The sequence below is a fragment of the Parafrankia colletiae genome (assembly GCF_001854655.1).
In the GTDB taxonomy this organism is placed as follows: Bacteria; Actinomycetota; Actinomycetes; order Frankiales; family Frankiaceae; genus Parafrankia; species Parafrankia colletiae.
Window position 1 is genome coordinate 57,672 of sequence record NZ_MBLM01000114.1, and the last position, 53,226, is coordinate 110,897.

36 protein-coding genes and 1 tRNA gene (1 of these 37 cut by a window edge) are annotated in these 53,226 nt (G+C 72.9%); 15 read left to right on the forward strand and 22 right to left on the reverse strand.

Annotated features, from left to right (window positions below; genetic code table 11):
* The 3 genes from CC117_RS15055 to CC117_RS15065 all read right to left on the reverse strand — a co-directional run.
* A protein-coding gene (locus CC117_RS15055; protein WP_071084589.1) for an Hsp20/alpha crystallin family protein crosses the window boundary here: on the reverse strand, positions 1-24 show its beginning. Its footprint begins 567 nt before the window's first position; 24 of the gene's 591 nt are visible here — the first part of the coding sequence; the start codon lies at positions 22-24; the stop codon falls past the left edge of the window.
* A gap of 570 nt (positions 25-594) precedes the next feature.
* Complete coding sequence (locus CC117_RS15060) at positions 595-1,347, reverse strand: DUF4230 domain-containing protein (RefSeq protein WP_084132163.1); 753 nt, start codon at positions 1,345-1,347, stop codon at positions 595-597.
* Between the two features lie 92 nt (positions 1,348-1,439).
* The gene (locus CC117_RS15065) at positions 1,440-3,200 is read right to left on the reverse strand and encodes a PP2C family protein-serine/threonine phosphatase (protein ID WP_071084591.1); all 1,761 of its coding nucleotides are present in this window, start codon (positions 3,198-3,200) and stop codon (positions 1,440-1,442) included.
* A gap of 583 nt (positions 3,201-3,783) precedes the next feature.
* On the opposite strand from CC117_RS15065, the gene CC117_RS38150 reads away from it, so the two are divergent.
* The 3 genes from CC117_RS38150 (at position 3,784) to CC117_RS15080 (ending at position 6,661) form a co-directional block, all read left to right on the forward strand.
* Positions 3,784-3,945 carry a hypothetical protein gene (locus tag CC117_RS38150; protein ID WP_198541865.1) on the forward strand — a complete coding sequence of 54 codons (162 nt, stop codon included), beginning with the start codon at positions 3,784-3,786 and terminating at the stop codon, positions 3,943-3,945.
* Positions 3,946-4,625: 680 nt separating this feature from the next.
* Positions 4,626-5,879 (forward strand): ABC transporter ATP-binding protein, encoded by a 1,254-nt coding sequence (locus CC117_RS15075; protein WP_084132154.1) that lies wholly within the window; start codon positions 4,626-4,628, stop codon positions 5,877-5,879.
* Complete coding sequence (locus CC117_RS15080; RefSeq protein WP_071084595.1) at positions 5,876-6,661, forward strand: ABC transporter permease subunit; 786 nt, start codon at positions 5,876-5,878, stop codon at positions 6,659-6,661. Before CC117_RS15075 ends, CC117_RS15080 begins: the two co-directional genes overlap by 4 nt.
* A gap of 26 nt (positions 6,662-6,687) precedes the next feature.
* On the opposite strand, the gene CC117_RS15085 is transcribed toward CC117_RS15080, so the two are convergent.
* The 3 genes from CC117_RS15085 to CC117_RS15090 all read right to left on the reverse strand — a co-directional run bounded on the left by CC117_RS15085 (position 6,688) and on the right by CC117_RS15090 (position 10,330).
* Entirely contained in the window at positions 6,688-8,535 is a 1,848-nt protein-coding gene (locus CC117_RS15085; protein WP_071084597.1) for a hypothetical protein, read from the reverse strand.
* Positions 8,535-8,684, reverse strand: a complete 150-nt coding sequence (locus CC117_RS37465; protein WP_157905412.1) for a hypothetical protein — start codon at positions 8,682-8,684, stop codon at positions 8,535-8,537. Before CC117_RS37465 ends, CC117_RS15085 begins: the two co-directional genes overlap by 1 nt.
* Before the next feature lie 122 nt (positions 8,685-8,806).
* Positions 8,807-10,330 (reverse strand): lipopolysaccharide biosynthesis protein, encoded by a 1,524-nt coding sequence (locus CC117_RS15090; protein WP_071084599.1) that lies wholly within the window; start codon positions 10,328-10,330, stop codon positions 8,807-8,809.
* Between the two features lie 265 nt (positions 10,331-10,595).
* On the opposite strand from CC117_RS15090, the gene CC117_RS15095 reads away from it, so the two are divergent.
* Positions 10,596-12,302, forward strand: a complete 1,707-nt coding sequence (locus tag CC117_RS15095) for a glycosyltransferase family 4 protein (protein WP_407673538.1) — start codon at positions 10,596-10,598, stop codon at positions 12,300-12,302.
* Here the strand turns inward: CC117_RS15095 and CC117_RS15100 are convergent.
* The 3 genes from CC117_RS15100 to CC117_RS15110 form a co-directional block, all read right to left on the reverse strand.
* Positions 12,299-13,696: a chromosome condensation protein gene (locus CC117_RS15100; protein WP_071084602.1), complete on the reverse strand. Its 1,398-nt coding sequence runs from the start codon at positions 13,694-13,696 to the stop codon at positions 12,299-12,301. The genes CC117_RS15095 and CC117_RS15100 overlap by 4 nt on opposite strands.
* Before the next feature lie 271 nt (positions 13,697-13,967).
* Entirely contained in the window at positions 13,968-18,032 is a 4,065-nt protein-coding gene (locus tag CC117_RS15105) for an alpha-(1->3)-arabinofuranosyltransferase domain-containing protein (RefSeq protein ID WP_071084605.1), read from the reverse strand.
* A 376-nt stretch (positions 18,033-18,408) separates the two neighbouring features.
* Positions 18,409-19,608, reverse strand: a complete 1,200-nt coding sequence (locus CC117_RS15110; protein WP_084132156.1) for a dolichyl-phosphate beta-glucosyltransferase — start codon at positions 19,606-19,608, stop codon at positions 18,409-18,411.
* Between the two features lie 825 nt (positions 19,609-20,433).
* Between CC117_RS15110 and CC117_RS15115 the strand changes: the two genes are divergently transcribed.
* A complete protein-coding gene (locus CC117_RS15115) occupies positions 20,434-20,823 on the forward strand; it encodes a hypothetical protein (RefSeq protein WP_071084608.1) in 390 nt (129 codons plus the stop codon).
* Here CC117_RS15115 and CC117_RS15120 read toward each other — a convergent pair.
* The 3 genes from CC117_RS15120 to CC117_RS15130 all read right to left on the reverse strand — a co-directional run bounded on the left by CC117_RS15120 (position 20,769) and on the right by CC117_RS15130 (position 23,327).
* Complete coding sequence (locus CC117_RS15120; RefSeq protein WP_071084611.1) at positions 20,769-21,254, reverse strand: ribose-5-phosphate isomerase; 486 nt, start codon at positions 21,252-21,254, stop codon at positions 20,769-20,771. The two genes, CC117_RS15115 and CC117_RS15120, sit on opposite strands and share 55 nt — an antisense overlap.
* A gap of 146 nt (positions 21,255-21,400) precedes the next feature.
* On the reverse strand, positions 21,401-22,069 hold the full coding sequence (locus CC117_RS15125) for a mycothiol-dependent nitroreductase Rv2466c family protein (RefSeq protein WP_071084613.1): 669 nt from the start codon (positions 22,067-22,069) through the stop codon (positions 21,401-21,403).
* A 94-nt stretch (positions 22,070-22,163) separates the two neighbouring features.
* Positions 22,164-23,327: an AI-2E family transporter gene (locus tag CC117_RS15130; RefSeq protein ID WP_071084615.1), complete on the reverse strand. Its 1,164-nt coding sequence runs from the start codon at positions 23,325-23,327 to the stop codon at positions 22,164-22,166.
* Positions 23,328-23,801: 474 nt separating this feature from the next.
* On the opposite strand from CC117_RS15130, the gene pepN reads away from it, so the two are divergent.
* Entirely contained in the window at positions 23,802-26,360 is a 2,559-nt protein-coding gene (pepN, locus tag CC117_RS15135) for an aminopeptidase N (RefSeq protein ID WP_071084617.1), read from the forward strand.
* Between the two features lie 150 nt (positions 26,361-26,510).
* Here the strand turns inward: pepN and CC117_RS15140 are convergent, their stop codons facing one another.
* The 6 genes from CC117_RS15140 to CC117_RS15165 all read right to left on the reverse strand — a co-directional run bounded on the left by CC117_RS15140 (position 26,511) and on the right by CC117_RS15165 (position 33,777).
* A complete protein-coding gene (locus CC117_RS15140) occupies positions 26,511-26,912 on the reverse strand; it encodes a DUF5130 family protein (RefSeq protein ID WP_071084619.1) in 402 nt (133 codons plus the stop codon).
* On the reverse strand, positions 26,899-27,351 hold the full coding sequence (locus tag CC117_RS15145) for a hypothetical protein (protein WP_071084621.1): 453 nt from the start codon (positions 27,349-27,351) through the stop codon (positions 26,899-26,901). The genes CC117_RS15140 and CC117_RS15145 overlap by 14 nt, the downstream gene beginning before the upstream one ends.
* Positions 27,352-27,433: 82 nt before the next feature.
* The gene (malQ, locus tag CC117_RS15150; protein WP_071084623.1) at positions 27,434-29,836 is read right to left on the reverse strand and encodes a 4-alpha-glucanotransferase; all 2,403 of its coding nucleotides are present in this window, start codon (positions 29,834-29,836) and stop codon (positions 27,434-27,436) included.
* The gene (locus tag CC117_RS15155) at positions 29,833-31,632 is read right to left on the reverse strand and encodes a sensor histidine kinase (protein WP_071084625.1); all 1,800 of its coding nucleotides are present in this window, start codon (positions 31,630-31,632) and stop codon (positions 29,833-29,835) included. Before CC117_RS15155 ends, malQ begins: the two co-directional genes overlap by 4 nt.
* The gene (locus tag CC117_RS15160) at positions 31,607-32,350 is read right to left on the reverse strand and encodes a response regulator transcription factor (protein ID WP_071084627.1); all 744 of its coding nucleotides are present in this window, start codon (positions 32,348-32,350) and stop codon (positions 31,607-31,609) included. The genes CC117_RS15155 and CC117_RS15160 overlap by 26 nt, the downstream gene beginning before the upstream one ends.
* Before the next feature lie 122 nt (positions 32,351-32,472).
* The gene (locus CC117_RS15165; RefSeq protein ID WP_084132164.1) at positions 32,473-33,777 is read right to left on the reverse strand and encodes a mechanosensitive ion channel family protein; all 1,305 of its coding nucleotides are present in this window, start codon (positions 33,775-33,777) and stop codon (positions 32,473-32,475) included.
* A gap of 687 nt (positions 33,778-34,464) precedes the next feature.
* Between CC117_RS15165 and CC117_RS15170 the strand changes: the two genes are divergently transcribed.
* Together CC117_RS15170 and CC117_RS15175 are read left to right on the forward strand one after the other, a co-directional pair.
* On the forward strand, positions 34,465-34,986 hold the full coding sequence (locus CC117_RS15170) for an HNH endonuclease (RefSeq protein ID WP_026310564.1): 522 nt from the start codon (positions 34,465-34,467) through the stop codon (positions 34,984-34,986).
* 103 nt (positions 34,987-35,089) lie between these two features.
* Positions 35,090-36,796, forward strand: coding sequence for an SDR family oxidoreductase (locus CC117_RS15175; protein WP_071084631.1), 1,707 nt, complete (start codon positions 35,090-35,092; stop codon positions 36,794-36,796).
* Here CC117_RS15175 and CC117_RS15180 read toward each other — a convergent pair.
* Positions 36,787-39,018 (reverse strand): ATP-binding SpoIIE family protein phosphatase, encoded by a 2,232-nt coding sequence (locus tag CC117_RS15180; RefSeq protein ID WP_071084633.1) that lies wholly within the window; start codon positions 39,016-39,018, stop codon positions 36,787-36,789. The two genes, CC117_RS15175 and CC117_RS15180, sit on opposite strands and share 10 nt — an antisense overlap.
* A gap of 213 nt (positions 39,019-39,231) precedes the next feature.
* Between CC117_RS15180 and CC117_RS15185 the strand changes: the two genes are divergently transcribed.
* Both CC117_RS15185 and CC117_RS15190 read left to right on the forward strand, forming a co-directional pair.
* Entirely contained in the window at positions 39,232-41,067 is a 1,836-nt protein-coding gene (locus CC117_RS15185; protein WP_084132158.1) for a glycoside hydrolase family 13 protein, read from the forward strand.
* A 136-nt stretch (positions 41,068-41,203) separates the two neighbouring features.
* Positions 41,204-41,623: a globin gene (locus CC117_RS15190; RefSeq protein WP_071084635.1), complete on the forward strand. Its 420-nt coding sequence runs from the start codon at positions 41,204-41,206 to the stop codon at positions 41,621-41,623.
* A 119-nt stretch (positions 41,624-41,742) separates the two neighbouring features.
* On the opposite strand, the gene ettA is transcribed toward CC117_RS15190, so the two are convergent.
* Positions 41,743-43,425 carry an energy-dependent translational throttle protein EttA gene (gene ettA / locus CC117_RS15195; RefSeq protein WP_071084638.1) on the reverse strand — a complete coding sequence of 561 codons (1,683 nt, stop codon included), beginning with the start codon at positions 43,423-43,425 and terminating at the stop codon, positions 41,743-41,745.
* A 192-nt stretch (positions 43,426-43,617) separates the two neighbouring features.
* Between ettA and CC117_RS15200 the strand changes: the two genes are divergently transcribed.
* Positions 43,618-44,994 (forward strand): DUF1254 domain-containing protein, encoded by a 1,377-nt coding sequence (locus CC117_RS15200; protein ID WP_071084640.1) that lies wholly within the window; start codon positions 43,618-43,620, stop codon positions 44,992-44,994.
* Between the two features lie 123 nt (positions 44,995-45,117).
* Here the strand turns inward: CC117_RS15200 and CC117_RS15205 are convergent, their stop codons facing one another.
* Together CC117_RS15205 and ssb are read right to left on the reverse strand one after the other, a co-directional pair.
* A complete protein-coding gene (locus CC117_RS15205) occupies positions 45,118-47,391 on the reverse strand; it encodes a phospholipid carrier-dependent glycosyltransferase (RefSeq protein WP_071084642.1) in 2,274 nt (757 codons plus the stop codon).
* Positions 47,392-47,551: 160 nt separating this feature from the next.
* Positions 47,552-48,616 (reverse strand): single-stranded DNA-binding protein, encoded by a 1,065-nt coding sequence (ssb, locus tag CC117_RS39055; RefSeq protein WP_084132161.1) that lies wholly within the window; start codon positions 48,614-48,616, stop codon positions 47,552-47,554.
* Positions 48,617-49,091: 475 nt separating this feature from the next.
* On the opposite strand from ssb, the gene CC117_RS15215 reads away from it, so the two are divergent.
* The 4 genes from CC117_RS15215 to CC117_RS15230 all read left to right on the forward strand — a co-directional run.
* Entirely contained in the window at positions 49,092-49,973 is an 882-nt protein-coding gene (locus CC117_RS15215) for an aldo/keto reductase (RefSeq protein ID WP_071084644.1), read from the forward strand.
* A 257-nt stretch (positions 49,974-50,230) separates the two neighbouring features.
* Positions 50,231-50,303: transfer RNA gene (locus CC117_RS15220), tRNA-Arg, on the forward strand.
* A 366-nt stretch (positions 50,304-50,669) separates the two neighbouring features.
* Positions 50,670-51,332, forward strand: a complete 663-nt coding sequence (locus CC117_RS15225) for a toll/interleukin-1 receptor domain-containing protein (RefSeq protein ID WP_071084646.1) — start codon at positions 50,670-50,672, stop codon at positions 51,330-51,332.
* Positions 51,329-53,226, forward strand: a 1,898-nt coding sequence (locus CC117_RS15230) for an ATP-binding protein (RefSeq protein WP_241830121.1), incomplete at its 3' end; no start/stop codon positions are given. The genes CC117_RS15225 and CC117_RS15230, both read left to right, overlap by 4 nt.

The following is a 53,226-nucleotide window of genomic DNA, read 5'->3' on the forward strand; positions in this document are numbered from 1 at the left end:
CGGGTCCCACAGGTAGGTGCTCATTGTCGTGTGACTCCCCTCTGGGCGGTGCCTTCGCTGTGAAGCCTCTCGTTGTCTCGGCCCTACCGGCCCGCCCGAACAGTTCATGAGTCTAGAAGACTCAACCTTATGAAGGCAAGAGGACTAAGCAAGATGCATGCCTACCTCACGCTGAACCATGCTCCGACCTGACGCCGCTTCGCGATCGCAGACACGGCCTGCAACCGCCCCGGCCAGGCGACACGCGGCCGCGGGGACRCCAGGGTCATCCGCGTTACGGCGTGGACGTCCGGCAAACCTCACCCCGCGGTGAGAAACRCCACGCCGCCGGCTCCGCGGGGCGGGACCTCGGTCGGGCGAAACCTCGGCACCGGGCCCGGACAAGCGCCGTGACCTGCGTGGATACGCGAAGACCCCGCCAGGAGGTCGTTCCTGGCGGGGTCTTCGGCCGTTGCCCCGGAAGTGCCGGTGCGACGGCGACGCTGCGGTCACCGGTCTGCTCCGGCGGTCACCGCTCGACGCGGGCCGTCAGCGCGCATCCGCTCCGGTGACCACCACGAGACGCAGTCGGGGCAGTCCGGGTGGTCCGGGTACTCAGCGCGGGTCCGGCGCGTAGTTGACCGTGACGTCGGTGAAGCCGAGTGCACCGAGAAGCCCGCGCAGCATGGCTGTCGTGTTCGTCCTGGCGAGTTCGAGCACCTGCCCGTCGACCTGGGCCGCCTCGGCGATCTTGCCGGCGGCCGTCCGGTAGAGCTCGGAGTCGTTCCCCTGCCCCCCGAAGAGGCCACCGATCCGGTCCAGGGCACCGCGCTGGCGGGCCACCACGTAGCTCCTGTCCAGGTCGAGGTTCGGGTCCGACAGGGTCGGCGCGGGCAGCGTGATCGTCACCGAGCGCCGGTCCTCCGAGACGCTCACGGCGTTGTCGCCGAGCGCGCCGAAGTCCACGACGGCGTCGATGCTGCCGACACCGACGAACAGGGTGCGTTCGCCGCGCAGCGCGGAGGGGATCCAGCGACTGTCGTCCTCGAGGTCCACGACGACCTCCATGTGGGCGCTGCCCGCGTGGTACTCGCTGAGATCCTCCAGTGACCGCAGCACGGCGGGTGAGCTGCGGTCGATGGTCCGCTCCTCGAACGGGTTGGGGATCGAGGGCCGCCATCCGGTGATGAGGGCGAGGCCCGACAGCACGAGAACGGCCAGCACGACATAGGCGATCAGGCGGACCAGGCTGAAGCGGGACCGCGGGGCGCGGAAGCGCCGCGTGCCGGAAGGCTCGTCCCGCACGCTGGTACCGCCCTGCTCGGGGGCGGTCGCGCCCTTGAGCGCGGAACCGGACTCGTCAGTCATGGTGGACATGTACCCGACGAAGATTCCGTGACGCATCGGCCGCACCATCGCTTCGCCGACAGTGCCAGTTGCCCGATTCGTGCTGCTTTGACTCAGCGACTCGTGCGGGCGATGACGATCGCGGTGCGGTCGTCGCTCGGGCGGCCCGAGGCGTGCCGGCGGACCACCTCGAAAGCGTCGTCCAGGAGCTCGGTCGGGCCACGGTGCGCGTCCCGCAGTAGCTCGGCGACCAGGCGGTCGACGCCGAACTGCTGGTTCTCGTCGTCGCGGGCCTCCACCAGGCCGTCGGTGTAGACGAACAGGACGTCCCCGGGCTCCAGGCACAGGGTGTCGGTCCGCCATGCCCCGTCGGTGGCGACCAGGCTCGACATCATCGGCCCGGTGGAGGCCAGCAGGGTCACCTCGGTGCGCCGGCCGCCCCCCGGCCCGGCGGCGGCCTGGACGGCGTCCACGGCCGCGCCCGTCCCGGCCCGGCCCGTCGTACTCGCGGCGGTGCCCGCAGCACCCGCAGCACCCGCGGTGCCGGTCATGGTCGCCGCAGCCGCTTCCCGCTCCGGCGGCACGGTGGTCAGGACGGCGTGGCCTCCGGTGTGATCTCCAGCGTGGCTGCCGGTTCCGAGAGCGCGTTGCGTCCCCGTGCGCCGCAGCAGCAGGACGTCGGGATGGCCGGCATTGGCGATGCGGACCTCGCCGTTGGTCGGGTCCACCACCGCCACGACGGCGGTGGCGAACATCTCGTCCGTCTCGCCGAGACTGCTGACAACCCACTCGACCGCCTGGCCGGGATCGGCACCACGGGTGAGTGCTGCGTCCAGGAGCTGCTTGAGACGCAACGCGAAGACACCGGCGACCGCACCGTGGCCGGAGACGTCGCCGACGACGATGCCGACCCGCCCGTCGGGCAGCTGGAAGGAGTCGTACCAGTCGCCGGCGAGCTCGCCGCGCGCCGGGTCCACCCGCCCGCGCAGCAGCAGGCCCGGTGCCCGCAGGACGGACGGGGTGAGCGCGTCCCGCAGGGCCATCACCGCGGGCCCCTCCTGCGCCAGGGCCTCCCACGATCGCTCGTTCTGCCGCACCAGCTGGACGAGCTGGGCACGCATCGCCTCGATGTTCCCGCCGAGCTCGACGATCTCGGACGGCCCGACCGCCGGGATCCGGGTGTCGTAGCGCCCGGCGGCCACCGCGTTCACGGCCCGCCGGAGCGCGTCGATCGGCCGCAGCAGCCAGCGGCGCAGCACGTTCATCACTGTGAAGACCACAGCGAGGATCACGACCGCAGCGCTCGCCAGCGAGCTGAGGAGCAGGACGGCAGCGCTCTCCAACCGCCCGGACGCCGCCGTCTGTTCGGCGGCGATCGCCATCCCGAGGTCCGCGACCCGGCCGCGCAGCTCGTTGAACCGCACCCGACCGCTGGACTTCTCGATCTCCCGCGCGCCCCGCACGTCGCCGGCCTCCATCGCGGTGACCTCCGGCTCCGCGACGTCGCTGCGCCAGGCCTGGTAGGCCGTCCCCACCGCCGCGGTGTCCCTCAGCAGACCGGGAAAGTCCGCCAGCAGCTGTTGCAGGCGGTTCATCTGCTGCGGGATGGTCCGGTCGGATTCGCTGTACGGGCCGAGGACGTTCGGCTGCTCGGTGATCAGGTAGCCGCGGACAGCGCTCTCCTGATCGACGAAGTCCGCAAGGAGCAGCGCCGTGGTCGTCGCCGCCGGGTCGAGGCGCTCACCGCGCTCGGCGGTCGCGTCGCTGGCCCGGAGAGCGGCCACGATCGCGAGCGCGAGCATCACCGCGACCGCGAGCGTCGAGACGGCGACGAGCACGCGGATGCCGCTGCGCAGGCCCGCCGACTCCCCCACGGGTCTCCCTCCGGCGCGCTCCCGCGCACATCACCACGACCACAGCAGACTCACTGTCCCTACGGGACATTGTCGTCCAGGTGGAATGACACCCCGCCATCGGCCGGCCGGAGGACAATCTGCCCGGGCCGGGCCCGCCACCAGCGATCTGTTCCACCCCGAATCGGCACAGTGGTGCGGCCACCATGCCCGAAACACCTCCGCACGACCCGGCCATCTGGCGCCGCTGCCCCGAAGGTGCTTATGCCGGGCCTCCGCGCGCTCCGGAGCGCGAACCGGAGGGCTGTGGCCGGGTGGAGCCTGTCGGGGCGTCAGTCGGCCGGCTGTCGCCAGACCAGCCCTCACCAGGCCGGCCGTCGGCAGACCGGCCGTCGGCAGACCGGCCGTCGGCAGACCGGCCGTCGGCAGACCGGCCGTCGGCAGACCGGCTCACGGAAACCGGAAGGTCCGGGAACGGTTCGGCCCACGGGCGTGGCCGCGCGGGCCGCGGGCCGCTGCGGTAGGTCCACGCCCGTACACCCCAGCCGGCGAGCATCGCGAGCACGGCGCCCAGGAGGGGACCCGCCAGCTCCCGCCGCAGCGGATGCGTGGTCGGACCTGCGCCGCCGAGCAGCGCCCGTCCGACCGCCGCACCGGCGAGAGCGCCGAGGACGCCCAGGACAGCGGCTGTCCCGAGGGTCAGCGGGCGGCGCCCGGGAAGGAGCGCGCGGGCCGCGACCGCCACCGGAAGCCCGACCGCGAGTGAGGTGAGCACGAACCAAAGCATGGGGCGCCCCCCGCCGACCACTGCCCGCCGCCGGACGCGACCCGGGCATACCGAGGTCGCGCTGAGATACCCGAACCGCATCGCCGGAAAACCACAGCCCCGTGATGTCGGGTGAGCCACACCCGCGGCCGCCCGGAACCTCCGGCCGGCCTGGCACTAACGCAGAGCGCAGGGCTACGCAGGCAAAGCCAGCCACGGAAAGCCACCCGAACAGACCTGGCTGAAATGGGGCGACGTCCCTTAATCGGGGCCGCTCGGCCGCCCCATTTTTTCAAGGTATGTCCGTTCAACACCGCGCACCCGCGCGAGCAGCCCTGCGCATTGCGGCTCGCCCGGCAGGACACCGTCCGGAACATTCGGCTACCGTGCGTTCGTTCAACGATCCGAGGGCCACACAAAGGCACCCCTGAACCCGGCCTACCGATGAGGTGCGCGCCACGCCGGTCACTCTCCGGCGCAGGGCTTCTTTCCGTTCCGGCGACTGCTGCGGTTAGCGGGTGGCGAGACCAGCTGTGCCATCTCGGTTTCCGCCAGCTCCGACGGAGAACGCCGGCGTCGCGCCGCCGGAGCCCGTGAGCGGCCAGACATCAAGCGAAGGAGACCATTCCGACGATGCCCACGACCGCGACAGCCAGGCCATGACGTCAGGTATCCCCGCGATGCCGGCGCAGAACCGGCACGACCTTACCGATCCGGTGACAGACGCCAGCCACGCCCAGGGCCACGGCCACGCCGGGCCCGTCCTGCCTGCCACCCCGTTGGCCGGTGGCCTGCCGGGCAGCGCGAGCTCGGTGCCGCAGACCGCTCCGCGCCAGTCGCGGGCCGGAAGCCGGCCGGGTACCCGGCCCGGAATCCGGCGGCGGCCGGGCGGTTCGGCACCCGCGCCCGCCGACGCGGCGGTGTGGACGCGTGGGCTGACCAAGCAGTACGGGCAGCGACGCGTGGTCGACCAGCTGGACCTGCTGATCCCCGCGGGGGCGCTCTCCGGGTTCGTCGGGCCGAACGGCGCAGGCAAGTCGACGACGCTGCGCATGCTGCTCGGGCTGGTCCGCCCGAGTGCGGGCAGTGCCCGGGTGCTCGGGGAGCCGGTGAGCGCGCCCGACCGGTACCTGGGCCGCACCGGCGCGATGATCGAGGGGCCCACGTTCCATCCGGGCCTGTCCGCGCGGCGCAACCTGGAGCAGCTCGCGCTGTTGCGCGGTGTGGGCACCCGCGCCAGCGGCGCGCGCCGCAGCCAGCGGGGCCGGCGCGCCCGGTGGGAGCGGATCGACGAGGTTCTGCACCAGGTCGGGCTGACCAGCCGCGCGGACGACCGGTTCGGGTCGTATTCGCTGGGCATGAAGCAGCGGCTCGGCATCGCCGCCGCGCTGCTGCCGCGCCCGAGACTGCTGATCCTGGACGAGCCGACGAACGGGCTCGACCCGGCCGGCATCCGGGAGATCCGCACCCTGCTGCGGGATCTCGCCGGGACCGGCATGACCGTCTTCGTCTCCARCCATCTGCTGTCCGAGGTGGAGCAGATCTGCGATCACCTGGTGATGATCCGCAGTGGTCGGATGCTCTTCCAGGGGCATGTCGCCGACCTGCTGGCGGCAGAGGACCCGCGCATTCTGATGGTGCCCGAACGCGATGACGACGCCGTCCGGCTGGCCGGGGTTCTCGGTTCCGCGGGGCTGCGCATCGAGATCGAGATGACGGACGAGGCCCGCTCCGTACCCACACTGATCGAACGGCACCCGGTCGTGGTGGCGCACGCCCCCGGAGGGCTGGCGGCGGACATCAACCGGCTGGCGATGCGGGCCGGCATCACCCTCCGGTCGATCCGGACCCATCGGCCGAACCTGGAGGAGACGTTTCTGAAAGCGACCGGGGATGTCGACGGCGACCTGACCATGCGAGGCGGTGCCACATGATCAACGCGTTCCGGGCCGAATGGGTGCCGTTGCTGCGCCGGCGCTTTCTCGTCGGCACACTGGCGGCGGTCTCCGCCGTGGCCGCACTGGGGGCAGTGCTGACGATCTTCTCGGCAGGCCGCACCGACTTCGACGGTGACCCGGTGACGGTCTCCATGCTCGCCGCGCCGGCGGGAATCGCCGAGGGCCTGGAGTCGGTCACGATCCTGCTGGGCGTCGTCGCCCTGTCGGTGACGGCCGCGGCGCTCGCCGGCGAGTACTCCCGCGGGACGCTGCGGACCCAGCTGATCGCGCAGCCGCACCGGCTGCGCCTGCTGGGCGGCAAGGCACTGGCACTGGCACTTTTCGTGGTACTGGTGGTCGCCGTGGCAGCGTTCGTCGCGGTGTCTCTGTCGTTCGCGCTGGCACCGGTGAAGGGCGTTCCGACAGATCAGTGGCGGACCTGGGCGGGAATGGCGACAGTCGGCCGGGGCCTGGTCAATGTGTCACTCGGGTCCCTGGGGTACGCCGTCGTCGGCGCGCTGGCCGCCGTGGTGCTGCGCTCGCCGGCCGCGGCGATCGCCGTCGGGCTCGCCTACGCCCTGCCGGTGGAGATGCTGGTCGGACGGATCTACGACCCGGCCGGCGGCTGGCTGCCCGCCCACCTGATGGAGATCATGGCCGTCGGCGGGACGGGACACGTCACCCCGTGGGCGGACGCCGGCCTGCGGGTGCTGGCCTTCTGCGGGGTGTCCGCGCTGCTCACGGCAGTACTGTTCCGCCGCCGCGACGTCACCGCCTGACCAGGCGCCACCGCCTGCTGCGCGGCTCAGTCCTCCAGCAGGACGTCCAGGTTCACCCGCAGCAGCCACTGGTCGAGTTTGAACGGCGGGTAGGGCCAGCGGATGCCGTCCAGCACCAGCTGGTTCACGGGCAGCCACAGGATGCGCCGACGGGCGTCGATCGCGCCGCGGCGCAGGCCGACGTAGCGGGTCGCCGGGCCGCGCAGGCGGTCGAGGCCCACGTCGAGCGGCTCGAGCGTGCGGAACGTCATACGGGTCCCGGTGCCCGCGGGTCGCACCGCCGTGACCAGGCCGTTCAGGCCGGCCAGCAGGACGGCTCCGGTCTCGGGGTCGATGGTCAGGCTGCGTACGAGCCCGCCACGGTCGGTGCCGGGGACGAGGAAGTCCGGCCGGTTCTCGGCGCCCCAGGTGCCGACGGGCCAGTTGCCGGTGGCCGGGGTGCGGGTGACGAGGCCCCGCTCCCGGCCCAGTTTCGGATAGACGGCGAGGGTGTCCGCACGCAGGCCGTCGGGCTTCGTCCGGGCGACGTAGAGGGTGCCGTCAGCGCCGAAGGCGGCGGTCTCCATCCGGGACCGGTCCTGCACGGCGCRCACGGCCGTGCTCTTCGGCGTGATCCGTCCGGTCGAGGCCTGGTAGGAGAATTCCTGGATCGGAAACGGCAGAGTGGCGTGGTTCGCGTCCCGGCAGTCGCTGATCAGGACGAAGCGCTCGTCGTCGACCTCGCTGGTCGGGTCGGCAGCCACCTCCCGCGGGTTGACCACGAGTTCGACGCCCAGTGGCCGGACCTGCGGATACTGCCAGTAGGCCTGCACACGCCCGTCAAGGTCGAGCACGATCAGTGCGCCGTTGTCGGTGCCGCCCTGCCCGGTGCCGAGGTACTGCGCGACCACCAGATGCCCACTGCGCGGGAGCCGGGCGATGGACGTCGCGCCGCGCGCCGACCGTGGCTGGTCCCCCGGGCCGGGCGGGAACGCGGAGGCGGCGACCCAGGGCTCGACGGTGGCCGCGAGCGCGTCGCCGGTGCGGGAGAGCCCGGGGTCGTAGACCCATTTGCCTCCGGCGCCCGCGCGGCCGCTGATCCCGCCGGCACCGTTGCGGCGCAGCTGCCCGAAGGCCGGGAGCTGGCCGTAGCTGCGGACGTCCCAGAAGTAGTAGGGAATCAGCGAGACGAAGACAGCCCGCTCACCCTGCTCGCCGGCCGGCGCGGGCACGACGACGACGTCCGACACGTCGCCGCCGCCGATGCCRGAGAAGAGCGGGTCCGGCCGCGGCTGGGTCTCCCGTCCGGTGGATGACGGGATGACGAGCCGGGTGAAGCTGCGCCCTTCCGGCTCGAACAGGCCCAGTTCCATGCCGGTGCCGGTGAGCTTGGACTGGTCGTCGGTGAAGGGGGTGGTGCCGATGAACACCGTCCCGTCGGCGGCGACCGCCGACATGAAGGCGGCCTGGCCCGGGCCGAAGCCCCACCCGGGGACGTCCACCGTGCTGATCGGCGACGAGTCGTCCAGCTCGCCGAAGCTGCCCGGAGCACCGAAGATCGACAACAGGCCGCGAGGGATCTTGCGGGACGGGACGGGCGGCGCGGGAGTGGATCCCCCTCCCGGGCCGGCCTGATCGGTCGGTGCCGCCGGCCAGGGCTGATCGTCCGAGCCGCCGGCGGTCAGCCGCCAGGCGGCAGCACCACCCGCGGCGACGGCGGCCAGCCCGCCGGCGCCGGCGATCAGGCGACGGCGGGTGACGCCGCCGTCCGCCCGGCCCGGGGGTCTCGCCGGTGGCCAGTGCTGCGGCTGAGTCTGTGACCGTGGCGCGGCGGCGGGGCCGAACTCGTTCGTCGCGTCCGGGTCACGGTGGGCGGCGTCCGTGGATTCGGGCATCAGACCAGGGCGACCATGGCACGGCGGGACGCGGCGGCAGGCGTCGGCACCGGCAGAGCGATGGAGCGCCCGGGCCGGGGAGGGCTGCCGCCGCCCGGCGGACCCGGCGGACCCGGCGAGCGCTCGACAAGCAGTCTGATGAGAACCACGTGGTCTCCGTTTCGTCGGGAACGCCGCTCCCACAGTTTCTCTGGCGGTGGTGCATACCCGGGACAACGGGTTCCAAGGCCGACGCCTGGTCAGCGATGGAACGGCGGCGATGAGCGCCGGGTCACCAGACGCCGGCGGGCCGTACCCCGCCGGCACCGCCACCGGGCGGAGCCTGCTCCGGGCGGGTGCCGCCCGCGCCGTCCCTTGCTCCTGCAGCCTGCGCCCGCCCCACTGCCGGTGGCGACGCGGGCCTCCCCGTTGCGGACGGCGGGACCGTACCGGCCGCCGCCGGAGTCGGCGAGGGCGCGGGCGTCCCGGTAGCGGGAGCGGACCCGCGCGCGTCGGCCCGGTGCACGAGGTACACGACCACACCGAGCGCGACAGCGGTCACGGCCTGGCTGGCCAGCACCATCACCGCCGTGCGCATGGCGTCGCCGCCGGCACCGCCGATGGCCGCCGCCGACCCGCAGGCGCAGACCGCCAGGACCACGACCACCCGCTGCTGGGCCGCTCCGAGCAGGTAGGTCGCGAACATCAGCGTCACGGCCAGGCATGTCATACCGAGCGCCAGGATGGACAGGGCGGACGACGCACCGGCCAGCTCCGAGCCGAAGACCAGGGACAGCAGGGGTTCGGCCGCGACCGCGCCGGCGGCGGCGAGCGCGAGGCCCGGTGCCACGACGAGGGCGAGCGCGACGCCGAGCGCAGCCGCGGCGCCGTGGCCCTCGGCACGGCGCCGCGCGGCCTCGGGCAGCAGGAAGTTCGCCACCGCCAGGCCGATGAACACGGGCACCTTGCACGCGGTGGCAATGGCCGCGTACTCGCCGGCGCCGTCGTGGTTCAGCCAGCCGACGATCACGACGTCCATGTTCTGCAGCAGTGCCAGCGGGATCAGGGCGCCGAGCGCGACCCAGGTGCTGGCGAGGAGCCCCGCCCGGCGGACGACCTGTGCCTGACGGATCGTCAGCGGCCCGGTCGAGGCCAGGGTCGCCGTGCTGGCAGCGCGGCGGGACACCGGCAGGGCCCGGGGCACCTTCGCGAGGCCCTTGCGGGCATGGTCGGTGGCCAGCGCGGTGCCCAGCACGAGCCCGAGGCCGGCCCCGTTCACCCCGAGGCCCGCGACGACGAAGACGACGATGAGGCTGACCCGGATCGCGGCCTCGACGATGAAGTTGGCCGCGAGCCGCTGGTAGGCCCCGCGGGCCTGGAGCACGCCGCGTTCCACGCACAGCAGCGTCCACACCGCCGCGCCGATGACGGCCTCGGCGACGGCCAGGGGATGCGCGTAGGACAGCAGCATGGCCGCCGGGCGGCAGACCACCATCGCCACCACCGCGGCGATGAGGACACCGACGAGACACCGGCGGCGTAACCGGCGGATCCAGGCCCACTGCTCGCGCCGGCTGTCGCCGTCCGCGGCGGTCTCCTTCTGCACGACCGCGATGAGCAGCGCGTTGCCACCCACCGAGAGCACCATGAAGATGCTCACCTGGACGACCACCGCCCCGTAGGCCGACGGGTCGAGGACCCGCGCGAGGACGAGGTTCATCACCAGGTTGAGTCCGTTGGCTGCCGCGCCCGCGACCGCGAGCGCAGCCGGCCCGGCCACCAACCCCGCGATGGTCGCCCGAGCGCGGGTCACCATGGGCCTCTCCCGGTTCCGGTCGTCGGCTGCGCGTCCGGGTGGCGCACCACCCGGGACGTGAGGCAGGTCACCGGCGATGATGACATGAATTGTCGCAATGGTACGGCTCTCGCATCGCCGGCGGGGTCCCGGTCACGCTGACGGGCACCGAGAGTGGGGCCCGGGACGGACCGTGCGTGCCCGGGACCGGTCACGGCCGCGACGGGAGCTGTCAGTAAGTTCTCGGCATACAGCCGCCGACCGTTCCGGTGAGGAGAGTGATCCGGTGACACGAGTTCCGGGGTCCGGTGATCCGGTGACGACGGCCACGCGACGGCCGCTCCAGGCCCTGGCAGGTCGCCACCTGGTCTTTCTGAACTGGCGGGACAACGAGCATCCGCAGGCCGGCGGAGCCGAGCTGTTCTGTCACTCCATCGCGGAGCGGTTCGCCGCGGCCGGCGTCCGAGTCACGCTGCTCACCTCCCGCCCGCCGGGGGCCGCCGCGGAAAGCCACGCGAAGGGTGTCGCCGTCCGCCGGGGCGGCGGCACTTTCGGGGTATACCCGTCGGTGCTCGCGCGCCTCGCGCGGATGGCCCGCTCGGCGGAGGGCGTCGACGCGGTCGTCGACTGCCAGAACGGGATCCCCTTCTTCAGCCCGTTGGTGCTCCCGCCGCGGATCCCGGTGGTGCAGGTGCTGCACCACGTTCACCAGAAGCAGTTCCCGCTGTACTTCCCAGGCCCGGTCGCCCGCATCGGCCAGCTCCTGGAAGCGCCGGGCAGCCGCTGGATCTACCGACGGCGACCGGTCGCCGTGGTTTCTCCGTCCACCCGGGACGAGGCCCGCGGCGTGCTGGCTCTGCCCGGCGCGCGGTTCCTCGTCCCCAACGGCGTGGCCGCCGGCAGCCCCGCCTCGGGCGGCACCCCGGCGGGCGACCCGCTCCCGGGCGGCCGCGCCGAGCTCCCGGAGCGGGCCGCGCGGCCGACCGTCGTGTGCGTCGGCCGGCTCGTCCCGCACAAGCGCCTGCACCTGCTGATCGAGGCGCTCCCCGCGCTGCTCGCGCGGCACCCGGACCTGTGCGTGCACCTCGTCGGGGACGGTCCGGACCGCGAACGGCTCACCGGCATCGCCGAACGGCTCGGGCTCACCCAGGGAGACAGCTCCTCGGACGCGGTCATCCGGTGGCACGGCTTCGCCAGCCCCGAGGTCCGTGACGCCGTTCTCGCCTCGGCCTGGCTGACGGTGAACCCGTCCCACGGTGAGGGCTGGGGCCTGTCGGTGCTGGAGGCCAACGGGCTCGGCGTGCCCGCCGTTGCCTTCCGGGTGCCAGGCCTGCGCGACTCCGTCCGCGACGGGGTGACCGGCTGGCTCGTGGATGAACCCGGGCACCTGGTCGACGCCATTGACCGCGCGCTGGACCTGCTCTCCGAACCGGCCCGCGCCCACACCCTGCGTGCGGCGGCCCGCGACTGGGCGGGCGGTTTCAGCTGGGACGGCAGCGCCGATCTGCTTGCCGGTGTCATCGCCTCCGAGCTCGACCTCCTCGGTGGGGGCCGCGCGCTGTCGGAACCGGGGCCCGGCGAGCCCCCTGCCGGGCGCGGCCGGCGGCTCGCACTGTCGGCGCGTCCGGGCACACGCACGGCAGCAGGCCCGGGCCTGCCCGCTCGCGACCGGCGGCGCACCGACGACCAGACGACACTGGTCGAGTTCGAGCTGGCGGCCAGCGCCGAGCCGCCCGTGCTTCGTCGCACGGACCTGCTGTTCGAACTGCCACCGGCGCCCGCCGGCATCGCGCAACCGGGGCTCCACCCGAAGGAGCCGGGCGCCGGCCCGGGTACTCGACGACTGGTCGCGCTCTTCTACGGGGCTGACAACACCGGCGCCCGGGCGGCGCTCGCCCGCCGCGGACTGCGCCCAGCCACCCGCCCACGCCCGGCCACCGGCGAGGATCTCCTGCTCGCGGCGGCACGTGCGCGCAGCCACGCCGGCACCTAGGAACGGGCCCCTTCGGTGATCACGGCCAGGCTCTCACGGTAGATCTGCGCGAACCGGGCCACTCCGGCCGGGTCGAACAGGTGCCGGTGATGGCAGAAGGTCAGGCGCAGGCGGTCGCCGTTGCCCGCGACGCAGATGATGAGGCCCTGGGGCATGCCGCTGGTGCCTACGAAGGACAGGCCTGAGATCCGTGGCCGGTCCATCTCCGGCACCGCGTCGACGTCGACCCGCCCGATGTTGCTCACCGCCAGGCTCGGGGTGAGGAACGGGCGGGCCGCCGTGACGGCACAGTGCAGGACCGCCGTCCGCAGCGACCGGGGAACGACAGCCGTCGCCGTCCTCACGGCCGCGGTCATTCCCGCCCCGGCCCACCCGGTCGGCCTCTGCTTGGCTGCGCGGGTCTGATCGACCACCGCGCCGGAAAGCAGCGGCGCCGCCGCACGTTCGGCGGCCGTCGATGCGATCATCACCTGGCCGGAGCGGTTTCCCAGGTCACCGCTCTCCGGCGAGCCCTCGGACGCCGGTGCGAGGGGCATGCGCACCCGCAACGTCCGGCTGCGGCGGCCGTGTTCGGCGTTCCAGCGCTCGGCGGCCAGATGCGCGGCGGTGAGCAGCAGATCATTCACGGTCATCCGCCGGCCGTCAGCCAGCGTCACCGGTCCGGGGACAGGCAGGTCCATCGGGTGGATGCCGTACCCCTGCGCGAGGGAGGGACCGCACGGGACGAGGTGGCGCATTGTCCAGCGGCGGGCCATCCGTGGGCGGGGCGCCACTTCCAACCCCGCCCGCGTTCCCCTGCCCGCACCCGCCGGGATGGCCGGGATGGCCGGGATGGCCGGACCCACTGCCCCGTTCGCGCTCGGGTCGACACCCTTTCGCGTGCCTCGGGCGGTGGCTGCCGACAGGCGGGAGTCCACAGCGCAGTCGGCGATGATCTCCTGGAGAAGAGCCAGGACGCTCACTCCGTCAAGCRCCGCGTGGTGGGCGACGAGGCCGATCGCGTCGCCGGTCGGGCGGTGCGCGAGCAGCAGGCGGACAGGGGGCTCCGACCGCAGGTTGAACGGGCGGGAGCACAGGGATTCCAGAGCGCGCCAGATGGCCGGGTCCATGCCCTCCTCGTCCTGGGGGCCGGCCTGGATCTCGTGGATCAGGTCGGGGGGCATACCGGATTCGGCGGGAAAGTCCCAGCCGGTGGCGGTACCGAAGCCGCCGGCTATACGCGCCCGGGCGATCGGGTGGTTACGCAGAGAGCGGTAGAGCGAGCCGCGCAGCCGGGCCGCGTGGACGGCAGCGTCCGTCTCGGCGAGGACGCCGACGGTGAGGGGCGATCGGCGGCGGTCCGAGGCGAGGATGAGCTCCTCGTCGAGCTCCAGCGCCCGTCGTTGCCGGACCACCGGCGCGGGCGTCCTCGGCGGGGGCGGGGTGGACGTCCCGGGTCGCCTGCCGCTGCCAGATCCATGCGTCGGACCACGTCCGCCCTGCGGGTCGGAACAGGTGGCCCCTCCCCGGGTCTCGCCGGGGGCCGGGCGGACGTCCACGGTCGCATGCAGGTGCCTTGTTCCGAGGCCGCCGCGACGCGTGTCCACACGGGCGGAGCCGAACCCGGTGCGCAGCGTGCCTTTGCCCAAGGGAGACATTCACCTGCCCTTTCAGATCAGTTGACGATCACACCCCGCGGTGTCCGGAATGCCCGCGGAGCGGGAGTGCCCGCGGGAGCGGGATCGTCTCCGCGCCGTTCAGGGCGTTGTCGGGGAGGTTCTGGGGCTCGCGCCGGGGCGGGTCGGCCTGGCGCAGCGCGAGGGCGGAGATGGTCGCGGCGAAGGCGAGGGTGCCGAGGACCTGCGCCGGCGTCCCGAACGGGCCCTCGCCGGTGAACGGGAGCGCGTGGGGAGCAGTCGACACCACGATGCCGGAGCCGATCATCCCGACCACCGCCAGGATGCCGGGCACCCAGCGCAGCCGGCGGGCGACGAGCACGATCACCGGGACGACCAGCGCCATCGGGCCGGCGACCAGGAACACGGCCGCCGTCGCGAGCGCCAGACCCGCCCAGGTCATCGCCAGGCGCACGGCGAGACGCCGGCTCAGCCGGGTCAGCCGGTCGGCTGCCTGGACGCCGTCCGCGCCCCCGCGCGCACCGTCCACCCCGCCGCGGGGGCCGTCCGCACCTCCGGGAGGACCTTCGAGGACGCCGTCGATGCCGTACCGGCGGCGGGCCCGGGCGGTGTCGGGGACGACGGCCACCGCCACGAGAACGAGCACCAGCCCGAGCCCGATGAGCAGGTTGCGGCGGTAGGACTGACCGGGATGGTTCTCGATGACGACCGTGCCGCCCTCGCCGGCCGGGACGATCCAGCCCTGGGCCCAGCCGTCGAGGCGGACGGCGGTGAGCGGCCGGCCGTCCAGGGTCGCCGTCCAGGAAGCGTTGGCGTTCTCCCGCACGGAGACGAACGAGGCGGCGCCGGCGCCGATCTCGATGGTGCGCTTCTCGGCGTCCCAGCTCCCGATCGCCGTCGACCGCGGCTTCTCGGTGCTGCCGGCGGCGCCGTTGCCGACCAGGCTGATCGAGTCGACGACGATGGTGGAGCCGCCGAGGTCAACCGTCAACAGGTGGGAGCCGGCACCGAGCGCGATCTGGCTGTTTTCAGTGCACAGGCTGAGCCGGAACGGCCGCGCGGTGGAGATGTTGCTGTAGATGCCCTCGATCCGCAGGTCGTGGCGGACGCCGTCCACGATCAGTGAGGGGCCCCTCCCGCAGGGGATGATCAACGGCGCGTCGGAGGTGTTGACAGCGGAGCCGGCGGGTGGCGGCAGCGCGGTGGCGGTGCCGGCGAGGGTGAAGGTCATGGGGCGGGGGACATCGAACTTCCGCCCGAACGTGAGCTCCTCGGAGCCGCCGAACGGCTGCAGCGGGTCGACCCGGTAGCGCTCGAACGAGTAGGCGACCAGGCCCTGGCTCGGCGCCTGGAACGCGCTGATCAGGTCGGACGGTGTCTGCGCGTAGCGGTGGAAGCTCGCACCGGGGATGTCGATCTCCCGCAGGCCCGCGCCGAGGGTGGGATCGGCCTCGTTGGTGACCTTCTCCAGGGTGATGCGAAACCAGCGGCTCTCCCCCGGCGGCACGGCGAGGCGCTGGATGTCCTCGATCGGTCTGGTCGGCGTCACGACGGAGCCGTGTTCGGTGGTGACGCGCAGCGCGTGCACCTCCGGGCGCCAGTCGCCTTCCGCGAGCACCCGGATGTCGATGTACGGCGCGGCGAGCTCCCGGCCGACGTCGAGCTGGATCCACTCGCCCTGCGAGGTGGCGCCGCGGTGGCGCAGCGCCGTCCAGGACGTCGATGTCTGCCCGTCGACGGCCGCCTGCGGCGCGAAGTCGGGAGCGGCGAGCAGGTCGAAGCCGTAGGAGGAGGCGGTGACGGACATCCCGTCGGTGAAGCCGGCGACGGTCTGGTGGCCGGCGACGGGCCGGTCCGTCCACTGTCTCGGCGGTTCCGTCCGACCTACGACGTTCTCGTCCGGGCCGAGCAGATAGGACGTGGCGTCGCGGATGATCCCGAAGGTGAAGTCACGCCGGGTGTTGGTGTCAGTCACCGCCAGCGCGGTCGTCGGCGTGATGACCTCGGACGCCGGTGGCGGCGCGGTGATGGGCGCGAGAGTCGTCGTGGAGTTCGTGCCGCCCGCGGYGGCCGAGACCTGCTCGGCTTCGGCGAGGTCGCTGCCGAGGACGACGGCCCGGTCCGAGCCGACCAGGCCCTGGTCGGCGAGCTGGACGAGCGCCTCCGGACCGCCGGAGACGACGACGCCGGTGTCGAGCGGGTAGGCCTGGACCAGGCGGGCGCCGCCGGGCACCGTCCAGACCTCCAGGGCCGGCACCAGCTCCTCCGAACGCCGCAGGGTGTCGATCAACCGCGCCGTGGAGCCTGTGCGGGCCTCGATGGTGGGGCCGAACGTCGCGGCCCGCTCCAGGCCCGAACTCTGCAGCGAACGACGCAGCTGGTCGGTGGACGGGGGGATGTCCCAGTCCTTGATCTCGATGTCGTTGCGGATCAGCACCGTCCCGATCCCGGCGCGGGCCAGGGTGGCGGACAGCCCCGGGGTGTTCCCGACGGCCATCATCGTCTCGATGCCGTCCATGAGGCGGGTGGTGCCGACGCCGCCGAGCGGGATGAGGCTGCGGGCGCCCCACGGCGAGCTGGCGAGCCACTGCAGCGGCTCGTCGAGCGGGCGTCCCCACCGGTACTCGGCGAACGGAGCGCCGGGGAGCACCAGCGTGCGCCCGTTCTCCGGATGGTCGGCGAGCCAGTCCGCGGCCTGGGCCCAGTACTCCGGGACGTCCTTGAACGGCCTGGGCTGCAGGCCCTTGCCCTGCAACAGAGGCAGCATGGCGACGACGAGCGCCGCGGCGGAGATCAGGGACACCAGGACCGGTACGACCCGGCGGCGAGCCGTCGCTGCCCGGCCCTGGGCGCCTTCCCCGCCCTTCATCGGGTTCGCCCCCTCGGGCGGGCGTGCCCCGTCCGCCACCATCGATCCGGCGCGGCCCGGACGCCAGGCCAGGGCCAGCGCGAGGAGGTGCGCGAGTCCCAGCGCCATCGGCAGCCGCACGACCGGCTGGAACTTGTAGACGTTGCGCAGGAACCCGAACGGCTCGGTCAGCAGCGCACGCAGGCCGTCCGCGAACGGACTGCCCGGGGTGCCCGAGTACGAGGACGAGACCGCGACCACGCCCACCGTCAGACTGACCAGCAGGAGACGGCGCGCAGGCAGGTCGCGCCGGGCCAGGCCGGCCAGGCTGAACGCGGCGACCGCGGCCGAGGCGACGACCGCCGCGGCGTTGGAGACGTACTCCCGGGCCGCGGGCAGCCACGGCGTCGGCAGCGAGAGGTAGGCCATCCAGTCCGCGGCGCCGCGCAGAGTCTCCCCGACCGACGTCGTCGAAGTGGTCGTCTCCGCCGTCTCGGTGAACGGCAGGAAGTTGATGCCGTAGCGGCCCTGCACAGCGAGCGAGAGCCCCCACCAGGCGGTGGCCAGCACGACGCACAGGCACCACCAGCCGCGCAGCGCCCAGGCACGGCGGCTGCCGCCGGCGAAGACCAGCAGCACCGCCGGGCACAGCAGGACGCAGAGGGTGACGGTCGCGTTGATACCGCCGGTGCCGAGCACCGCCAGCCCTGACAGGGCGGCGGCGCGGCGCGGCGAGAGCCGGTTCCGGGCCAGCTCCCATGCCTGTTCACCACCGTCGTCACGATGACCGGTGTCGCTGCCGCCGGCCCCGTCGGGGCGCAGCGCGAGGATCAGCGGAATGATGATCCAGGGCAGCATCGCCGCGCCGGCCAGCGCGACCGACGACGCGCCGATCTTGCCGAGGAACATCGGCGACAGGGCGTAGCTGAGGCCGGCGAGGATGCGGGAGGCATGGCCGCCGATCCCGAGCACCTCCGCGAGCCGGACGGTCCCCCACGCCGCCAGCGTGAGCAGGATGGCCATCCACAGCCGCTGGCTGATCCACGGCGGGACACCGAGCAGATCACCGAACCCGAAGAACGGGCCCATCGGAAACAGATAGCCGGCGTACTGGTTCGGCAGATAGCCGAAGTCGGACGTCGAGTTCCACAGGTGGGTGGCGGCCTTCATGAACTGCCACGGCTCGAGCGAGACGTCCAGCTTGGTGTCGGCGGTGAGCTTGCCGGGCGCCTGGAGCAGGAACAGTGCGAAGAAGCCGACGAACATCACGGCCAGCGACCAGCGGGACGCCCGTCGGCCTTCCGGACGCCCCGTGTCGGGGCCCGGACGGCCGCGCCCGCGGGCGGGAAGTGCAGGGGAACGGCGACCGCGGGACTCCGCGGGTCCGGGGCCGCCTGTCGGCCCGAGCAGACCCGGCCGGACGGCGCTACCGGCGGGGTTCGGAGAAATAGGAGGCTCCAAGCGATGGTCGGGACGGACCCGACCTTCATACATCGTCACGTACGGCGAGCAGAGATCGGCACAACCGGCGCTCGTCCCCCGGTGCCGCCTGGCCAGTGCGGTCGAGCCGATCGCACGCTGTCCGCCTTCCGTGGCCTCATGCGCGCCAGACGTTTCCGCCTGGCGGCGCTCACGACCACGATCACGAGGAGTAGGGACCAGGGATTTCCTCAAGGGTGCCCGGCGGGATCAGCCAGCCGGACGCCCGCGCCAGACCCCCTGCGGCCGCCCCGCCCGCGGCGGGCAGCACGGGGCCGGTCGCCATCGCAGGACCGGTCGGCTTCGGGGGACCGGACGGCCTGGTGGGCCTCGGAACCGCGGCCGTGGGCGTGGGGGTGGGGGTGGGCGACCTGACACCCAGCGCGGCGGCCGTGGGAGCGGCCGGCAGGGCAGTCGGAGCAGCCGGCAGCGCGACCGCGGGAGCGGCCGGAGCAGCGGCAGGTGGACCAGGTGGCAGAACAGCCGGCGCAGCGGCAGGCGGCCTCTCAGCCGGGGCGGCAGACCGGTCAGGCAGCGCCACGGACGGCTGCGACGGCAGCAGCTGCCCGCCGGGCTCGACGGGCCGTGGGGTGACCGGGCGCCCGAGGAGCTCGGAGGCGTCGAGCACGCTCAGCTCACCGAGACGCTGCCGACCGTCGGGCACCGGTGGCAGGCCGGCCCGGTTGCGGTACCGGCGGGCCCGCACGACATCCACCAGCATCGCCGGGGTGTGCCGGGACATCCGGAACGTGCCTCCGGGTGTCTCGCTCCAGCGCACCGGCACCTCGGCGATGCGGTAACCCATCGAACGTGCGATCGAGAGAACCTCGACGTCGAACCCGAACCCGGTCGACCGGGTCAGGCTGAACAGGATCTTGGCTTCGGCATGACGGAAGGCCTTGAACCCGCACTGGGTGTCGGCGACATCCAGCGCGACGAGCGAACGGGTGAGCTGGTTGAAGGCCCAGCTCCCAGCCTTCCGGCCGCTGGTCCTGGTCACGCCGGCGCCGATGCGGCGCGAGCCGAGCGCGACCTCCGCGTGCTCGAGCGCGGCGAGCAGCAGCGGCAGGTCGTTGAGGTCGGAGGCGCCGTCGGCGTCCATGAACACGATGGCCTGGCCGCGGGCCGCGGACACACCGGCCCGGACGGCGGTGCCCTTGCCGCAGTTCCAGGGCAGCCGGATGACCCGGTGGTGCGGGTCACCGCCGAGCAGGTCCTCGGCGACGCAGGCGGTGCCGTCGGTGCTGCCGTCGTCGACGACGATCACCTCGGCCATCTCGATCCGGCCCACGGACGCCAGCAGGCGCGGCAGCGACTCCGGCAGCCGAAGTCCCTCGTTGTAGGCAGGAATGATGATGCTCACGGGCACGCGATCCACTACTCACCCCTCGGCAGCGACGGCAGGTGCGATGACCGGAGCCTCATCGGATGGTTCCTGTCCGTGGCGACCAGTCTGAATCGCCGAGTTTCGGGGGAGTTGCGATGACTGTCAACTTCCTCCCGTCTTAGCACGGGTTCCACATCCAAGAACCACCGGGTCGCTCGGTTACCGGCCACGCCTGGACAACATCCACCGCGAGTTGACATTCAGCATACGGAAGGCCCTGGTGACCAACTCCGCGGGCAGGCTGCACTTTGTTCGTCGGCAACAGCGGGACCGGGAATTCCGCACCCAAAGAAGCCTCCCTGCTACGCATCGCCATAGGCACCTCCCGAGAGCTCTCGACCTGTCGCCTGGCGGGGACAAGCCTGGCGGCCATCGGCGTCGAGGGCCCGTCGGCATTCTTGACGTAGACACTGGCACGACCCGCCAGCGGGTGGGCCGCCCGCAACCCGCCGGTCCGGGGCCCGAACGCTGTCCGGAGCAGTACCGACGCCAGTCCGGGCGGGCCGTCGCGGCGCCCCGGGAAGGCTGCCGGGACATGCCGCCACCAGCAATTCTCCTAGACGTCCGCGAGGGTTGCGCGGGGGGTCCCCGGCGGGCAGAAATGCAGGTCGTCACCACGGCGACGGAATGGCACCATCGAGTACTCCGCGGGTCGCGCACCGGTCACCGTGGAAGAGGGTCGTAGCACCGTCGGTGCGACCCGGCCATTCACCGGGCAGTCACGGATAGTGTCGGCAGGTGACGGTGGTCGACGCTGCCGCCGCAGGCCGGGGCCGGTCGCCGGAGAGGAAAGGGAGGCCCATGCCACGCGACGAGCAGCACCGCGCGGACGCGATGCTGCGCGGGCTGGTCGGCGGGGGCCGCTCGCGGCTCAGCCTCAGTGCCGCGATGCGCGCCCGGGACGTGTCACGCCTCGCCGAGGAGGACCTTGCCTGGGCCGAGGAGACGGTCGTGCTGCGCCATGCCCATCCGGCCCAGCCGGCGTCCGAGCCGGCCGCGGAGGAACAGCCGCAGCCGCCCCGCGAGCCCCCCACAGCGCCGCTCTCGCGGCCAGGCCGGCGTCGTGCGGACGCCCGGGCCGGGCGCTCCCGGCGAGGCGCCCCCCGGCCGGGCGGTCAGGATCCCGATCGGGGCGGTCAGGACGCCGATGTGGACGGGGACACGCCCGGCAGCTCGCCGGAACGCTCGTAGGCCGAGATCATCCGGATCCGGCGCAGGTGTCGCTGTTCGTCGCTGAACGGTGTGGCCAGGAAGACCTCCACCAGTCCGGTCGCCTCGGGCACGGAGTGCATCCGGGCACCGACGCTGATGACGTTCGCGTCGTTGTGCTGGCGGGCGAGGGTCGCCGTCTGCTCGCTCCAGACCAGAGCTGCCCGCACGCCGGCCACCTTGTTCGCGGCGATGACCTCGCCGTTGCCGGAACCGCCGATGACGATCCCGAGGCTGTCGGGCTCCGCCGCGGCCGCGGCCGCGGCGGCCATCACGAACGGCGGGTAGTCGTCGTCGGGGTCGTACTCGACGGGCCCGTGGTCGACGGGCGTGTGGCCGAGCTCCGCGAGGCGGGCGAGCAACGCCTCCTTCAGGTGGAACCCAGCATGGTCAGAACCGAGATGGACACGCATGATGCGCCATCATGCCCGGTCGCCGACGACCGCCGCACCACCGGTGACGAACCCCTCCCCCGCCGGCCATCCGGGCCGCGCCGGGACCAGCGGCTCCGGCCCCACGCGGCGGACGGCCCCGACGGGATCAGCGGGCTTCGGCGGGATCAGTCGAAGATCGGGCCCTGGTCGCGGGTGCGCTTGAGCTCGTAGAAGCCAGGGGTCCCGGCGACGAGCAGCACGCCGTCCCAGAGCCGGCCCGCGGCCTCACCGCGCGGCGTCGGGGTGATGACCGGCCCGAAGAACGCCGTACCGGCCACGGCGATCACGGGAGTGCCGACGTCCATGCCGACCCGGCTGATGCCGTCCTCGTGGCTGGCGCGCAGCTGCTCGTCCCATTCGGTGGAGTGGGCGGCCGCGGCGAGGGCGGGGTCAAGACCGACCTCGGCGAGCGCGGCGGCGAAGGTCTCCTCGGTGAGCTCCGCCTCCTCCAGGTGCCTGCGGCGGCCGATCGCCGTGTAGAGCGGCAGCAGCACCTCGTCACCGGCGGTGGCCGCGGYGGCGATGCAGACCCGCACCGGGCCCCACGCCTGCCGCATCGCCTCCCGGTACGCCTCGGGCACCTCCCGCCCGTCGTTGAGGATCGCCAGACTCATCACGTGCCAGCGGGTGCGCACGGGACGGACCTTCTCCACCTCCAGCATCCAGCGGGACGTCAGCCAGGCCCACGGGCACAGCGGATCGAACCAGAAATCCGCCTCGACCACCGGATCGTCGCCGACGGAGCGGGAATCACCGGTGGCGGCATGTGCCGAGATCGTGGCGTCGGCTGTCATCGCATCTCCTGAATCGCTGGCCGGTCAACGTCGCTGGCGGACAGATACAGGGCGGACGAAACGGACCGGCCGCCCTCGCTGCCCCCGTGCAGCGTCAACCATCCGCAGGCAGTGGTTCCTTCCCTTCCGCGGCAAGATATGTCGCCACCCGGTTCACCACGGCGACGAAGGGAACGGCCGCGATCGCGCCGGGGATGCCGGCGAGCACCCCGCCCGCCGACAGCGCGATGACGATGGCCAGCGGGTGCAGCCGCACCGCGCGCTTCATGACCAGCGGCTGCAGCAGATGGCCCTCGATCTGCTGGACCGCCAGCACCACCCCGAGAATGATCATCGAGTCGCCGAAGCCGTTCGACACGAGCGTCACGAGGACGGCCGCGACACCGGCGACGGTCGCCCCGATGATCGGGATGAAGCCCCCGAAGAACGTGAGCAGCGCCAGCGGGGCCACGAGCGGGGCTCCGACCGCGACCAGGCCGACGGTGATGCCGACCGCGTCGACCGCGGCGACGAACACCGTCCCGCGGATGTAACCGGTGAGGGTGGACCAGGCCTCCCGGCCGGCACCGCGGACCCGGTCCTCCGCGCCGGCGGGGAAACGGGTGACGATCCAGCTCCAGATCCGCTCACCGTCGTACAGGAAGAAGAAGGTGGAGAACAGCGCGACGAGAATGCTCGTCAGCACCTCCGCGGCAACCGACGCGGTCGACAGCACGCCGTTGACCACCCGACCGCGGTTGTCGGTCAGGCTCTTGCGGATGTCGTCGACGAGATCGTCGATCTGCCCCTCGGAGAGGTGGAAGGGCCCGTCCGTCAGGTAGTCGCGGATCTGGTCGACGCCTTCGCTGACCTGGTCGGCGACGGCCGGGATCTCGTTGGCCGCGTTGAAGCCGACGGCGACACCGGCCCCCGTCACCAACAGGAAGAACACCAGCAGCGAGGCGAACGCCGCGCCCAGCCGGGGCATGCCCATCCGCTGGAAGCGGTGCGCCAGGGGATGGATCAGGGCCGCGATGAGCAGGCCGGCGATCACCGGGATCACGACTACCCGCACCCTCCCGATGATCATGGCCATGACATAGACCGCGGTACCGATGACGAGCAGCCGCCAGGACCACGCGGAGGCGACCCGCAGCGACACGGGGACGTGCTGCTCGGCACGGCTTGCGGTCGAGGCGGGAACGGCGGACTCCGTCCCGCTCCCGGCCGCCCGCCGGCCGCGGACGGGCACCCGCCCCAGGCCTGCGACCCGGCGCACCGCCCACCCCCTCGCTCCGGCGCGCGCCGGTTGCTGATCGCCGACTGCCGACGGCTGACGAACGTCGGGACATCTCTTCCGGACATCCAACCCGACGGGGCGGACACAGTTCCACCAAGGTCTGGAACACGCACGTTCCGTAGGCAAGCGGGCGACACCCGACGCATCGGTCGCCCGGAGTGTCGGCTGCCCGGTGCCCCGACTCGCCGTGGTGAAGCGGGCCGTCCCGGAGGAGGCTCCCCGAGGCTCCACGGGGCCCGGCGGTGGTCCGCGGCGTAACCCGGACGTGGTCGGAGCCCACGCGACCGCGTGGGAGACTGGTGCGCGACGTCACGTCATGCCCGTGCGCTCGCGCGGCGGGACCGCAGTGGCACCACGCACACCAGTGGCACCACGCACACCGAGGGCACCACGCGCACCGAGCGCGCCGCCCGTTGCCCGCCGATTCCGCGACGTTTCTGCGAAAGGATCCGGGTGCCTCACAACCTCACCCGCGACGAGGCGCGCGAACGCGCCCGCCTGCTGGCCGTCTCCGCCTACGGCGTCGAGCTCGACCTGACGGTCGGTGACGAGACCTTCCTGTCCAGCACGACCGCCTCGTTCACCTGTACCGAGCCGGGCGCGTCGACCTTCGTCGAGCTGGCGGCGCCCGCGGTGCGGGAGATCGTGCTCAACGGCCGTTCCCTCGACCCGGCCGCGGTGTTCGACGGATGGCGGGTGACGCTGCCCGACCTGGCCGCGACGAACGAGCTGCGCGTCGTCGCCGAGTGCGCCTACTCCCGCACCGGCGAGGGCCTGCACCGCTTCGTGGACCCGGTGGACGGTGCCGTCTACCTCTACACCCAGTTCGAGACGTATGACGCGCACCGTATGTACACCTGCTTCGACCAGCCCGACCTGAAGGCGACCTTCGCCCTCGCGGTGACCGCGCCGGCAGACTGGAAGGTCATCTCCAACAGCGTCGTCACCGGCACGGCGGATGCTGCCGGCGGCGCGGTGCGGACATCCTTCGCGCCGTCCCCGGTCATGTCGACCTACATCACCGCGCTGGTCGCCGGGCCGTACCACGAGGTGCGTGACCACCACGACGGGATCGACCTCGGGCTGTACTGCCGGCGCTCTCTCGCCGAGTTCCTCGACCCGGACGAGATCTTCCAGATCACGAAGCAGGGGTTCGACTTCTACCACCGGGTCTTCGACTACCGGTACCCGTTCGGCAAGTACGACCAGCTCTTCGTGCCCGAGTTCAACGCCGGCGCGATGGAGAACGCCGGCTGCGTGACCTTCCTGGAGGACTACGTCTTCCGGGCGAAGGTCACCGAGGCGCGGCGCGAGCGGCGGGCCGAGACGATCCTGCACGAGATGGCCCACATGTGGTTCGGCGACCTGGTCACGATGCGGTGGTGGGACGACCTGTGGCTGAACGAGTCGTTCGCCACCTACATGTCGGTGCTGGCGCAGGTGACRTCCACCCGCTTCACCAACGGCTGGACGACCTTCGCCAACGCGGAGAAGGGCTGGGCGTACCGGCAGGACCAGCTCTCCTCGACCCACCCGATCGTCGCCGACGCGCCCGACWTGGACGCGGTGCGCACGAACTTCGACGGCATCACCTACGCCAAGGGCGCCTCCGTCCTCAAGCAGCTCGTCGCCTGGGTGGGTCAGGAGGAGTTCCTCGCCGGCCTGCGCAGCTACTTCCGCCGCTACGAGTACGGCAACACCTCGCTGCGTGACCTGCTCGTCGAGCTGGAGAAGGCCAGCGGGCGCGACCTGGCCCCCTGGTCGGCGGACTGGCTCGAGACCACCGGAGCGAACACGCTGCGCCCCCGCTTCACGACGGACGCCGCGGGCCTGTTCACCTCGTTCGAGGTCCTCCAGGAACCGGCGAGCGCTCCCGCCACCGCGTCACGCACGCTGCGCCCGCACCGGGTTGCGATCGGTCTGTACGACCGCGACGGGCAGGGCCGCCTCGTCCGCCGCGAGCGGGTCGAACTGGACGTCGTCGGCGGGACCACCGAGGTCGCGAAGCTGGTCGGCGTCCGCCAGCCCGACCTGGTCGTACTCAACGACGATGACCTCACCTACGCCAAGGTGCGCCTCGACGAGCGCTCGCTGGCCACCCTCACCGAGTCGATCGGGACGATCTCGTCCTCCCTGCCGCGGACCCTGTGCTGGGCGGCGGCCTGGGACATGACCCGGGACGCCGAGCTCGCCGCCCGCGACTACGTGCGGCTCGTGCTCTCCGGCATCGACGCCGAGGACGACATCGGCGTGGTCCAGTCACTGGTCACCAAGGCGGCGCTGACCGTCGACAACTACGGCGACCCGGCGAACCGGCCGGCGGCGCTGCTGGAGCTGACCACCCGGGCCGAGGAGCTGATGCGCGGCGCCGAGCCGGGCAGCGACCTGCAGCTCGTCTTCGCCACCGCCTTCGCCCAGACCGAGGACCCGGGGCAGATCACCCGGCTGCGGGCGATCTTCGAGGGTTCGGACGTCATCGACGGGCTGGTGCTGGACACGGAGCTCCGCTGGACGCTGCTGACCCAGCTGGTGGCCCGCGGCGTCCTCGGCGACGCCGAGATCGACGCGGAGCTTGCCCGCGACAGCACCGCGACCGGGGAGAAGCGCGCCGCCGCCGCCCGCAGTGCCCGCCCGACCGCCGAGGCCAAGGCCGCGGCCTGGTCGGCGGTGATGGACTCGGACACGCTGTCGAACCACCTGGCGGTCGCGACGATGAGCGGATTCTGGATCAGCGACCAGCAGGAGCTGACCCGGCCGTATGTCGACCGGTTCTTCGCCGAGATCGGCGGCATCTGGAAGACCCGGTCGTTCGACTCGGCGCAGACGATCACCCAGATGCTGTTCCCGTCCGGGGTCATCGAGCAGGCAACGGTCGACCGGACCGACACCTACCTGGCGGAGCGGGAGCCGGTGCCGGCACTGCGCCGGGCGCTGATGGAGGGTCGGGACGGGCTGGTGCGGGCGCTGGCCGCCCGGGCGAAGGACACCGCCGCCGGCGCGGCGCGCGGCTGAGCCCCGTACCGGTCACGACACCGCTCCCGCTGCTCACGGTCGCCGGCGGTCCGCTGACAGCGGGCCGCCGGCAGCCGGCGGCCGACCGGCCGGTCAGCGTGACCGGTCGGTCGACAGTCGACGTGCCGTCGCGGTCAGGGCCGCCGCGACTCAGCGGCGGGTGGCCGCGTGCATCGACGGGGCGCCAGCCGCGTCGGCGAGCTGCCGCAGCCCGGTGATCACCCCTCCGACGAGGTCGCCGAGAGCGAAGCTGGACGTCATCGCCAGGGTGGCCAGGCCGGCCGCCGCATCGCTGACGCGCTTCTTCGCGACCGGGGTGGTGACCACCCGGACGAACCGCTGGCCCGGGGAGACCGCGATCAGCACGGCCTCGTCGCGGTCAAGGTCGAGGTCGGCGAGGCTCCCCAGCAGCCGTTCGGCGGCGAGCTCCGGATCGCCGTCGAGCGGGCCGACCCGGACGGCGAACCGGATGCCGCTGGAGTTCTGCGCGGCGAGCCGGGCCCGTTCGAGCCGGTCGGTCTGCTCGGGGGTGAAGGCCTCACCAGCTGCCACTGGCACCACCCGCGCCCGGCGCGGCCCCCGAGCGCTTCTCGTCAAGGTCTTCCGGCTTCTCGCCGATCCAGGTCGTGTCGTGCTCCCACGGCTGACCCGGGCGGTAGCGCGACGGACGGCTCAGGCGGCTCGTCAGCGCGGTGAGAATGTACGCCAGCAGGAAACCGCCGACGACCGTGCCGCCGTAGATCGTCCAGGCATGGACGGCCGACAGCGGGTCGGGGTCGTAGGTGGTCCCCACATCCTGTGCGGACGCGGAGACCGCCAGGAAGGGCACCGTGAACAGGGACAACGCGGCGACGGTGAGCGCGCGGCGCGCGGCGACCCGTCGGCCCGACCGGGAGGTCGAGGACAGGCCGCCGGCCGCGACCGACCGCCGAGACGTACGGCGCGGACGACGTGGAATCACGATCGGAAGGGTACCGGGAACCGGTGTCACCGTCCGTTCCCAGGGGTGCGAGGTAGCTCGCCTCCGCCGCCGACCGGCCCGGCCTCGTCGCCGCGACAGGCACCACAGCGGTTCAGGGGCGCCGGGGAGTGGGGCCCGCCTCCGGGTCGGCAGCACGCGGCCCGCCCTGCTCGGGCGACCCGGGCCCGAGCCCCCCGAGCCCCCCGGGCTCCCCGAGTTCCCCGAGGGCCGCGATGAGGCGCCGTGGCCGCGGGTCGGTGAGCAGCCGCTCGACGGTGACTCGTTCACCCGCCCCGTCGACGACCGGCAGCCGCCAGTTCGGGTAGCTGTCGACCGTGCCCGGCAGGTTCGGCTGGCGGGGGTCACCGAACGCGTCCCCGGGGGCGAGCAGCACCACCCGGGCCCGTGACAGCCCGAGAAGCGCATGGAGCCCGAACGCCGCCTCGTCCCGCACCGCGGGCGCGAGCAGATCCCTGGCCCGCACCGCACCCACCTCCGCCACCTCCGCCGTCTCTGCGTCTACGTCTGCGTCTGCGTCTGCGTCTGCGGAGGCGGCCGTGAGGAGGCCCTCGTCGGCAAGCAGGCGCAGGAGGTCGGCACGTTCGGCCAGCCAGGCCGCCCGCTCCTGCGCTCCCGACCGGGCGAGCAGCCCGAGCTCTTCCCGCACGCGCACATGCTCGCCGTCGAGGAACCCGGCGGCGGTCGGCAGGTCGTGCGTGGTGACGCTGGCCATGGACCGGACCCGGTACTCGCCGGGATGGCGCGGCGCCCCGTCGTCGGACCGCTCGAACCACAGGACGGACGACCCGAAGATCCCGGCCTGGTCGAGTGCCACGGCCACCGAGTCCTCGACGGTGCCGAGGTCCTCGCCGACGATCAGGGCGCCGGCGTGGCGGGCCTCCAGCGCGAGCAGCCCCAGCATCGCCGCCGCGTCGTACCGGACGAACGTTCCGGCGGCGGCGCCGGCACCGCCCGRCACCCACCACAGCCGGAACAGGCCGAGGATGTGATCCACCCGTACCCCGCCGCCCCGCGCGAGGACCGCGCGGACCATCGCCCGGAAGGCGGCGTAGCCGCTCTCCGCCAGCACGGTCGGCCGCCACGGGGGCAGACCCCAGTCCTGGCCCTGCTGGTTGAACCCGTCCGGTGGCGCGCCCACCGAGGCACCGGTGGCCAGCACGCCGCGCATCGCCCAGGCATCGGCCCCGCCGGGCTCGACGCCCACCGCGAGATCGTGGACGATGCCGACCCGCATCCCCGCCGCCCGGGCCGTTGCCTGCGCGGCGGCCAGCTGGTCGTCGCACCGCCGCTGCAGCCAGGCGTGGAACGCGACGCGGGTGGCGAGCTCGGCGCGGGCCACCTCGACGGCGGGTCCGGCCGGGTCGCGCAGCTCCTCCGGCCAGGTGCGCCAGTCCCGCCCGTGCAGCTCGGCCAGGGCGCACCAGAGCGCGAAGTCGGCAAGTCCCCCGTCCGGGCCGCTGCCGCGGGCCGGCGCGGCGGTGGCCCCGTCGTCGGGCTCATGGTGGTCGGTGAACAGCAGTTCCAGCGCCGGCAGCTTCGCCCGCCACACCGCGTCCCGGTCGATCAGACCGTCGCGGATGCCCTCACGGCGGGCCCGCTCCGCGAGCCCGTCGACCTCGGCCCGCACCCCGGCGGAGGCGTGGACGTACTCCGGGAGCAGTTCGGGACGCAGGTACAGCGGCGAGACGAACCGGCGGCTCGACGGCGAGTAGGGCGACGGCTCGACGGGGAACGTCGGCGCCGCCGCATGCAGCGGGTTCACCAGCAGGACATCCGCGCCGTCCCGACCGGACCACTGTGCGATCATCGCAAGGTCGGCGTAGTCGCCGATCGCCCAGGATCCCGCGGAGGCGAGTGCGTAGAGCTGGATCATCCAGCCCCAGGCGCGCCGGTCCCCGGCCCCGTCCCGCAGGACGTCCGGCACCGCGTCCGGCACGACGATCAGCGGGCACCGCGCCACGGTGGCACCGGCGCGCAGCAGCAGGCGGTGGTCACCCAGCGGCAGGTCTGCCGGRACGTCGACGGCGGCGGCCCGCACCAGCCGGCCGTCGACAACCTCCTCGGCACCGGTCAGTCGGACCGCGGCGGGAACGGTGCCGCCGTCCGCAAGCTCCACATTCGCGGATGGCGCCGGAGCGTCGGCCGGCACGTGCGCCTCGACCGGGGCCGGGGCGGCGGCGCGGAGCACGGCGCAGCTCGGCAGCGCCCGCCGCCAGCGTGCGTCCCGGGCGTCGGCGAGCGCCCGCGCCGGATCAGCGGGGTCGACGCCGAGCAGGTCGAGCACAGCCCGGACCGCCTCGGGGGTGACCGTGACCAGCCCGCCGTCCTGGCCCTCGTAGGACGTCGCGACACCGAACTCCGCGGCGAGCTCCGCAAGATCACCGAGCTGCGCCCAGGCTCCGGCGGACGGCTGGCCCGCTCCTGCGGAGCCGGCGGGCGGGGCGGGCTGGCGGGAGCCGGCGGGGTGCTGTGGGTCTTCGGTCGCGGACGTCACGGGCCCGATACTGCCCGCTCCCCCGGCCGGGTTCGTGACCCCCCGGACCCGTCGGCCTTTCGGCCCCGTGTGGTAGGCACCGGGCCGCCGCCGTCGCCCGCGGACCGCCCCGCGGAGACCGTCGGAGAACCGGGCGAGGAGCCAGGCCGGGGGTGCCCCGGATCCGACGCATCGGCGGGGGACGTCGGGCGCCGCCAGGGCGAGTCGGGTGCGGAAGGATCGCTCTCACCGGCATCGGGCCAGCTGGGTGTGCCGGGGGCGAGCGGCAGGGTCAGCCGCAGGAGTGCCCCGCCGCCCGGCGTCTCCTGGGCCTGGACCGTTCCGCCGTGCATCGCCACCGCGTCCGCCACGATCGCCAGGCCGAGCCCGGAGCCGGGCTTGCCGCGCGCCGAGGTCGCCCGGTAGAAGCGCTCGAACACCCTCGCCCGGTCACCCGGCGCGATGCCGGGGCCCTCATCGGCGACGGTCACCTCGCCGGCGCGGCAGGCCACCTGCACTGTCGACGACTCGGGGCCGAACTTGACGGCGTTGTCGAGCAGGTTGGTGACCGCGCGTTCCAGCAGGTTGGGCCGCCCGTCGACCAGGCACGGCTCCGCGTTCACCTCGATGCGGATGTTGCGGCCCTTCGCCCGCCGCCGGGCCCGTTCCGCCGCGGAGCGCACCACCTGGGCCAGGTCGAGCCGCTCCACCTCCTCGGTCGGGGCCTCGTCCCGCGCCAGCTCGATGACCTCGGTGACGAGGTGGGTCAGCTCGCGCATCTGGGCGTCGACGTCGCGCAGCAGCGCCTCCCGGTCGGCGGTGGGCAGCGCCCGGTTCGTCGACGTCTCGGCCCTCAGCAGCAGCTCGATGTTGGTTCGCAGGCTGGTCAGCGGCGTGCGCAGCTCGTGGGCGGCGTCGTCGACGAGCTGGCGCTGCCGCAGCCGCGACGCCTCCAGTGCCCGCAGCATGCTGTTGAGGCTGGTGGCGAGCCGGGCGATCTCGTCGGAGCCGGTGACGGGGATGAGCGCGGAGAGATCCTGGGTCCGCGCGACCTCCTCCGCCGCCGCCGCGGCCGCATCGACGGGTTTCAGCGAGCCCCGGGCGACGAGCCGCCCCGCGATCACCGAGCCGACGACGCCGACCAGGCCGACGACGAACAGCACCAGGCCGAGGTCGCGCAGCGTGCGGTCGACGTCCGCGGTGGGCCGGGCGAACTGAAGGGCGCCGGTGCCGGTGAGCGGCGGCGGGTAGCGCAGCGGCACGGTGGCGACCCGGTAGCGTGCGCCGTCGACGGTGACCGTGTGCAGGTTCTTCGTGCGCAGCCCCCGAGCCACCTCGGTGTCCTGGACGTCGACCGGGATCGCGAACTTCTCCAGCGACGGGAAGGCGCTCTCCAACGGCACGCCCTGGGCGTCGAGGAACTGCACCTCCATCCCGAAGTTCAGTGCCCGCACACTGATCTCGCTGGCCTGCAGGTTCCCGGCCGAAGCCCGGGCCTGTTCGACCAGCTGGTCGTCGATCGCCTGGTTGAGCACGATCCGGGTGACGCCGAGGGCGACGCTGACGACCACCGCGACGGCCGCGGCGACGGCGACACCCGCCAGCAGCGCCATCCGGGCGCGCAGGGTGAGGCTGGGTCGCAGCCCCGCCCAGCGGGCCGCCGGAACCGACCGGGCGGCCCGCCCCACCCGCCGCCCCTGGGCCTCGGCGTTGGCCTGCCCGTCCGTACCGATCACGCCCGGCCAGGCCTCGGCTCCCGGGTCGGCCTGATCACCCGGAGCGGCCCGGCGTTCATGCCCGGTCAGCAGGAAGCTCACGCAGGACGTAGCCGACACCACGGACGGTGTGCAGCAGCCGGGGCTCGCCGTCGGCCTCGAGCTTGCGCCGCAGGTAGCTCACGAACACCTCCAGCGAGTTCGAGGACGGACCGAAGTCGTAACCCCAGACCTTCTCCATGATCGTCGATCGGGAGAGGACCTGCCGCGGATGGCTGAGGAACAGCTCGAGCAGCTCGAACTCGGTCTTGGTCAGCGTCAGCTCGCGGGCGCCCCGCAGCACCTGGCGGCTCACCGGGTCGAGCCGGACATCCGCGTACAACAGCTCGTTGGCGGTGCCGTCGTCCGCCTGGCCGGGGCCGTGGCCCGGACCCCGGGCCGCGCCGGCGCGGGCTGCCAGCGCAGCCCGCCGGGTCAGCGCCCGCAGCCGGGCGAACAACTCCTCCAGCGCGAACGGCTTGACGAGGTAGTCGTCAGCGCCGACGTCGAGACCGCTGACGCGGTCGGCGAGCCCGTCGCGGGCCGTGAGCATCAGGACGGGCACGTCGTTGCCGCGTGCCCGCAGCCGACGACAGGTCTCCAGCCCGTCCATACGCGGCATCATCACGTCGAGCACGACGATGTCCAGCTGCTCCCGGCTCACGACGTCGAGAGCGTCGACACCGTCGGTGGCGGTGCGCACCTCGTACCCCTCGAAACGGAGCGACCGCTCCAACGACTCCCGGACGGCGTCGTCGTCATCCACAACCAGTACCCGCACGGCCCCAGTCTGCCTGCTGCCCCCGACAGTTCCAGGCTCCGGGGGCCCGTCTCAGCAAGACCTTGCGGGATCCTCAGCCCAGCTTCAGACAGGCCGCCCGCACCCGCCCGAACCAGGCCCGATCAGCGCGAACCGGCGCCTCCCCCCAGTGCGCTGCCGGAGCCCGAGGAAGCACCGGCCGACGACACACCGGCCGAGGACGGAGCTGGCGCGGGTGGGTCGATGCGCGGCGCCGACTGCTCGCCGGCGCCCTGGCCCGCCCCACCGGGCTGGCTCGGGACGCCGCCGGTCTCGTCCTCCGCCTCGCCGGGCTGATCGTCGTCGTCGTCGACCATGACGACCTCGCTGCGCTGCACGGTGCCCAGATCGATCCCCGCCGTGCTCAGCGACGACCGGACGCGCTCACGCAGCTCGCGCGCCACATCCCACTGCTTGAGCGGCTGGGTCTTGATCGCGATGCGCAGCGTGTACCCGTCGGCCGTCATCGTCTCCATGCCCCAGACCTCGGGTTCGGACAGGATGAGGCTCGTCCACTTGTCGTCCTTCCACAGCTCGTCGGCGGTGGTGACCAGGATGCGCTTGGCCGCCGCGACCTCGGTGTCGTAGTCGAGCGGGACGTCGAGAACGGCGCGGGCCCACTGCTGGCTCTTGTTCCCGACCCGGGTGATCTCACCGTTGCGGACATACCAGACCGTTCCCTCGACGTCGCGCAATCTGGTCATGCGCAGGCTCACGGCCTCGACGGTGCCGGAGACCGGCCCGACATCGATCACGTCACCGACGCCGTACTGGTCCTCCAGCAGCATGAACGTTCCCGACAGGAAGTCGCGCACCAGATTCTGCGCGCCGAAACCGACCGCGATGCCGAGGACACCGGCGCTGGCGACGATCGGTGCGAGATTCAGCCCGATCTCGCCGAGGATCGTCAGAAAAGCGAGTCCGAAAATAATGATGGACGTCACGCTGCGCAGCAGGGAACCGACGGTTCCAGCGCGCTGGCGACGCCGTTCCAGCAGCACGGTCGGATCACCGAACGCGCCGAGCAGCGTGTTGGAGCGCAGGCCGCGCAACGGCCCACCGCTGCGCCCGGAGGCGGCGCGGCCAGTAGCCCGCCGGATGAATCTGTGCAGCAGCGCCCGCACCACCGCAGCGATCAGCAGAATCAGCACAATCTTGACGGGAGTACCGAGGAACACCTCGGCGCCCGACGCAAGATTGTTACTGTGCGTGAGGTTGTAGACAGTGCGACAGGTGATGCTGGCGTCCAGGCCGCAGGCGTCCCGCAGCGCGTTGGCGACACCCTCGATCGAGACGATCGGATCCATCGTCGCGTCTGGCGACAGCGACACCGAGGGGATCGGGGTCGGGGAACCGCCGGGGGCCGGGGTGGTGGGGGCGGCGCTCGGGGTCAGGAGAGCACCGAGCATCGGGATCACCGGCTGGGCTACCACGGGCAGCCCCACCCCCGCGACGGTACGTGACACTCCCACCGGGAACAGCCCGACGCGGCACGCATCGGGCCGGAAACACTAGATGGACACAACGTCGGCCATCCTCCGTAACAGGTCTCTTCGTCAGATCGACGCCGGATCGGCGCCGCGGACACCGCGATGTCGCCGCCGCCGCGGGCACCAGGGGCACCGCGGACGCCGTGGGCGCCCCCGCGCCGGCGGCACCTGCCGAGCCGGCACCCCACCCCCCGGCGGGCGGCACCCCGGCCGGCCCGAACCGCCACGGGACGCACCCCGCCGCGAGACGGCAGCCGGACAGGCGCCGTCACGGAACAAGCTCAGCCGCCGGCACGCACCCGCCGAGTCGACCTTGACAGTGTCACCCATCGCCCACGCGGACGGCCGAGGACCCCGACACCGACCACGGACGGACACGCCCGACCTCTCGCCACTCGGTGTGCCCAAACGGTCACGACACATCACCCGATGGGCTTGTTGTTGGTCACAAACCCGCCCGGATATKCACATCGGCGCTTTGCTCGGGCGGATGACCATGCAAACAGGCTCGCGTTCCGCGGCAGAAGAAGGTTGACTGTCCATTGTCACCGGAGACGCTGGGTAGGACGGTCCGCAAGGGCCCTCGGGTGGGCAGGAGGTCGGCGCGTGGCAGAGGCGCTGGTTCTCAATGCCACGTACGAGCCTCTGTGCGTGGTGTCACAAAGAAGAGCACTGGTGCTGGTTCTGACCGACAAGGCCGTGATGGTCGAGGCCGCCGGTCAGGTACTGCGTTCGACGACGAGCTCGGTCGAGGTTCCGATCGTCGTCCGGTTAGCACGGTTCGTGCGCGTGCCCTACCGTTCACAGGTTCCACTCACCCGCAAGGGTGTGCTGGCACGCGACCATCACCGGTGTGTCTACTGCAACGCCCCAGCAACGTCGCTGGACCATGTCATCCCTCGCTCACGGGGCGGGCCGCATGTATGGGAGAACGTCGTGGCGGCCTGCGGCCGCTGCAACCATGTCAAAGCCGACCGAGCGGTTGCCGATCTCGGTTGGCGGCTTCGCACGGCACCCCGAGCGCCGAGCGGAGCCGCCTGGCGCATTCTGGGGTCCCGCAGGATGGACCCGCGGTGGTCCCGCTACCTGAGCACCGTGCCGGACATCTCGGAGGCCGCCAGCGCCTGAGTTGCGTCTGACCAAGGCCTGACCAGGGCCTGACCAGGCCTGAGCCCGCCGTGTGGCCGCCTCCCGGGCGGTAGCCGGCCACGCGGCGGGGCAGGAACCGCGGATGCGCATACTCGTCACCGGCGCCACGGGCTACATCGGCGGCCGGCTGGCTCCCCGTCTGCTGGGCACCGGCCACCAGGTCCGGTGCATGACCCGCGACCCGGCCCGGCTGGCCGAGGTCAGCTGGGCGCACCATCCCGATGTCGAGGTGGTCCGCGCCGACGCCCTCGACCCGGCCGCGCTGCGTCGTGCGCTGGACGGCGTCGACACCGCCTACTACCTGATCCACTCGATCGACAGCGGCGGCGACTTCTCCTCCGTCGACCGCGCCGCCGCCCGCGCCTTCGCCGACGCCGCCCGGAATGCCGGAGTCGGCCGGCTGGTGTACCTGGGCGGTCTGAGCCCGGCGTCCGGCGCCGGGGTGTCGGAGCACCTGGCGTCCCGCCAGGAGGTGGCGCGGGTCCTGCTCGACTCCGGCGTGCCGACGGTCGTCCTGCGCGCGGCGGTCATCATCGGCAGCGGCAGCGCGTCGTTCGAGATGCTGCGTCACCTCACCGAGCGGCTGCCGGTCATGGTCACCCCGCGGTGGGTGCGCACCCGCATCCAGCCGATCGCCGTCCGGGACGTCCTGTACTACCTGGTCGGCTGCCTGGACCTGCCCGCCGGGACGCACCGCTCGTTCGACATCGGCGGGCCGGACATCCTCACCTACGCCGAGATGATGCAGCGCTTCGCCGCCGTCGAGGGCCTGCGCCGGCGGGTCATCATCCCTGTTCCCGTGCTCTCCCCCGGCCTGTCGTCGCACTGGGTCGGGCTGGTCACGCCGGTTCCGCGGGCCATCGCGCGCCCGCTCGTCCGTTCGCTGCGCACGGAGGTCGTCGCCGCCGAGCACGACATCGCCTCCTGGGTGCCGGACCCGCCCGACGGGCTCGTCCCGTTCGACACCTCGGTGGCCTACGCGCTCGCCCGGGTGCGCGACCGGGCGGTGGAGACCCGCTGGTCGACGGCGGTCTGGCCAGGCAGCCCGATCACCACGCCGTTCCCGGAGGTCCTCGCCCGCCTCTGCGGCGACCCGGGCACATCCCGCCCGGCACCACCCGGCGAACCGGTGGTGACCGACCCGGTCTGGGCCGGCTCGTCGCTGTACACCGACGAACGGTCGCGGGCGGTCGACGCCCCGGCCGGCCGCCTGTGGGCCGTCATCGAGGGCATCGGCGGCGAGAACGGCTGGTACAGCTGGCCGCTGGCCTGGTCCGCCCGCGGCTGGCTCGACATCCTCGCCGGCGGGGTCGGGCACCACCGCGGCCGTCGGGACCCGCACCGGCTGCGCACCGGCGAGGCGATCGACCTGTGGCGGGTCGAGGAGCTGGTGCCCGGCCGGCTGCTACGCCTGCGGGCCGAGATGAAGCTGCCCGGCCAGGCCTGGCTGGAGCTGCGCGTCGACCCGGACGGCAGCGAACCGGGGGGCACCGAACCGGGGGGCGGCGGCGCTGAGGGCGGCAGCCCCGAAAGCGGTGCCGGTGGCCGGCGGCGGGTGGTCTACCGGCAGCGGGCGCTGTTCCTGCCCCACGGGCTGCCCGGGCACCTCTACTGGAAGGCCGTCAGCCCGTTCCACTCGGTGGTCTTCGGCGGCATGCTCCGCACGATCGTCCGCCACGCCGAGAGCGGGGCAGCACCCACCGGGTCCCCGGAACGGCCGCACGAGGCGCCGCACCCCCACGGGACGTCGCACCCCCACGAGACGTCCACCGCCCTGCCTCAGGGATGATCGCCGCCCGGCACCTCCATCTCGAACCAGACCCGCTTGCCGTCCGGGGTCGTCTCCACGCCCCAGGCCTGCGCGAGTGCCTCCACGAGCAGCAGGCCCCAGCCGTGCTCGGCATCCATCTGGTCGGTGGACTCGTCACCGGGCCGGGGCAGCACCGAGCCCTCCCTGTCCTCGACGCTGATCCGCAGCCGCCCGGGCTCGAGAGTCGCCCGCAGCACCAGATCGCTGCGCGCGTGCAGGACCGCGTTGGTGACCACCTCGCTGACCAGCAGGATGGCGTCGTCGAGGGAGCCGATCCCGGCGTCGTGCAGCGCGCCCCGCACCGCCACGCGGGCGTGGCTGGCGGACGACCCCACCGCCGGCAGTGCGAGCTCCAGCAGCGGCGGCCGGACCGGCCGGGTCACCAGGACCAGCAGCGCGATGTCGTCGTCCGTGCGGGGCGGGAGGTCGGCCGCGAGCAGGCAGCGCTCGAGAAGCGTGCGCGCGGTCTCCTGGATGGGGCCGGGGCCGTCGCAGGTCACCGCGTCCGGGCCGGACCAGCTGCGGGCGGCGAACCCGCCGGTCCGGCGGCGGTCGCCGCTCGTTCGTGGTCTGCGGTAGCCACCGCGGCGGTCCCGGCCGGACCGGCGCTCCCGGATCCGCCGCTCCGGCGTGGCCACCGACGGCCCGGTCGGCGGCTGCGCCGGGGAGAGGCCGGCTGACGGCGCGGCAGCCGACGGCGCGGCAGCCGACGGGGCGGCGGACGACAGGGCGGCGGGCGCTGCGGCCGCGTCGGGCGCGTCACACGCCCCGTCGAGGTCGCGCGCGGCCCGCGGACGGGTGATCTGTTCGGCCAGGCCCGACCGGAGGTGCTCCAGACCGTCGGCCACCGGGCGGCGGCGCGACTCGACCAGCCCGTCGGTGAACATCACCAGTGCCGAGCCGGGTGGCAGCGCGACCGTCGTCTCCGAGAACTGGTCCTTCTCCCCCGTACCGAGTGGGAGGCCGGGTTCGAGAACCAGATAGTCCGGCTGCTCGTCCGGCAGCACCAGCAGCGGCGGCGGGTGGCCGGCGCTGGCGATCGTCGCGCGGCCCGAGTACGGGTCGTACACCGCGTACATCGAGGTGGCCATCTGCAGCCCCGGCAGCGAGTCGACGACCCGGTCCAGCCGGGCTAGCAGCTCCGCGGGTCCCCAGTCCTCCAGCGCGTAGGCCCGCAGGGCGGCCCGGAGCTGGCCCATCACCGCGGCGGCGTGCAGGCCCCGGCCCATCACGTCGCCGATGGCGACGCCGACCCGACCGCCGGGCAGCCCGATGACGTCGTAGAAGTCCCCGCCGACCTCGGTGCCGGCCGTGCCCGGCCGGTACTCCATCKCGATCTCCATGCCGTCGAGGGCCGGCGGGTGCGCGGGCAGCATCGACCGCTGCAGCGTCAGCGCGGACTCCTCGACCTCCTGGAACAGCTGCGCGTTGTCGAGGGCGGCCCCGCCGCGCCGGGCCAGCTCCTCGACCAGGTGGACGTCCAGCGCCGTGAACTCGTGCAGGCCGTTGCGGCCGACGGACAGGGCTCCCAGCACATGCCCGCGGGCACACATCGGCACGGTGATCGTCGGGCCGGAGGGGAGCTCCCAGAACGTCTCATAGGCCGAGCCGACGAACAGTTCCCGGGCGACGCGCTCCGTGTAACACGGGATGTAGTGCGACTGGCCGGTGCGCACGACGATGCCCGGCGGCATGTTCTGGTCGAGTGTCGGCGGCCGGAGCTGGACAGCGGCCCGGAGGAAGTCCGCGGCCTTCGCATCGAGGAAGGACGAGCCGGCCATCCGGATCGCGTCGCCGTCGCCGCGCAACCAGACGACCGCTCCCGTGCCCAGCCGGGGCACCGCCAGCGCCGCGATCATCTCCATGATCCGCTGCGGGTCGAGCGAGCTGCTCAGGACGAGGCTGGCATCCGCGAGAAAGGAGAACTGGTCGAGTGTCGTCCCCGCGGAGACGTGTGAGCGGCGCCGCCGAGCGGCGGTCAGCTCCCGGACGATGGCCCGTCCGACCGAGGCCGTGGTCGCGGCCCAGCCCTCGGGCCTGTAGGCGGCGCCCGTCGCGGGGGCGGCGCCGGCCCGAGGCTCGCTGCCAGCCCGCGGCTCGCTACCGGGAGGCGGCTCGTTGCCGGGAGGCGGCTCGTTGCCGGGAGGCGGACGAAGGCCCGCTGCCGAACTGGTGCCGGCCGCCGAGCTGAGGCCGGTCACCGCTGCCCACCGCCTGCCGTGAGGACCGTGGGGACGTTTGGCCACCGGGTCACATCCACCCCCAGGAAGCGTGCCATAACGGACAGTGACGTCATCCACTAGCGGAGTGTAGTTCGCTAGTCGGATATCGCGCCCGTCGAGCCGCACGGTGGACACCGTCAGTAACGGTGTCATCCGTTTACTTCGTGCAGGTGGAACGGGTTTGATACCGCCATGGATCCCGTTGCCACCGACCCCGCGGACCCGCCTGCCCCGGCCGGCATCCCTACGGGCGCAACGCTCCGCCAGCCCGGCGGCGGTGCCGCGCCCTGGTGGCGCGACGCCGTGATGTACGAGGTCTACATCCGCAGCTTCGCCGACACCGACGGTGACGGCGTCGGTGATCTCGAAGGCATCCGCCGCCGGCTGCCCGACCTCGCCGACCTCGGCGTCGACGGCGTCTGGATCAGCCCGTTCTACCGCTCCCCCATGGCCGACCACGGCTACGACGTCGCCGACCACACCGACGTCGACCCGATGTTCGGCACCCTCGCCGACCTCGACGCGCTGCTGGCGGACGCCCACACCGCCGGGCTGAAGGTCGTCGTCGACCTTGTCCCGAACCACTCCAGCAGCGAGCATCCGGCCTTCCAGGCGGCGCTGGCCGCCGGGCCCGGCTCCCCCGAACGCGAGCTCTACCTGTTTCGGGACGGGCGCGGGCCCGGCGGCGCCCGGCCGCCGAACAACTGGATGTCGGTGTTCGGCGGACCGGCCTGGACCCGCGTCCCGGACGGCCAGTGGTACCTGCACCTGTTCGCCCGGGAGCAGCCCGACTGGAACTGGCGGCACCCGCGGGTCCGTGCGGAGCACCGCGAGATCCTGCGGTTCTGGCTCGACCGCGGCGTCGACGGCTTCCGCATCGACGTCTCGCACGGCCTGATCAAGGACGAGGCGCTGCGTGACCACCCCGACCCGGACACCGCGGCCGCGGACCACCCCACGCCCGACCAGGTCGACGCCGGGTTCCGGGAGGTGCTTGAGCCGTACTCGTGGGATCAGGACGGCGTGCACGAGATCTACCGCGAGTGGCGGGCGCTCCTGGACGAGTACGACCGCCGGGACGGGCGGGCGCGGATGCTCGTCGGCGAGACCTGGGTCGCCGACCCGGAGCGCCTCGCCCGCTACGTCCGCCCGGACGAGCTGCATCTGACGTTCACGTTCTCGCTGCTGTTCGCGCCGTTCTCGGCACCGGCGTGGCGCAGCGCGATCGACGCCGCCCGGGCCGCGACCGCCGCCGTCGGCGCCCTGCCGACCTGGGTGCTCGCCAACCACGACGTCGTCCGGCCGACCGGCCGCTACGGCGGCGGTGATGTCGGCCTGCGCCGCGCCCGGGCGGCCCTGCTCGCGCTGCTGGCGCTGCCCGGGACGGCCTATCTCTACCAGGGCGACGAGCTCGGCCTGCCGCAGGTCGACGTCCCGCCGGAGCAGCGCCGCGACCCGATCTGGGAACGCTCCGGCCACACCGCGGCCGGCCGGGACGGCACCCGCGTGCCCATGCCGTGGTCCGGGCAGAAGCCGCCGTACGGCTTCACCGACGACGGGACGGAGCCCTGGCTCCCCCAGCCGGCGGACTGGGGTGACCTGACCGCCGCCGCCCAGTCCGTCGACCCGATGTCGACGCGGGTCCTCGTCCGCGGGGCGCTGGCGCTGCGCCGGGCACTGCCGTTCCTCGGCGACCCGGGCGACCCGGACGCCCCCCGGCCCGGCTTCCGCTGGCGCGACGGCCTGCCCACCAGCTGCCTCGCCTTCGACCGCACCACCGAACCGGACCCCCCTGGCGCGGACGCCGGCGCGAACGTCGGCCAGGGCGGCTCCGCGGGTGCGGGCGGCTCCGCGGGTTCGGGGGCGCCGGGCGGGCCGGCGCTGACCTGTGTGATGTCCACCGAGGAGGAGGTCCACCTGGCGCTCGCCGGGCGCCTCGTCCTGGCCAGCAGCCCGGTCGGCTACGACGGTGCGACCCTCGTACTACCGCCGGACACCACCGTCTGGGTCATCCCCCGTTCGGGTTGACCCGGCCCGGTGGGGTGTCCGCCGCGGGACGTCCACCGCCGGCCGCCCGCTCACCTGGACGGCTCGGGAACGTCCCGCCCTCGGCCGGGCGGGGCCGGAAAAGAGGTCCGGCCTCGGGTCGGGAGAGCGCCGTCCGGTGGCGCAGAATGGAGGCGTGAACCAACCGTCTCCCGCGCGCCCACGCGCGGACTTCTACGAGGCCGTCGGCGGCGAGGCGACGTTCCGGACGCTGGTGGCGCGGTTCTACGAGGGTGTGGCCAACGACCCTGTGCTGCGCCCGCTGTACCCGGAGGACGAACTCGCCGCCGCTGAGGAACGCCTACGGATGTTCCTCATCCAGTACTGGGGCGGGCCCACCACCTACAGCGAGCAGCGGGGCCACCCCCGCCTGCGGATGCGGCACATGCCGTTCGCGATCGGCCCGGCCGAGCGGGACGCCTGGATCCGGATCATGAAGTCCGCGGTCGACAGCCTGGACCTCCCCCCCGAACTGCACACCCAGCTCTGGGACTACCTGCTGGGCGCCGCCAACTCCCTGCAGAACCGCCCCGGCTGACCCGGCCGACGAGAGAGATCACAACCAACGGAGCCGCCCCGGCCGATCGGCCGGGGCGGCTCCGTTGGTTGTGTGAGGCCGACGGAGGCCGCGCGGGTCGCGCGGGCGCCGTCGGCAGATCAGTCGCGGGTGAGCTTGCGGTAGGTCACCCGGTGCGGGCGGGCGGCGTCCGGGCCGAGCCGCTCGATCTTGTTGGCCTCGTAGTCGGCGAAGTTGCCCTCGTACCAGAACCACCGCGCCGGGTCGGCCTCGGTGCCCTCCCAGGCGAGGATGTGCGTCGACACCCGGTCGAGGAACCACCGGTCGTGGGAGATGACCACCGCGCAGCCGGGGAACTCCAGCAGCGCGTCCTCCAGCGACCGCAGCGTCTCGACGTCCAGGTCGTTCGTCGGCTCGTCGAGCAGCAGGACGTTGCCGCCGCGCTTGAGGGTCAGCGCGAGGTTGAGCCGGTTGCGCTCACCGCCGGAGAGGACCCCGACGGGCTTCTGCTGGTCCGGCCCCTTGAACCCGAACGACGACACGTACGCCCGGCTCGGGATGTCCGTCCGGCCGACCACGATGTGGTCCAGCCCGTCCGAGACGACCTCCCAGACGTTCTTCTTCCCGTCGAGCCCGGAACGGCCCTGGTCGACGTAGGCGATGTCGACGGTCTCACCGATCTGCAGCTGGCCGCCGTCCGGCGTCGCGTCACCGACGAGCATCGTGAACATCGTGGTCTTGCCGACGCCGTTCGGGCCGATCACGCCGACGATGCCACCGCGGGGCAGGCTGAACGACAGGTCGTCGATGAGAACCCGCTCGCCGTAGCCCTTGGCCAGCTTCTTCGCCTCGATGACCAGGCTGCCCAGGCGCGGGCCCGGCGGGATCTGGATCTCCTCGAAGTCCCGCGGACGGGCCTTGTCCGCCTCCGCCGCCATCTCCTCGTAGCGGGACAGCCGCGACTTGCTCTTGGCCTGCCGTGCCTTCGGGTTCGAGCGGACCCACTCGAGCTCCTGGGCGAGCATCCGCCGCCGTTTGTCGTCCTTCCGCCCCTCGACCTTCAGCCGGGCCGCCTTGTTCTCCAGGTAGGTGGAGTAGTTCCCCTCGTAGGGGTGCGCACGGCCGCGGTCGAGCTCGAGGATCCAGCCGGCCACGTTGTCCAGGAAGTACCGGTCGTGCGTGACAGCGAGCACCGCCCCGGCGTACCGGGCCAGGTGCTGCTCCAGCCACGCGACGCTCTCGGCGTCCAGGTGGTTCGTCGGCTCGTCGAGCAGCAGCAGGTCGGGCGCCTCCAGCAGCAGCTTGCACAGCGCCACCCGGCGCCGCTCACCACCGGACAGCGCTGCGACGTCCGCGTCGCCGGGCGGCAGCCGCAGCGCGTCCATCGCCTGGTCGATCTGGCTGTCGAGCTCCCAGGCGTTCGCCGCCTCGATCTTGTCGATCAGTGTCGCCTGGTCGGCGAGCAGTGTGTCGAAGTCCGCGTCCGGCGCGGACATCTTCTCGTTGATCGCCTCGTACCGGGCGAGGATCTCGCGGATCTCGCGGACACCGTCCTCGACGTTGCCGCGGACGTCCTTCGTCTCGTCGAGCCGAGGTTCCTGCGCCAGCATCCCGACGGTGTAGCCGGGGCTCAGGATCGCATCACCGTTGCTCGGATGGTCGAGCCCGGCCATGATCTTGAGCAGCGACGACTTCCCGGCGCCGTTCGGACCGACGACGCCGATTTTCGCGCCGGGCAGGAACGACAGGGTGACGTCGTCGAGGATCACCTTGTCGCCGTGGGCCTTGCGGGCCTTGCGCATCTGGAAGACGTACTGCGCCATGTGTCAACCCTAGGGCATGCTGCCCAGGTACCGGACGGCGGCGATCCCGCACCCGCCCGCGGGCCGATCCAGCCGATCCGGCCGATCCCGCCGGGCCGCGTTCGGACGAATCCCGAGCGGGTACGACCCGAAGTCGGATGAACACTGTCAGCACACACACCAGTGCCAGGCCACCCGCACCCGGGAGGCGACATGCGCGCGGATGACCAGCGGGTCGGGCTCGCCGCCGAGGCGTTCAGCTTCGGCTACCCCATTGTCTGTGCGATCCGGCAGATGATCCGGACCGCTCACGAGGGCAGCGGTCCGATCCGGCCGGCCGGTTTCAACGCCTTCGCGCACCAGACCGACCCACCCGGGCCGGACTCGTCGTTCCTGAACGTCAACCCCGACATCCTGTTCTCGTCCGCCCAGGTCGATCTCAGTGCGGGCCCGGTGCTGCTGCACGTCCCGCCCACCGGCGGGCGCTACCACCGCCTCGCGTTCTACGACCCGTGGCTGAACACGTTCGCCTACCTGGGCAGCCGCGCCACCGGCGACGAGGGTGGCGAGGTCCTGCTCCTCCCGCCCGGCGGCGTCCTCGGCGACAGCGACACCGCCGGAGCTGGGGCTGGGGCTGGGGCTGGGGCTGGGGTGAGCGTGGTGATCGAGGCGCCGGCGCGGGTCCTCAGCATCGTCGCCCACTTCGCCTACCGGGGACCCGACGATCTGCCCACCGTCCGCGCCCTGCAGGACCARCTGACCCTGCGGCCGGTCGACCCGAACGCCCGCCAGCCCGAAGGCCCGCCGGACCGTTCCAAGCAGGTCTGCGACGACCTGCGCTTCTGGGAGGAGTTCCGGACCTGGATGCGTGCCTTCCCCCCGTCCCGGCTGGAACAGGACTACGCCCGCCGGTTCGAGACCCTCGGCCTGCTGTCCGACCCGTCCCCGTACATCGACCCGGACCCGCCGCTCGCCTGGTCGCTGCGCAGCGGCCTGCGGACCGGGCGCGACGAGCTGGAACGGCTCGCCGACGCCGGCCGCCGCGCCCACCGGGGCTGGGTCAGCACGCTGCACGAAGCCGACTTCAACCTGGACCGGGCTGGTCCCGGCGTCCTCGACGACCGCGCCTGGGAGATGCCCGACCGGGCTCAGGCCCGCATCGCCCGCGCGATGGCGGCCCGCCGGCCGCTGGGCCTCGTCCACGCCTACGAGGCGACGGCCGCCCACTGCGCGGTGGACGTCGACGGCCACCGCCTCACCGGCGCCCACAACTACCGGCTGCGGCTGCTGCCACCGCCGGTGGGTGCCTTCTGGACCCTCGCCATGTACGACGAGCCGGACGGCTATCTCGTGGACAACCCCCTGCACCGCTATTCGATCAACAGCCAGGACGACCTCGTCCGCGACCCCGACGGGTCGGTCCCGGTGCTGATCCAGAGCGACGTCCCGTCGCCGCCGTCGTCAGCCCCGGCGGCGAACTGGCTGCCGGCCGCCCGGGAGGACTTCCGGCTCATCCTGCGGATCTACCGGCCGGGCGACGAGGTGCTCACCGGCGCCTACTCCCCGCCCCCGATCCACCGCGTCGACTAGACCGCCGGCGACCAGACGGCCCGCGTTCGTCGGACAGGCTGTGTCGGACAGGCTGTGTCGGACGGCCTGCGTTCGTCGGACGGGCTGGATCACCTCCGGCGCCGACGTCTCAGGACGGACGTCTCAGGACAGGGTGATCCGGATCGGCAGGCGGCGGCCCTCGCCGACCTCGTCGACGTGGGCGCTCGGCGCCAGCACCGCCACGTCACCGCCGCGCTCGACCAGCACCGGAAGCACCTGCCGGTCGACGGTCCGGGCACGGCCCCCGGACGCGGGCGTGACCACCAGCGACACCGTGATCGACCTCCCGGCACCCGGCACCCGGGTGATCTTCGGGGCGGCGAGCGGATCGCCGGGGTCCCGGCCGGTGGGCGCGCCCCGCGCCTCCCCGCCGCTGAAGGTCACCGCGTCGACGACGTCGCCGGCGTCGACGCCATCCCCGTCGACGATCAGCCGGGCGCGGGACGGGCCGTCCACCGAGACCCGGTAGGCCAGCCGGGTGCCGCCCGCCTCGACCAGCAGCTGGGCCGACCGCGTCCCGGCCGGCGGGGCGTCGACCGTGACCTCGACCTCCGCCGTCCGCCCGGTGGCCAGCGTCAGCGCATCCACCCGTGAGCGGGTCACCGACCCCGGCGAGCGGTTGTACGCGGCCGGCATCCGCAGCAGGTACGGCGTCCGATCGGGGTGGTCGGCGACAACGGTCAGATCCGCCACCCCGCGGGAGACCGCGAACAGCAGGTCGCTGGTCCCGTCCACGCCGCGCAGGTCCGGACCGTTCGCGGTCACCGCGCTCGGATGCCCCAGGTAGGGCGGACTGGCCGCCACCAGCACCAGCGACCGGCCCGGCAGGCCGTGCAGCATCCCGGCGAGATCACGGTCGTGACCGGTCATCGCCGCGTTCGCGTCGACCGCCCCGACCAGGATGAACGTCGTCAGCCCGAGGACCCCCGCGCTGCCCGCCCCCGTGCATGCCCACGCCGCCCGACGCCGCGACCAGCGCGCCAGATCGGCCACCCCCCGGGCACCCAGGTGCACCAGGCCGATCAGCACCGGGATCATGTAGAACGGCCCGACATAGCGGATCCCGCCCCACAGTTCCGCCGCGTTCCACGCCCCCCAGAACCCGAGGTAGCCGACCAGGAACAGCAGCGTCCCCAGCCCCAGCGCRCAGGCCGGCCCATCGAACCTGCGCCGCGCGGCCGCGACGCCCGCGGCGACCGCGAGCAGCACCCCCCCGCAGGCCCAGCCCCCGAGCAGCCACAGATGGTCACCGACCGAGGCCAGCCCGTCGCCGAGCCCGAAGTCGTGCCCCCCGTCGGACGGGTAGAGCCGGCGCCGGCCGAAGCCGAGCTTGTCATCCGGCTCCAGCAGCGCGAACGGCAGCTGGAACGGACTGCCCGTCGCCGCCGCGTTGTACGCCAGCAGAATCCCGGCGGGCAGGACCAGCCCCATCGCCGTCCACCGCACCGCCCACCCGAGACGTCCGGCGCGGCGCGCCGTCACACCGGCCCAGACCGCCACCGGCGCGAGCAGCAGCACCACGTCGTACGGACGCACCGCCGCCGCCACACCGACCGCGAGCCCCGCCCCGGCCAGCGCGAACGCACCCTGCCCGCGCCCCTCGCGGCGCAATCCCCGGAGCAGGCCGAGGAACGTCAGCTGCAGYAGGACGAGCACCGGCAGGTAGCTCAGCACCAGCGCACTCTCGATGATCACCAGCGGCGAGAACGCCATCAGCGTCGCCGCCAGCGCCGCAACCCTGCGATCACCGGCCAGCTCGACGCCGAGCAGGTAGGTGACGATCACCACGGCCGCCGCGATGACCGCCAGCACCGGGGAGATGCTGCCGGCCACCACCAGTCCCAGCGCGAACAGCGCCGGCACGAACGGCGTGTACTTCAGCACGAAGTGGCCGTCCGACACTGCGGCCAGCCACGGCGCGTAGGACGCGGCCGGGTCCGGCGCCGTGGGGAACAGGTGGCCGCCTGCCAGCGCGCGGGCCTGGGTGAGGTAGATGACCTCGTCGTTGTTGACCGACAGGTAGGGAAACAGGTGGTGCCGCAGGACGACGGCCGCCGCGGCGCTGAGGACCGCGAGCACCGCCACGTACCGGCCGGCGGCGCTGACCCCCAGGGCCCGTCTCCGCACCCCGCCGAACATCCGCCCGGCCGCGGAGACCTCGGGGCCAGCCCCAACGTCAACACTGGCCTCGACGCTGGGGCCGGTGCTGGCCTGGGACACCGGCCGGCCGGTTGCCTCCTGCCGCGGGACCTCGCCGCCGGCCTCACCGGACAGGTCGTCCAGTGCCGAACCCGCGCCGCCACCGGCTTCGTTCGCCCTGCTCACCCTCGGCACGGTACCGAGCGGGTCCGACGCCGATGATGCAGGTGGCCCCATCGGTCACAGCATGTCGGTCGGTGTGGCCCCACCATCGACAACCAGCCTGCCCAGGCCAGGCCCGCGATCACCCCATGCCGGCTGCTTCGCGGAGTGCTGGCCGCGTGACTGCCGGCACCGGCCGGAAACTCGGGCAGGCTTGTTCCGACTCGCCCTCCCCTCAGCCGGTGGCGCCTCCCAGTCCACGCAGGCGGCGCTCACCCACGACGTCCGCGAGCCCGATGGGGCGCTCCCCCACGGCCCGGTTGGCCCGCGGCACCAGGTGGAACGGGCCCGGCGCCGCCCGAGTCGACAGCCGCTGCGCGGCCTCGCTCCTGGACTGGTGCAGCGGCTCGACGGACCGCAGCGCATCGTCGAACAGCGCCCTGAGCCGCGGAACGGCCACAGCCTCAGCCACCAGGGCACGGCCGGGACCATCCCCGAGCACGGCCTCGACATCGACCCCTGCACCCACCTCGACGCCGGAGTCGGCTCCCAGCTCGACGAGACGGAGACCCTGGTCGGCCAGCTCGACGGCGCGGGTGCCGCCGACACCGTCGGCGCCGAGCATGTCTTCGGTGACGGCGCTCGCCCCGGGGCTGGTCAGGGCCGACCGCAGGCTGCTCTCAGCCGGGGCCGCACCGGACGTGGGCGCGGCCGGGCCGCGGGCCGGCATCGCGTCGGAACCCACGGGGCCGTCCGGAACGCCACCTCCGCGGCCGTCGTCGGCGAGGGGAACATCGCCCGCCACCGCCGGGTCATCGTCGCCCTGCCCGGCCCCGCCGAACCCGATGCCGTCGGCGCTGAACGGGTCGCCGGAGATCGGGCCGGGATCGGCGAACGGATCCCCCGCTGCCAGCCCGTCGGCCGGGGTGGTCGACGATCGCGCCGTCCTGCGGACCTCCACGGGCCGCCAGGTGAGTTCGGCCGCGACGGCCTCCGCGTCGATCTCGTAGCTGACCCGCCGGTCGCCGTCCTGCGTCTCGAAGTTGTTCTGCCGCAGCCGGCCGACGACCAGGGCACGGTCGCCTCGGGACAGGCTGGCCGCCACGTTCTCGGCCAGCTGCCGCCAGCAGGAGATCCTCAGATACAGGGTGCTTCCGTCGACCCACCGCTGCTCGGTGCGGTCGAACCGGCGAGGCGTCGACGCCAGGCGGAAACCACAGACGGAGACGCCGCTCGCGGTGATCCGCAGGACCGGGTTCTCGACGAGGTTGCCGATCAGCGTGATCGCGTTGTCGGGCATCTGAGCTCCTTGGAGAACATCTCGGGGGCAGGGAGACGGTCCAGTGGATGCCGGCCGATCACCAGACGCCCCCGCACGTGGCGCGGAGGGCCGACGGAGTCCGGTCGTGCGTCCACGCCACGACTTTGCGCCACCGCCCCCGCGATGGGAACMGGTTCTTCGCCCGCTGTGGATAACTCCGTTCTGTCCACAACACGGCGACGGACCGTACTCCACCGGCGGTCACCTGCGAGCATCGACACTGTCTCGACCGGTCACCCGACGTGCACGGAGCCGATGGACGTCCCGACAGCCGGGCTGTGAGGCGGGCGGTCGGCGTCAGCCGGGTAGGTCTCCGGGCGACGGCCGGGTGTCCCCAGCCCGCGGCCCGCACTCCGTGGGACGCCCGGGAACATCCGGACGGTGGATCAGGGTTGCTGCCTGGCGGGCCGACGCACGGCGGCGGCACCCGCACACAGACGGAGGAAGGCACTGCATGTCGACACAAGCGGCTAGCCCAAGCGTGAACGCGGCTGCGAGCGGGACGTTCCTGCTCGGTGGTGATCTCCAGGTGAACCGGCTCGGCTACGGCGCCATGCAGATCACCGGCCCGGGCATCTGGGGCCCACCCGCCAACCGGGACGAGGCACTCGCCGTACTGCGGCGAGCCGTGGATCTCGGGGTGAACTTCATCGACACCGCGGACTCCTACGGCCCGGAGGTCAGCGAAGATCTGATCGCCGAAGCCCTGTACCCGTACCCCGACGGGCTGGTGATCGCGACCAAGGGCGGGCTCACCCGCCAGGGGCCGGGCCAGTGGACCGCTGTCGGCCGCGCCGAGTACCTGCGCCAGCAGGTCGAGATGTCGCTGCGGCGCCTCCGCGTCGAGCGCATCGACCTCTACCAGCTCCACCGCATCGACCCGAAGGTGCCCGTGGAGGAGTCAATCGGTGAGCTCCGGGCGCTGCAGGAGGAAGGGAAGATCCGCCACATCGGCGTCTCCGAGGTCAGCGTGGCCGAGCTCAAGCAGACCCGGTCACTGGCCGAGATCGTCAGCGTCCAGAACCGGTACAACCTCGCCGACCGCGCCGCCGAGGACGTCCTCGACTACGCGGAGCGTGAGGGCATCGGGTTCATCCCCTGGTTCCCGATCGCGACCGGCGAACTCGCCCGGCCCGGCGGCGTCCTCGACGAAGCCTCGAAGCGGCACGGCAGCTCACCGTCGCAGCTCGCGCTCGCCTGGCTGCTGCGCAGGTCACCCGTGATGCTGCCGATCCCGGGCACCTCGTCGGTCGCCCACCTGGAGGAGAACGTCGCCGCCGCAGGCGTCACGCTCACGGACGCCGAGTACGACGACCTGGTCAAGGTTGCCGGCTAGGCACGCCACACCGGCCCCGAAACAGGCCGGGACCAGCACACCCTGCAACGACCGGCCGTCGGACAACGAGGTTCGACCGACGGCCGGTCAGCCGGCCACCCGCCGGTCGATGCGGCAGCATGTGGGATCGTGAGCCCGCACCCCGACGCGGGCCCGCTACCTCCGATGACCCGGGGCTGTCTGCAACATCAGGTGACATGAGGTGGACACTGTCCATCCCACCCGGGATCCGTCCGCGGACCCCACAATGGAGCAACGCGCCCGTAGCTCAGCGGATAGAGCGAGTGCCTTCTAAGCACTGGGTCGCAGGTTCGATCCCTGCCGGGCGCACAAATCGGCCCTCCGACCTGCGACGATGCCGAGCAAGATCGGCCAGCACGGGCCCGAAACCCGCTCCGGCGCCTGATAGGCACCAGCTCTCCCACCCGCGCCCCGCCCGTCGCCGGTAGCTCCGTGACCTRCACCAGCAGAGCAGGAGGCGGYCCGCATCGCGGCTCACAGCGCTCAGTGACCTGATAACTTTTCCCTCTCCGCCCCCGCGAAGACCCCCAACAGGCGCCCGGGATCAACCCACATAGCCTCGCCGCACACGGGCCCGCGCCTCGGCCACCATCCCGACGCTGGCAGGGCCCGGGCCCTGGCACACTCCGTACCAGCACGGTCTGACACGGCCTGTCCTGGTGGCACACTGTCCGGGTGAGCAACGGGGGCAACACGCACAGCACCGGCGACGACGGCAACGGCTGGGACTTCTTCGTCTCCTACACCCAGACCGACCGGCCATGGGCGGAGTGGATCGCCTGGACGCTGGAAGAGGCCAGCTGCCAGGTCTTGATCCAAGCCTGGGACCTCGTGCCCGGCTCGAACTGGGTCACCGGCATGGACGAAGGCGTCTCCCGCGCAGCACGCACGATCGCCGTGCTCTCCCACGCCTACACCCGCTCGGTCTACGGCGCCGCTGAATGGCGGGCCGCCTGGGCCTCTGACCCGACCGGCGCCACCCGCAAACTCCTCGTCGTCCGCGTCGAGGACTGCCCACGTCCGGGGCTGCTCGGCCAGGTCGTCTCCCTCGACCTGTTCGGTATCCCCCAGGACACCGCACGAACGGACCTGCTGCGCACCGCCGAACTCGCCGTCTCTGGTGGACGGGCGAAACCAGCCACCGCCCCACCCTTCCCCACCAGCACAGAGGCAGCCCCGCCACCGTTCCCAGCACCCGCAACGACCGGACAGGCACACACCAGCGCCACCATCCCGCCGGGCGGCATCCAGATCGGAAATGTGACCGCGCCCGGGGGGCAGGCCATCGGCGTCAACTACGGGCAGATCATCCAGCATCGGAACGACCCCGGCCGATGACTCCCAGCACCCGCGATCACACCACCCCTGACGATCAGAACCGGCCTACGGTCGACCACGTCACGGCCCCGAACGGCCAGGCCATTGGAATCAACTACGGGCAGGTCCTGCAACAGCGGTTCTCCGGCCCGTTCCAGCTACTGCGGCACGCCACGATCGATCTCGACCCCCTGCCTGGGGATCTACGCCTGTCCGACCCAGCGGACACCGCCAACCCGGTCGCCCGGTTCCGAGGACGCACCGACCTCATCGGCAAGATCGACACCTTCATCGGCCGATGTGTGCAGCAGCGCCGCGGTGGCTACCTGCTGGTGGAGGCGGAGGCGGGGATGGGGAAGTCTGCGTTGGCGGCCTACCTGGCGTTCACCCGGGTCTGGCCGGCGCACTTCACCCGCCTCCCCGACGGCCACACCCCCGAAACAGCCCGGCTCAACCTCGCCGCACAGCTCATCGCCCGCTGGAAACTCGAAGACGCCGCCCCCGGCGGGGTTCTGCCCGACAGGGCCGACAGCACCGCCTGGCTCTACGGCCGGCTCTGCGACGCCGCGAAGAACCGCGACCGCGACCGCGACGAACCCGACCAGCCCGTGATCCTCCTCGTCGACGGCCTCGACGAAGCCCCACCCCCACCGGCCGGGGAACTCCCCCTCGGCCTACCCCCGGCCCTACCCCCGGGCACGGTCATCGTCGCCACCACCCGGCCCAAAACCATCGCCCTCCCCACCGGGTCACGCGTCGTCGAACGCATCGACGTCGAAAGCACCACCAACCGACAGGACCTGCTCGACTACCTGAGCGCGGTCACCACCCACGACCCGCTGATCACCAACGCCTTGGGCCAAGCGGGGATGCCCGCCGACCGGTTCTGCCGGACGCTGCTGGACCGCTCCGGCGGAGTGTGGATCTACGCCCTCACCGTCCTCGACCAGATCCGCGACCACAACCGCAACCCTGGCGACATCGACCAGCTCCCCGAAGGACTCGCCGGCTACTACGCCGACAACCTCCACCGCTGGCACACCGACCTCGGCGACCACACCTGGCAGACCCACGGCCTCCCCGTACTGGCCACGGTGACCGCGATCCGCGAACCCCAGACCGCCGGCACGATCGCCACCTGGGCCGGCGTCCCCGAACCCGCCACCCGCCAGCTTCTCCGCGGCGCCTTCCGCCCCTTCCTGGCCGTCCGCCAGGGTGGTGATCCGGACCTCTACCTGCCCCGACACCAAAGCCTGCGCGACTTCACCACCGGCACCACCCTCGCGGACAGCGACCACGAAGACCTCCGCCACCTCGTCTACACCCTCACCGCCGCCACCCGCGCCGCCCACCAGCGCATCGCCGATGCCCTCATGCCCCCCGACCCGGTCGGACAACGCACCTGGCCGGGCAGCAGCGCCTACGCCTCGGCCCACCTACCGGAACACGCCGCCCTCGCGGGCCTACTTCCCGACCTTCTTTACGATTCCGAGTTCGCCCTCTACATAGGGATCCCAGCCCTGCTCCGGCAACGACACCATCTGGCTGGCCACCCCCAGGCGCTCGCTGCCCTCGGCGCGTTGGAACTCGCCACCGGCCACGGCACTACCCACACCATCCGCTTGCAATGGATCGAAATCTCCGCCCGCAAAACCCAAGCGCACACCCTCGCTGACAACACCGCCCGCCTCCTCCCCGACCGCCCCTGGTTCCCCACCCACGCCATCTGGAACGGCACCAGCCACCAAACCCTCACCGGCCACACCGACACCGTGTTCGCTCTGGCTAGCTTTGCGCTGCCCGACGGCCGCACTCTCCTCGCCTCCGCCAGCGACGACCTGACGGTGCGGCTATGGGACCCGGGCACCGGACAGCAAATCGGCACGCCCCTCACCGGTCACACCAACTGGGTACG

Bases quoted from the DNA above. Each gene is read 5' to 3' on its own strand.
- CC117_RS15060 (WP_084132163.1), bottom strand. From the start codon at position 1,347: ATGACTGACGAGTCCGGTTCCGCGCTCAAGGGCGCGACCGCCCCCGAG.
- CC117_RS38150 (WP_198541865.1), top strand. From the start codon at position 3,784: ATGCGTGGTCGGACCTGCGCCGCCGAGCAGCGCCCGTCCGACCGCCGC.
- CC117_RS15080 (WP_071084595.1), top strand. From the start codon at position 5,876: ATGATCAACGCGTTCCGGGCCGAATGGGTGCCGTTGCTGCGCCGGCGC.
- CC117_RS15090 (WP_071084599.1), bottom strand. From the start codon at position 10,330: ATGGTGACCCGCGCTCGGGCGACCATCGCGGGGTTGGTGGCCGGGCCG.
- CC117_RS15115 (WP_071084608.1), top strand. From the start codon at position 20,434: ATGCCACGCGACGAGCAGCACCGCGCGGACGCGATGCTGCGCGGGCTG.
- CC117_RS15120 (WP_071084611.1), bottom strand. From the start codon at position 21,254: ATGCGTGTCCATCTCGGTTCTGACCATGCTGGGTTCCACCTGAAGGAG.
- CC117_RS15165 (WP_084132164.1), bottom strand. From the start codon at position 33,777: ATGCTCGGTGCTCTCCTGACCCCGAGCGCCGCCCCCACCACCCCGGCC.
- CC117_RS15175 (WP_071084631.1), top strand. From the start codon at position 35,090: ATGCGCATACTCGTCACCGGCGCCACGGGCTACATCGGCGGCCGGCTG.
- CC117_RS15185 (WP_084132158.1), top strand. From the start codon at position 39,232: ATGGATCCCGTTGCCACCGACCCCGCGGACCCGCCTGCCCCGGCCGGC.
- ettA (WP_071084638.1), bottom strand. From the start codon at position 43,425: ATGGCGCAGTACGTCTTCCAGATGCGCAAGGCCCGCAAGGCCCACGGC.
- ssb (WP_084132161.1), bottom strand. From the start codon at position 48,616: ATGCCCGACAACGCGATCACGCTGATCGGCAACCTCGTCGAGAACCCG.
- CC117_RS15215 (WP_071084644.1), top strand. From the start codon at position 49,092: ATGTCGACACAAGCGGCTAGCCCAAGCGTGAACGCGGCTGCGAGCGGG.